The sequence below is a fragment of the Streptomyces sp. NPDC007084 genome (assembly GCF_040703595.1).
In the GTDB taxonomy this organism is placed as follows: domain Bacteria; phylum Actinomycetota; class Actinomycetes; order Streptomycetales; family Streptomycetaceae; genus Streptomyces.
This window is the reverse complement of record NZ_JBEYFY010000010.1, coordinates 112,920-168,960: the sequence shown is the minus strand read 5'-3', so window position 1 is coordinate 168,960 and position 56,041 is coordinate 112,920. Positions and strand designations below refer to the sequence as shown.

Below are 56,041 nucleotides of genomic sequence, written 5' to 3'. Positions count from 1 at the left end.
AGCTCGGCAGCTCACCGGCGTACTCCTCGAAGTAGGCGCGCTGGAGCGCCGGTTGCCGGTTGCCGGTGCCGAATTGGGAGTGGGGTGAGCCGTGGCACCACAGACTCGGGCCCGAACTTGTTGTCAGGCCGGCCCGTCGACCGTCCCGGCGGCGGGTGTGCTGTTGTGGGCGAAGGGGGTGAAGTGCGCTGGGGTGTGGTCGATGGGCAGGTCGGGACGCCAGGCGCTGAGGATCTGAGCGCTGCAGACGAACAGGCCGTCGGGAAGGTGACCGAGGGAGTACCAGGTCCAGTCACCCACGCTCTCGTCCGGCTGCGTGGCCGGCTGCCCCTGCCAGGCGTGGACGAGCGCGCCGACGGTAACCCGCAGCACGCCTTCGACGTGGTCGACGAGCGTGCCCAGCAGTCTGACGTCGCCAGGGCGGGCGATCAGACCGGTCTCCTCCACGAGTTCGCGAACCACTGCCACCTCGAAGGACTCGCCGGCCTCGACGGTTCCGCCAGGTAGTTCGAGGGTGCCGCGCTGATGGCGGCCGAGCAGGATTCCGTGCTCGCTGACGAGGACGGCGCCGACCCCCACGGCCGCGTGCGCCACTGGTGGTCTGGCGCTGCGGGGTCGGCTGGACACCCTTGCCGGCCGGTCGGGCAGGCGGCGGGCACGGATGAGCTGCTGGACAACCGGGGCGTTCTCGTCGGGGTGGCGCAGCAGATCGACGGCTTCGACGCGGAAGCCGTACTCCGTGAGCAGGTCCTCCCACAGTTGCGGTTCAAGGATCCACATCTGGGTCGGCAGTGCCGGGTCGTCGCGCAGCAGGATCATCTGTTCGCGCGGGGCCACTTCCGTGGACGGCCCGCGGCCGTGGAGGTCGGTGTGCAGGAGCGAGAGGATCAGTGGCGCCCCGGGGCGAAGTCCGTCGCGCAGCGCCGGCAGCGAGCGGTGAGGGTCGATGAAGGCGAGCGTCCCGATCGCATACGCGGCGTCGAACGGTTCGACTTCGGCCAGGTACTCGGTCACATCCGCCTGGACGAACTCCACACCGCCAACATCCGCGTGGGCCCCGACGGCGCGTTCGTGCTGCGCTGGCGACAGTTCGACGCCTGTGACGCGGGCACCGTGAGCCTGGGCGAGGTGGACGGCATGGTGGCCGGCACCCGATCCGATGTCCAGGACGCGGCGGCCGGTGACGTCGCCAAGGACTTCCGCTCCCGGCCCGACCCCTTCCCACGGTGTCCAGCCGAGTCGGTCGGGGACGGGCGGCGTGCAGGCGCGTGCCAGTTGTCTCTGGCCGTAGATCTGCCAGGCCCGGGTGTTGGTGTCCTCGGCGCGCACGGTTGCCTCCTGGAGGGCGCTGTTAGGGCATGTCGTTTGGATCATGCGGCGGGTCGCGGGGCAGCCGACAAGGCGCCGCACTCCGGTGCCACCTGATCCAAACGACACGCCCTGAGGGTCAGGTGTGCGTGATCAGGTGGGCGGGGCCTTCGCCGCGCCGGGCTCGTTCGACGGCATCGAGGCGGGCGAAGCCGCGTGGCGCCATCAGTTCCTGCCAGGTCGCGAGGTCATGGACGGCCCACATATCGTGTTCGGCGGGGTCGAGGCGGATTCTGCCGAGCTGGTCGACGGTCAGCCGGCCTCCGTCGAAGATGAGCCCCACCTTGTTCAGCGGCATGCGGGGCCCCGCGTGCAGGAAATGTGTCAGGAGCAGCTTCGGCGTGTTCAGGCCGAGTCCGAGGCCGGTTTCCTCGACAGCCTCGCGCTGGGCGGTCTGCAGCGGGTCCTCGCCCAGAGCGTCGAGGTTGCCGCCCGGGAACTGCCAAGGTCTCGAGCCGTAGACCGAGCGGAGCTGGATCGGCCGGTCGTACTCGTCGCGGATGTAGAGGCAGCCGTACACCGTGTGGTGGGGGACGGTCTGCGCGTACCGCATGGGCGTCATCGGCGTGGGGCGGCCCGGTCGGGCAGGGCGGTGGTCGAATGTGAGGGCGAGAACGCCGAGCGTCTCCCTGTCCGGCGGGTAGATGCTGCGGAGGTCGGCGAGCAGCTCGGCGGGTGGCCTGTCCGGGTCGATGCGGGCGGGATCCTCCGAGCTGAGCAGGTCCTCGAAAGAGGGGTAGAGGGTGATCCGCTGCACGACGACGTCGAGTTCCCGCCCGGTGTCCCGGTCGTGGAAGACAATCGTGTCGCCGGCTGCGACGGCTCGCTTCTGCGCGGTGGCCGCCCTCACTTCGATCGTCTTGCGGCCTGCTTCCACTTGGCGGTAGTGCTGCCCGAGCAGGCGCATGTGGTGCTCCGGTGGTGCGCCTCCGTTTGCCGGCCCCGGGACGGCGGGGACCGTCTGCTGAGTGTCGTCAGGCACGCGTGTCTCCGTTCGATGAGGCCCGCCCGTTGCGGTGTTGGGAGCGCAGGCGGGCCAGGGTGCGGTGGCCACGCTCCTGTGTTTCCGCGTCGCAGTGGGTGGCGCCGTACTGGATTCCGGAGAGGGCGTCGAGCGTGGAGTCGACGACGAAGCGTTCTTCTTCGGCTGGGCCGAGTCGGCGCCCGTAGCCGGACATGAACGCATCGCGGAGAGCCGGCTGTGTGGCCCAGGCGTCCGAGAGGCGGACCAGGTCGCGGATGGCCGGGCCGGGCTCGCTGCGTTCGAAGTCGATCACAGCGAGACTGCCGTCGTCGTCCAGCAGCAGATTCCGCAGCTGGAAGTCCCCGTGGGTCGGCACGCGGTCCAGCAACGGAACATCTTCGGCGCGCGCCACGATCCGGCGGATGAACTCCTCGTCCCCCGGGCGCAAATAGGGGCGGGCTGCTTCCAAGTGACGCTCGACCTTCGCGAGCGCGGGCACTCCTTCCTCCGCGGGGAGCGGTGCCGCACTGCGGTGAATGGCCGCGGCCAGGGCGCCGATCCGGTGGAAAAGGAGCTGTTGCTGCTCGGGCGGGGGAGCGATGCCGTGCAGGGACCGTCCGGGCACCGCAGTGATGACGACGGCCAGCAATGCGGTGTCGGCGCTCACAAGGGTGGGAACGGCTGGTCCGAGGCTGGGGACCCAACTGCGGTACGCGGCCACCTCACGCTGATGGAACCGCGCGTTCTGGTGGATCTTGACGTACCAGGCCCGGCCACTTGCTCCGTCGGCCCGCCATACGCGGCTGCTGCCGCGATCCCAGGATGCGTCGGTCCAGGTGGCGATACGCCCAGCCGCCTGCTCGGCGAACCGCCGCACTTCCACGGGCGGGATGTCCGGGTGCGCCGGCGTGGCCATGCTCATACCCAGCCCGCCTCGAAGTAGAGGCGGCCGGCGCGAATGCCCTCGATGGCCACGCGCGTACAGGAGACGAGATCGTCGGAAAACGCGGACCGGCTCCGGCACGTCCACGAGACGCACTTCTTAGGTTCGCGAAGTCCCGGCTCGCCGCTCCAGACGTGGGCGCGGAAGAAGAGGCCCATGTGGGGTTGGTCCCCGCTGCGGTCGACGTGGTGGACGACCTGGACAAGTTCGACGTCCCGGCGCTCGATGTGCAGGCCGCCTTCCTCCCGTGCCTCCCCGTTCGGGCAGGTGGGGCTGCTCTCCTGCCCGAAGTGACCAGACTGGTCCTGCGTCAGGGCCGAGGACATCGTTCCCCCTATGACGGTCGCTGCGGCAGAGTCGTGACGTCTAACGACGCGGCTGCGCTATCGAACACACGTCATTCGGTCGTGCTGAGGAGCCCGCCGTGTCCTGCGTCGGGCAACCCGGACGGCGCCGAATGCCTGGTCTGCCTTGGAGCGGCTGCGGGCAGGAAATGGCCGAAACGCCGACACCGCCAAGCAGCGAGGGCAGTACAGCGGCGGGGATCCCAGGTCGTCCCCTCCTGGCCAGGATCCGGTTCCGCCTGCGGCAGCTTCCCTCGCTCTCGGCGCGCCCAACCGCGCGCCCGTCAATGCCTCGGTCCGCCACCCGATCTGGACGAGGGCGCGTGCGCCGTCCACGAGCAGGGTGACCCACAACTCCTGGGACACGGTGCGGTGGTCCTGGTCCGTGCCGGCATAAGCGGCATGATGGCGATCCGCCGGCTGAGGCGTCCGGCGTCGGCGAAGATCGGGTGCTGCCCCTGGCGCAGCTCCTCGGCCAGCTCCGGCCGGCCGACGTCGGAGGCGATCAGCGCGGCGTAGTTGAGGGCCGCGCAGGTGCGGGCCACCAGATCGTGGTGGCCCGCACCTGCGGGCGCGACGGTCAGCCCGGTCAGGTGGTTGACGCGCTCCGCCAAGGGGAGCGCGGGCGCCCTGGTACGGCGGGTCGGGGTGATGCGGTTGGTCGAGTTCTCCTGTAGCTGGACCCGATAGCCCATGCGACCGTTATCCGTACGGCTTCTTCGGCCGCTCGTACTACGCGGCTACTCGTACTACGCAGCTATGCGCCCCACCGAGGTGATCCATCCACACAAGACCCAGTGCCGATTCCTCCAGCGCTCGTCCGCAGGCTGCGCGAACATATACGGGCTTTCGGCGCTGCACCTTAGGGAGCATGCCGAGAACGGCGCCCGCCAGGTAGCTGCCCCGGCCGGGCGCCCTCTCGCGTTGTCTAGAAGAAGCCCAGCTTCTTCGGGGAGTACGACACCAGGAGGTTCTTCGTCTGCTGGTAGTGCTCCAGCATCATCTTGTGGTTCTCGCGGCCGATGCCCGACTGCTTGTAGCCGCCGAACGCGGCGTGCGCCGGGTAGGCGTGGTAGCAGTTCGTCCAGACGCGGCCGGCCTGGATGGAACGGCCCGCCCGGTAGGCGGTGTTGATGTCCCGGGTCCACACGCCCGCCCCGAGCCCGTAGAGCGTGTCGTTCGCGATCTTGATGGCGTCGTCGAAGTCGTCGAACGACGTCACCGAGACGACCGGACCGAAGATCTCCTCCTGGAAGATCCGCATCCGGTTGTCGCCCTCGAAGATCGTGGGCTGGACGTAGTAGCCGCCCTTCAGTTCACCGTCATGCTCGATGCGCTCCCCGCCGGTGAGCACCTTGGCGCCCTCCTGACGGCCGATGTCCAGGTAGGAGAGGATCTTCTCCAACTGGTCGTTGGACGCCTGCGCGCCGATCATCGTGTCCGTGTCGAGCGGGTTGCCCGGCTTGATGAGTTCGGTGCGGGCGACCGCCGCCTCCATGAACTCCCGGTAGTGGCCACGCTGGACGAGGGCGCGGGACGGACAGGTGCAGACCTCGCCCTGGTTGAGCGCGAACATGGTGAAGCCCTCAAGGGCCTTGTCGCGGAAGTCGTCGTTCTCGGCCCAGACATCGTCGAAGAAGATGTTCGGGGACTTGCCGCCGAGTTCCAGCGTGACCGGCTTGATGTTCTCCGAGGCATACTGCATGATCAGCCGCCCCGTCGTCGTCTCGCCCGTGAACGCGACCTTCGCCACGCGCGGGCTGGACGCGAGCGGCTTGCCCGCCTCCACGCCGAAGCCGTTCACGATGTTGACCACGCCCGGCGGGATGAGGTCCGAGATCAGGCTCATCCAGTAGTGGATGGACGCCGGCGTCTGCTCGGCAGGCTTGATGACGACCGCGTTGCCCGCCGCCAACGCCGGCGCGAGCTTCCACACCGCCATGAGGATGGGGAAGTTCCACGGAATGATCTGTGCGACCACGCCGAGCGGCTCGTGGAAGTGGTACGCGACGGTGTCGTCGTCGACCTCGCCGATCGACCCCTCCTGGGCCCGGGCCGCCCCCGCGAAGTAGCGGAAGTGGTCGATCGCGAGCGGGATGTCCGCCGCCAGCGTCTCGCGGACCGGCTTGCCGTTCTCCCAGCTCTCGGCGACCGCCAGCTTCTCCAGGTTCGCCTCCATGCGGTCGGCGATCTTGAGCAGAATGTCCGCGCGTGCCGTCACCGAGGTGCGGCCCCAGGCGGGGGCGGCAGCGTGCGCCGCGTCCAGCGCGCGTTCCACGTCCTCCGCCGTCCCTCGCGCGACCTCGGTAAACGGTTGCCCGTTCAACGGACTCGGGTTCTCGAAGTACTGCCCGCGAGCCGGCGGGACGTACTCCCCGCCGATGAAGTGGTCGTATCGCGCCTGATAGGAGACGATCGCGCCTTCGCTTCCGGGCGCCGCGTAACGGGTCATGCTGGTTGCCTCCCGGGGAAGCGCTGCCCGCCGTTGGACAGCTCTCGCCGCGAGGCTAGAAACCCGGACGTTGCAACGACGTTGCGGTCCCGGCCTCGGTCCCTCGGCTCCCCGGCCGCCGGTCCCTCAGCTCCTCCCCGCCCCCGCCCCACCCGCGTCCCCGCCCCACCCCGCGCGACCCGGCCCCGTTCGTCAGTGTGGCTCCCGTCGCATACGACGGTTCCGGCCCCCAGGCGCCCAGCCGGCCGGCGCGGCCTGCTCCGACTCCAGTTCCTCCAGCCGTGACCGTACGGTCGGCGCCGGCCGTACCATGGACAGGGCCCGCCACACGTCGAGATCGTCCTCGCCCCACGGCGAGCGGGCCCAGTCGGCCAGTAGATCGGGGTCCCGCCGGGCGATGAGCGCCGTCCGCAGCCCGTCGGCCAGTCTGCGCCGCAGGCGTACGACCGCCGGTGCCGTCGACCCCGGCAGCAGCGGACCGCCGTAGGCCGCCGCTGCCGCGGTGATCGCGCCCGTCCCAAGCCGCCGCTCCACCACCGTCACGTCGGACTCGACAGGGCGGGTCAGCCGGTAGGGGCGTGAACGCAGCAGGTCCGGACCGAGGATGCGGCGCAGCCGGGCCAGTTCCGCGCGCAGCGTCACCGGCTCAACCGACTCGTCCTCGTACAAGGCGCAGAGCAGCTCGTCGCCCGTGAGGCCCTCCGGGTGCCGGGCCAGCAGCACCACGATCTCGCTGTGTCTGCGGCTCAGCCTGGTCTTGCGTCCGTCCACGACGAGTTGAGCCTCGTCGCGTCCCAGCGCGGTCAGTTCGAGCGGGCCGTCCGCCAGGGCCGGCGGTGGCGCCAGCAACGCGAGGTGGGACTCGGCGGCCCGTGCCACCGCCTGCACGAAAGCGAGACTGTGCGGATGCGCGAGCCCGTCCCCGCCCGTGATGTCGATGGCGCCGAGGACCCGCCCGGTCCGCGGGTCGTGGACCGGGGCCGCCGCACACGTCCAGGGCTGGACCCGCCGTATGAAGTGCTCGGCCGCGAACACCTGGACGGGGTGGTCGACGGCGACCGCCGTCCCCGGCGCGTTCGTCCCCACCGCCGCCTCGGACCAGCGGGCTCCCGGCACGAAGTTCATCCGGCCGGCCTGCCTCCGTGTCCCCGGGTGCCCCTCGACCCACAGCAGCCGGCCCTGCGCGTCGCACACCGCGAGCAGGTGCTCACCGTCCGACGCGAACGTGCCCATGAGTTCGCGGAACAGCGGCATCACCCGGGCGAGAGGGTGCTCGGCCCGGTAGGAACCGAGATCGCCGTCCATCATCTCGACGTCCGCCGTGCCGTCCGGGGCGACACCGGCCCGCGCCGACCGGCGCCACGAGTCCGCCACCACCGACCGCACGGGACGCGGCACCGTCCCCGCCTGGGTGAAGGACTCGTAGGCGCGGCGCAGCGACCGGACCCGCTCGACAGGGTCGGCTCCCGGTTCCAGGGCCACCCAAGGATCGATCAACTCGGCCTCCCGGAGGGCGATGCGGCTGGGACCATCGTCACTCCCCGTGCGGGTATGGACAACCCGTGTGACGTTCCGCGTCCGGCCGGAGTCGTACGGTGTTCCCGTGGCGGATCGCCGCGCGGCTCCGGTCAGGCGAAGTTGACGAGCCTGATGTACCGCGTCCAGTCCCAGTTGGGCCCCGGGTCGGTGTGGTCGGTGCCCGGCACCTGGTAGTGGCCGAGGATGTGCGAGCGGTCCTTGGGGATGCCGTACTGGTCGCAGATCCCGGCGGTCAGTCTGGCCGACTCCTCGTACAGCGCGTTCGTGAAGTAGGCGGGCTTGTCGACCCAGCCCTCGTGCTCGATGCCGATGCTTCTGGTGTTGTAGTCCCAGTTCCCCGCGTGCCAGGCGACGTCGCGTTCCCGCACGCACTGGGCGACATGGCCATCGGCGGAACGCACGACGTAGTGCGCGGACACCTTCTTCGCAGGGTTCCGGAAGATGGACAGGGTGTCGGCGTACGTCGCCTGCGTGACGTGAATGATCACGTAGTCCAGCCGGTAACTCTCCGGCCGGTTGGACGCCGTGTAGTTGGAGGAGGTCGCCGGAGTCCATTCGGCGCCCGGATAGTCGACGGCCGCGGCCTGGGCCGCCGCCCTGGCGTCGGGGAGCAACGCGTAAGGGAGGGCGGCGAGGGCTGCGCCCTTGAGCAGCCGCCGCCGGCTCGGGAACGACCGTGCTCGCTCCATGGAGTTCTGGCCTTTCGTCGGTGGGATGTCGAGGAAGTCCGTGGCTCGGGATCGCAGGAGGGGCCGCCGAATCGGGGCGGACCAGGGCGGATTCGCCCGTTCGCCCGGTGTGACGGCGCGGCAAGAAGATCAGTATCACGACACGCGCGGCCATCCGGGCATGCGCGACATAGCGGGTCCAGACCGTGCGCGTGTGTGCAGCGGGAGGCGGCCCGACCAGGCCGATCGCTTCGCTCCGCAGCCCGGCAACTGCCTTCAGCACCATGTGAATCCCCCGATTCGCCCTGGACCCCGGACACAGCCGGACGGCTGCGCCTCGCGTGAATCACCGTACGGCGCTTGCCGGTTGGGCAGGAGGATCGAGCCGGGATCGGTGGAGAACCCGAGAATTGTGGACACGGCGATCACTCGCACGAGGGAACGACGCCCCTGCCGCGGTCCGCCGCACGGCCGAGCGGGGCGTGCCGCACGGAGGCGGCACATCGTGGATCGGGGCTGTCGCACGGAGAACCAACCGCCAGGCGCGACGCCTACCAACCGCCAGGCGTGAGCGCTACGACCGCCTGGCGAGACCACTCCGATCGCCGGGCGGGTCCGCTACGACCGCCCGGCGAGGCCACCCGACCGCCCGGCGCACCCCCTACGACCGCCCGGCCACTCCCGCCGGATCGTCCAGCACGCCCCGCACCACCGAGTGCGCGGCACCCAGCAGGGGTCCTTCCGATCCCAGCCGGGACACGGACACCGGGCAGACGGGGCCCGCGGTGCGTCCGGCCAACTCGCCTTCCAGCGAGGGCAGCAGCCACGGGGCGAGGCCGGCGAGCGCGCCGCCCAGCACGACCGCCTCCGGGTCGAGGAGGTTCACCGCCCCGGTCAGGGCGATTCCGAGAGCGGCCCCGGCGTCGCTCAGGGCGCGCCGTACATCCGGATCCCCCTCGGTGGCACGTGCGGCCAGCAGCCCGACCCGGTCCTCGCCCGGTTCCAGGCCGGCGGCACGCAGAACGGCCTCCTCCCCCGCGTACTGTTCCAGGCACCCGCGCCCCCCGCACGGGCACGCGGGTCCCTCCGGCCACACCGGGACATGCCCCAGTTCGCCCGCGAATCCGCGGGTCCCGCGCAACAGCCCGCCGTCCACGAGCACGGCCGCGCCGATACCGATCTCCGCCGACACGTGCAGGAAGTCGCGGGGAGTCGCGTCCCCGAGCCAGAGTTCCGCGAGGGCGCCGAAGTTGGCCTCGTTGTCCACGGTCAGGGGAAGTTCGGAGGGGAGCAGCTCGCCGAGGTCCGTGTCGTGCCAGTCCAGGTTCGGGGCGCGGACCACGGTTCTCGCGTCCCGCGCCACGAGTCCGGGGACGGCGACGGCGAGGCCCGCCGCCCACAGACCCTCCCGCTCCGCCTCGGCGACGACCTGGCGGACCAGCCTCGTCAGTTCGCGGGTCACCAGACCGGCGGCCCGGCCCCGGTTCGTCCCGTGGCCCACCGCTCGTGCCCGAACGGCGCCCCGCAGGTCGACCGCGCACACGGCGAGATGGTCGACACCCACCTCCGCGCCGATTCCCGCCGGACCGTGCCCGCTGACCGCGAGGGCGGAGCCGGGACGGCCCACTCGTCCTGGCCGCTCGGGGCCCAGCTCTTCGAGAAGCCCGGCCCGGATCAGTTCGTCCACCAGGGTCGAGACGGCCGCCCGGGTCAGCCCGATGTGCGAGGCCACAGCCGCCCGTGACAGGGGCCCTTCGGCGTTGACCGCGTGCATGACCCGGGAGAGGTTGCGGCGCCGCATACCCTGCTGGGTGTCGGGCAGCCGCCGGCCGGAACCGTTCGGATGGGCGTCGTGCAGCGGTGCGGTCATGCCTCCGTCAATCCTTCGTCCGGCCGGGGCGTGGCGTGCTCGTCAGTTTCCGTTCGGCCCCCGTTCGAGCAGGGGAGCCGCGTCGGAGAGTACCCCGGTGATCCTCGCCAGCGTCTCCTCGTCCCGCTCCACGGCGTCGAGGACGGGACCGCGGTCGGTGCCCCAGCGGCGGGCGACCGCGGCCGGGTCCTCGCCCGTCAGCAGGCCCGCCGCCTGTGCGGCGGCGCCGAGCGCGACCAGTTCCTTCGCCTCGGGGACCTGTACGGGCCGCCCGGAGAGCCGCCGGACCGTCTGCTGCCAGGCCGTTCCCCGGGCGCCGCCACCGATCAGCAGGAGCGGCGCCGAGCGGTCGGCGTCGGTGTCCAGGACGAGGTCGAGGGCGCCCAGCAGGGAGTGCACCGCTCCGTCGTAGGCGGCTTGAAGAAGTTGGCCCCCGGTGGTGTCGTGCCGCAGCCCGTGCAGCAGGCCCGACGCGTTCGGCAGGTTCGGCGTGCGCTCGCCGTCCAGGTAGGGCAGCAGCGTGACCGCGGCGCCCGGTTCGACGGCCTCGCGGTCCAGGCCGAGCAGGGCGGCGACCCGGTCCACGGCCAGCGTGCAGTTCAGCGTGCAGGCCAGCGGCAACCAGTCCCCGCGGGCGTCCGCGAACCCCGCCACCGTGCCCGTCGGATCGGCGGGGCGCCGCGTCGAGACGGCGTACACCGTGCCCGAGGTGCCGAGGCTCACCACCGGCGTGCCGGGCAGCAGCCCCAGGCCGAGCGCGGCGGCCGCGTTGTCGCCCGTTCCGGCGGCCACCAGGGTGCCCTTGGAGAACGGAAGATCGCCGCCCGCGTGCACGGTGCCCGCGATCTCGCCCGGCCGGACGACGCGGGGGAGGAGGGCAGGGTCGAGGCCGATGTGGGCAAGGACCTCCTGGTCGTACGCCTCGCTCCCCGACGACCACCAGCCCGTCCCGGAGGCATCACCGCGGTCCGTCGTGCCCTCGCCCGTGAGCCGTTCGGTGAGGTAGTCGTGCGGCAGACGCACCGCCGCCGTCGTCCGGACGGACTCCGGCTCGTGCTCGGCCAGCCAGGCCCACTTCGTAGCCGTGAAGGACGCGGTGGGCACGCTGCCCGCGCGCTCGGCCCAGGACTTCGGGCCGCCCAGTTCCTCGACCAGCCGGCGCGCCTGCGGGGCCGAACGCACGTCGTTCCACAGCAGCGCGGGGCGTACGGGCTCGCCCTGGGCGTCGAGGGTCACCAGGCCGTGCTGCTGGCCGCCGATCGACACCGCGGCGGCCTCGTGCGCCGCGGCCCCGCACTGATGCAGGGCCGCGCGGAGAGCGTCCCACCACTGGCGCGGGTCGCTCTCGCGGCCCGCCCCGGTGGAGACGGTGTGCGGGGCCTGGCCACTCGCCACCACCTGTCCGGTCGACGCGTCGACGACCAGCGCCTTCGTGGACTGGGTGGACGTGTCCACCCCGACGACGAGCGGACCCTCGGCTGCTGACATCGGGCTCTCCCTCTTCCGCGGCTCTGCGGTATCTGTCCTGGTCACGGGGCTGGCCGGACCGGTTCGCCCCGGGTTTCGCACGTCGCCCCGGCCCACCACGACCAGGGTTTCGTATCTCGTCTCTTCCCAGAGACGCGTTCGCATACTAATTTGTTAAGTGCCATGACGAAATAGTCCGAGCTAGCAAGGAGCCGCGACATGAACTACCAGCCCACCCCCGAGGACAGGTTCACCTTCGGCCTGTGGACCGTCGGCTGGCAGGGAAGGGACCCGTTCGGCGACGCCACCCGGCGCGCCCTCGACCCGGTCGAGTCGGTGCAGCGTCTGGCCGAGCTGGGTGCCTACGGAGTGACCTTCCACGACGACGACCTGATTCCCTTCGGATCCTCGGACAGCGAGCGTGAGGCGCACATCAAGCGCTTCAGGCAGACCCTGGACGCCACCGGCCTCAAGGTCCCGATGGCCACGACCAACCTGTTCACGCACCCCGTCTTCAAGGACGGCGCGTTCACCGCGAACGACCGTGACGTGCGCCGCTACGCCCTGCGCAAGACCATCCGCAACGTCGACCTGGCCGCCGAGCTGGGAGCCGAGACCTATGTCGCGTGGGGCGGCCGTGAGGGTGCCGAGTCGGGTGCCGCCAAGGACGTACGCGTGGCGCTCGACCGCATGAAGGAGGCTTTCGACCTCCTCGGCGAGTACGTGATCTCCCAGGGGTACGACCTGAAGTTCGCGATCGAGCCCAAGCCGAACGAGCCGCGCGGAGACATCCTGCTGCCCACCGTCGGTCACGCCCTGGCGTTCATCGAGCGGCTTGAGCGCCCGGAGCTGTACGGCGTCAACCCGGAGGTGGGTCACGAGCAGATGGCCGGGCTGAACTTCCCGCACGGCATCGCGCAGGCCTTGTGGGCGGGCAAGCTCTTCCACATCGACCTGAACGGCCAGTCCGGCATCAAGTACGACCAGGACCTGCGTTTCGGAGCGGGTGACCTGAGGGCCGCCTTCTGGCTGGTCGACCTCCTGGAGAGCGCCGGTTACGCCGGCCCGAAGCACTTCGACTTCAAGCCGCCGCGGACCGAGGACCTCGACGGAGTGTGGGAGTCGGCGGCCGGCTGCATGCGCAACTACCTGATCCTGCGGGAGCGTTCGGCGGCCTTCCGCGCCGACCCCGAGGTCAGGGAGGCGCTGCGTGCCTCACGGCTGGACGAGCTGGCGCAGCCCACCGCCGCGGACGGCCTGACCGGGCTGCTCGCCGACCGCGGGGCCTTCGAGGACTTCGACGTCGAGGCGGCGGCCGAGCGCGGCATGGCGTTCGAACGGCTGGACCAGCTCGCGATGGACCATCTGCTGGGAGCGCGGGGCTGATCGGCTCGAGCAGGGCACGGGTTCCGTCCGGTGGACCCGTGCCGGAAGTCCGGCGTCAGGCTCCGGCCGGTCCCGGCAGCGGCCTCCCGGGCATCGGCCTTCCCCTGGGATGCTCGGATGTTTCCCTACGCCGGAATGACGCGGTCCTTGGCATGAGTCCGTATCAACTTCCGCGCGGGGCTCGCGCGGTGACCGCATCGCGGCGAGCCTTGTCGGTATGACCACGCCACCCGTACCTCCTCAGCCCCCACGGCCGCCCGGAGACTCACCTCATGGGGGCGAGGTTCCGGGCCAGCCGCCCGAGGACTACCGTCCCCAGACTCCAGGGGGGTACGGGCCGCCGTCCTCCGGTGGTTACGGGCCCCCGCCCGCCGGCGGCTACGGTGCGCCTCCCGGTGGCTACGGATCTTCCCCTGGGGGCGGCGGGCCTCCCGGTCAGGGAGGCGGAGGGTGGCCGCCACCGCCTTCCGAGCCACCCGGTAGCCCCCGTGGCCCCGGAGGCCGTGGGGGAGGGCGGCGGCGCCCCACCATGCTCATCGTCATCGCGGTGATCGTCGTGGTCGGCGTGATCGTCGCCGTGGCGGTGGCCGCCACGAAGGGGGGCGACAAGGACGACAAGCCTCCGGCCGACAGCACGACGAACGAGCCGAGCCCCTCTCTCAGCCTTCCCTCCGGGCTGCCCTCGGTGCCCACAGCTCTGCCCAGCGCGGTCCCGAGTCTCCCCACCGACCTGCCGAGCGGCATGCCGTCACTTCCCACCGACCTGCCGACGGACCTCTTCCCCAGCGGCCTGGAGTCGCTCCTCCCGACCGGCCAAGTGCCCTGACCGGACGCTGCTGAAGGGCCCCTGCGGCGACACGGACGTGGCCTGTCGCCCGGCCGCTGACGCCAACAGAACGGTACGCGCGCGTGGCCGCTGTCCATCGTCCACGCGCGCGTACCGAGACCGAGACACCCCGGCATCAGATGCCGTGAGGCAGCCTCACGTAGACGACCTTCGTCTCGATGCCGCTGTCGACGAGCCGGCCCCGCGCGTCGAAGGCGCCCGGCCCGTCGGTCATGCCGAAGTCGTTGTCGTTGATGAGGGCGAGCGTGCCGTGATCCACGCGCGCGACGCCCTCGATCTTCCCGGGGACCCCCGCGACCGTGCCCAGGTCGACGACCAGACGCTTGCGCAGCACCGGAACACCGGCCGCCGCGGGGTCGTCGAGCTGCTCCAGGGAGGGCGACGTGGTGTCCCGGTCGTACGGGCCGCCCAGGATGTCTTCGCGCCGCGTGAGTCGCACCTCCTGAAGACGGGCCGCCTTGTCCGTGCGCTCCTCCACGAGCAGCCGGTCACGGCCCACCGCCACCACCGAGGAGATCTTCAACTCGGACGTGTCGTCCTCACTGGGGTCGACCACGTTCACCGGGTCGAAGCGGTACGCGTACTCGGCGGTGACAGCCCGCTTCGTGGGCGAGAAGCGCAGCAGCCGTGTCGTGCGGGACGCGTCACCCGCGTCGCCGTCCGGCAGCGAGAGCGGGCTCTGCAGCGCCAGCACCAGATCTCCGCCCGGCAGTTGGGCGAGCCCTTCGAGGCCGCGGTTGATCTTCCGGTGCAGCAGGATCGCGGGCAGCGCCTCCACCACCGGATAGTCCGTGCCGGTCAGACGCAGGCCCTTGGGCACATAGCGCGTGAGCACCTTCCCGCGCGCGGACACATGGATCAGCGACGGCCCGTACTCGTCGACGAGCCAGAACGAACCGTCCGCCGCCCGCACGATGCCCTCGGTGTCGAGGCCGTTCGGGTTGTACGCGAGCGGGGTTCGCGCGTCGAAGGAATACGGCGTCTCGTCGCGCCCCGCCTGGTTGGAGAGGCCGGTTACGGGCTTGCCCTTGGACGTGGTGATCGGGATCGCGTCGATCACCTCGACCTTGTCACCGCTCACCCGGATCTTCACGATCGCCGGATCGAAACCGGGCACAGGGAACGTCCGGCGCTTCGTCCCGTCCACCTTGATCTGGCCGTTGGGCCCGCGGTCGGTGACCGTCCAGAACTCGCCCTTGCGGCCGGCCGGGAAGATGTCGCTGCCGATTCCGCCGAGGTCGACTCCCCGGTCGTCGCCCACAGTCCCCGGAAGGAGCGCGTTGCCGAACGCCCCCAGGGGGATGTCCCCGAGTGTCGCGCTGTGCGTCACCCGCGGCTGCGCCGGCCCGGCTGTCGCACTCGGCGCGCCGGCCACGGTGAAGGTGGCCAGGAGGGCGAGCGGCACGCCCACGGCGACGGACCGGTGGACGTGGCGCCTGCCGAGCGGGTGCGGGGACATCGGGCCTCCTGAGGCACAAGTTCTCTGACAGCGGCCAGGGTTGGCCCCGACACCGAACGAACGCCGACCGTGAGATGAACGGCGTCCGTCAACCAGTCATCGGCTCTGCCTCGGCCGCCGCGAGTACGGTCCCTGGGTCGTCCTCCGCCGTTGCGGGCGGTGTCGTCGGCTCTTCCCCAGTCTGGTGCCGTCGGTGAGGTGAGGTGCGGTGCGGTCCGGTGCGCCTGTGCCGAGACACGCGCGCGTGTGGACCAACAGCGCGGGGTCGCACCGGCGCTAGCACGGCGGGGACATGCACGGCCTCGACGCCGCCCAGCCGTTACGCGTTCCTGTCCGTGACGCATTCCCGTCCAGGGGGCCAGTTCCCGTCCAGGGGGGGGCAGCCCCCTCGGAGAGCCGGGGGAAACCCCCGCACGGAACGGGGTGGTGGCGCCATGGCCGCGGAAGGCCCCTGATTCGTACGTTTCATCAGGTCAGACCGCGTCCGGAGAACTCAGGCCGGCCCACTTCCTGAGAGATCAGCTCGGCACGCTCCCCGACAGACCGGAGACCCGCCATGGCCCAGACCGCCGCCGTCGTCGTTGAAAGCACCCCGAGCGAGGGCTCAAGGGCAGCATCCGGCAGCGACTTCGCACCCCTCCTGCGCAGCGTCAAGGAACGCGGGCTCCTGGAACGGCGGCACGGCTGGTACGCACGTGAGATCGCCGTGAACCTGCTGAGCCTGACCGGCGTGGTCACCGGCCTCGTCGCGATCGGTGACTCCTGGTGGACCCTGCTCCTCGCACCGGTGCTCGCCGTCCTCGGCGCCCGCACGGCCTTCATAGGCCACGACGCCGGCCACTCCCAGATCACCGGCGACAAGAAGGCCGGCCGCGTCATCGGCCTGGTCCACGGCAACCTGCTCCTCGGCATGAGCTACGCATGGTGGAACGACAAGCACAACCGCCACCACGCCAACCCCAACCACATCGACAAGGACCCCGACGTCCTGGCCGACGTCCTGGTCTTCACCAGCGGGCAGGCCGGGAAACGAACCGGGTTCCGGCGCTGGCTCACCCGAAACCAGGCCTGGCTCTTCTTCCCGCTGACCCTCCTCGAAGGCATCGCCCTCAAGGTCCACGGATTCCGGGATCTGCGCAGGCAGCCGCCGCGCGAGCGCGCCGTGGAAGCACTGCTGCTGGTCACCCACGTCGTCGCCTACACGGCCCTGCTGCTCACCGTGCTGTCGCCGCTCCGGGCGCTGGCCTTCGCGGTTCTTCACCAGGTGCTGTTCGGTCTGCACCTCGGGATGTCCTTCGCCCCCAACCACAAGGGCATGGAGATGCCCGACCCGGACGGCGAGCGCTGGGGACATCTGCGCCGCCAGGTCCTCACCTCACGCAACGTCCGCGGCGGCGTCCTCACGGACTGGTTCCTCGGCGGCCTCAACTACCAGATCGAGCACCACCTGTTCCCCAGCATGCCCCGCCCCCATCTGCGCCGTGCCCAGCCCCTGGTCCGCGCGTATTGCCGTGAGATGGGTATTCCCTACGCTGAGACCGGTCTCGTCGACTCCTACCGACAGGCCCTGCGGCACATGTACGAGGTCGGGGAGCCTCTCAGGGTCGAGTAGGGGGCAGGCCTCAGGGACGTATCAGGGTCGCGGTCCGGAACCGTGGGACGCGGGGACCCGTTCTCATGACAGAGAGCGGCAGCAGCCGCGGAGGAGGCGCACATGTCGAAGAACGCGAAGATCGCCGTAGGGGGCGTGGCGGTCGGCCTGATCCTGTGGATCTGGCTGCCATGGTGGGCCGCCCTCCTGATCGTGCTGGGCGTCCCGGCGGCCGCGTACCTGGCCCTGGACCCCTCGCAGCGGCGCAGGCTGCGGCGTGTCACCCGCAAGGAGATAGGCCGCTGAGGGGCGCACGCCGACTGCCCGTCGAGGCAGATGCCGATCGACTACCCACCAAAAGGATGGCGACTGTGCGGCAGGACGGGTGACGCCTGGCGGTGGACGCGCAGGGCCAGTGGCGCACTGACGAGGACGGCGTCACCGGGGCCACCCGGCGGCGCCGCCGCTCAGCTCGGCCGGACCGCCATCTTGTCGAGAGCCTCCAGAAGCCCGGGCAGCTCCTGTCCGCGGCCGACGGGCAGCACCTCGCCGGGCTCCTCGTCGAGGAGGACGAAGGCGATGTCGTCGGTCCTGGCGACGAGGGACCAGCCCGGACCGTCGGCGCGCAGAGTGCGAGCGTCTCCGGTGGCGAAGGAGGAGCGGACCCGGCCCAGTGGGGGAGGGGTATCCACATAGGAGCGTGCCTCGGCCAGGACCCGTCGAACGCCCGTGGGCTCCCCGCCGTCGCCGCTCTTCTCCCGCTCGCCCTGGGAGCCTCCGGTGGCCTGGGTATCTGTCTCGGGCCGCTCCGTACCGTCCGTGGGCGAGAACTCGCTGTCGTCGATCTGGTCGCGCCACATCGCCCACTGGAGCGCTATCTCGTCGGCGCCCAGACGACGTTGCGCCGGTCCCCAGGTGGTGGTGTCCGGCGGGGTCAGCGGAGGCCGCTCCGTGGGCTCGGTCGCCGGATCGTGCGGGGCGGGCACCCCAGGCGCGGAGACGGCCACTTCAAGGGGCCAGCCGGGCAGCGCGGCGACGACCGTCCGCTCGTCCGGGGAGAGTTCGTGTTCCATCCCGCAGTCCCAGGAGGCGATGGCGACAGCCACCAGGGACACGTCGTCGATGACGACGGTCCATCGCGCGCCTTCGCCGTCCTGGCCGAGCACCAGCCCGTATCCGTCGGCGAGGGGTGCGAGGCCGAGCGCCGCACAGGCCTCGGGATAGTCGTCCCCGAGCACGCTGGGGAACTTCGCCGGCGTGAGCAGCACCGCCGTCAGCACATACAGCGCGTCGTCGTCCACGGTGGCGACGGCTACCTCGTCCACGGTGGCGACGGCTTGTTCGTCCGTCCCGGCCATCCCAGCCTCCCGATCAGTCCGTCTGTCGGCGCACCCTAATGCGATCGGAAGGCGCTTGTCACGGGCCCGACACACTTGCGGAGCTGCAGTTATCCGGCTGGACAGGGGCGAAACGCCCCTCCGGGCCACTGCCTCAGGCGGCGGGCAGGCCGAGGAGTGCCCGGGTGACCGTCCGGGGCGACTCGTCGCGCTCCCGGGCGAGGGCGATCACCGCCCGGCAGGCCAGTTCGGTCACCCCGAACGACAGCGCCTCGGGAGACACCCGCGAGGCCGCCTCGTCGATCCGCTCCTGATCGTCCTCGGCGCACGCGGAGACATACGCCGAAGCCGCCTCGAAGAGGTTGTGGCCGCGCCTGGCGCCCTCGCCGGCCGCCGCCGGACGAGCGGTCCCGCCGGGCCGCTCCGCCGTCCATCCGCGTCCCATGGCGCGGAGCCTTTCGAACAAGCCGGACATCGGGCCGCCTTCCCCGTACTTGATCGCCGTCGCCGAACGTTCATCTGCTGCTACTCACCGTAGAGTTGGAGGCCCGGTGGCAGAAGAGGGACGGAGTGCGCGTTCGTGCCGAGGGACGGGTGGAGGGGGGTCTCCCTCGGCACTCGTCCGGTAACGGGGGCGCGCAGGTGCCCCGTCTCTCAGCGGCGCGCCCCGTCGAGTGACTCCAGGGTGGCCCGCAGCCACGCCAGTTCGGCCTTGCTCGTCGCGCGCGCGATGGTCAGGATGCCCCGCCGGAAGGGATCGTCCAACTCCTCCGCGCGCAGGGGGCGGTCGCCCTCGTAGAAGAAGCTCGCCGGCTCCTCAAGGAAGGTGAGCCGGCGGCGCAGCACCGCGGCCTGCGCCACGGGTTCCTCCAGATGCCGGAGGAAGGCGAGCACAGTGAACCAGCGGTTCTCGTCGCTGATGTCCTGCGTGGCCGGTTCCGCCAGCCTGCGCCGCAGGTCGAGCCGGCCCTCCGCGGTGAGCGTCAGGACATGGCGCGGGGCGGCCACGGAGCCGGGCTGCGTGGCGCGTTCCAGCAGTCCGGCGTTCTCCAGTCGCTTGATGGCGGGATAGAGCGTGCTCTCCGCGACCGGCTTCACGTGCCCGGTGAGCGCGGTGATGCGTTTGCGCAGCTCGTAGCCGTGGAGGGGGGTGTCGTAGAGGAATCCGAGGATGGCCAGTTCCAGCATGGGGTCCAGTGTCTCGCACTAACGCTGTACATCGGTTCATGAATACATTGGTTTACGAATACATCGAGACCGATGTATTCTCGCGGTGAAAGAGCGCAACGCCATGACCGGGGAGGGCCTGATGAGGGAAGCCGAGTTCGACAACAGGGGGAGCCGGATCCGCTGGACCGAGGTGCCGGGCGCGGGGCCCGCGCGCGTGTACGTGCACGGTCTCGGGGCGACCTCGGCCGTCTACAACGCGCACATCGCGGCCCGGCCCGAACTGGCCGGCCGCCGGACCCTGTTCGTCGATCTGCCCGGCCATGGCATCAGCGACCGGCCCGGGGACTTCGGCTACCGGCTGGAGGATCACGCCGATGCGCTCGCAGCCGCTCTGGACGGCGCCGGTGTCACCGAGGCGGAACTCGTCGCCCACAGCATGGGAGGAGCCGTCGCCATCGTGCTCGCCGAGCGGCGGCCCGACCTGGTCTCCCGCCTCGTCCTGGTCGAGGCCAACCTCGACCCGTACCCGCCGGGTACGACGGGGCAGAGCGGCATCGCCTCGTACGAGGAGGACGACTACGTCGAGAACGGCGGCCACGCGCGCGTGCTCGAAAAGGTCGGAGCCTCCTGGGCCGCGACCATGCGCCTCACGGATCCGCGCGCCCTGCACCGAAGCGCGGTGGCGCTCAAGGACGGCACCAGCCCGACGATGCGCCGGATGCTCACCGGGTTGACGATCGACCGCGTCTACCTTCAGGGCGAACTCAGCGGCGAACTCCCCGGCGCGCAGGACCTGGAGGCCGCGGGAGTGCGGGTCGTGACCGTGCCCGGCGCGGGGCACAACATCATGTTCGACAACCCCGACGTCCTCGTCGCGGTCGTCGCCGGCACGGGCTGACCTGCCCGGCCCCGCCCCGCATCGGCCTCCCGCGCTGTGAACGACCCGGTCAGCCGTTCAGACTGCGGGAAGCGTGGTCCGGGGCGGCCATCAACCCTTGCGTACCGCGAGCGCGAGGAAACGGGCGTCCTCGTCCGCGTACGACGTCATGTCCCAGCCCGAACCACCGAGGAGCGGACCGAGGTTTGGCTCCGCGCGCAGGTCCTCCGGTGTGAGCTGCCGCCCCTGGCGCGCCGCGAGGGCGGCCCGGCCGATCGGATGGAACAGGGCGAGCGTGCCGCCGGGCCGCACCACCCGTGCCAACTCGCGCAGATTGTCGACGGGATTCGGCAGATGGGCGATGAGCCCGGCGGCGAACACGGCGTCCAACGACTCCGAACGCAGGGGCAGCGCGGCGACGTCGGCCAACAGCAGCCGGCCGTCGCTGTCGCGCCCGGCGCGCACAGCGGCCTCCAGCATGCCTCGCGTCAGATCGGCCCCGACGACCACCCCGGCCGGTCCCACGGCGGCCCGCAGCGGCGGCAGGGCGCGCCCGGTGCCACAACCCGCGTCAAGCACCCGGTCACCCGCGCGCAACCCCATGCCCGCCACGGCGGCCTCGTACGCGGGCCCGTCGTCGGGGAACCGGCTGTCCCAGTCCGCCGCGCGGGCGCCGAAGAACTCCTGGACGTGCGTGTGGTCGTCGGTCATGTGCCGCATGATCTCTCACCTACACGAAGGATGACGCGGTGCACACGTTCGAGCCCGACACGATCGTGGGAGTACACGTCTTCGTCAGATTGCAAAAGCTTTCGAAACGCGTCCCCTTCGTGACTCTGTGCGCCCACTAGCGTCCCGGGGCCATGGGACATCTGGGCCAGCCGACGAGCGCCCCCAGACCGAGGGGCTCGCCACTGTGCCGTGACGAAAGCCGGTCGGTCGCCGAACCGGCCGCCGACGCCGACCTTCCCGCGGGTGTGGTCCGGGTGCTCCTGGGAGACCTGCTGGAACGCGACCGCATCGCGATCAGCTGCCGGGTACCACCCGCCCAACTTCCGGACGAGCGCGTTCTCCGCGAGGTGATCGGCGGACGGCGGGCCCTCTGGACGACCCAGCCGAACCGATGCCGACGGCGGTCGGCATTGCCGAGAGAAGTGATCGATGGTCTCCGAGAACTCCGACACCTCAGGCGGCGACCCGTCCGCCCTGGCGCTGAAGATACTGGTCGCCGGTGGTTTCGGCGCGGGCAAGACCACCCTGGTGGGCGCGGTCAGCGAGATCCGTCCGCTGCGCACCGAGGAACTGCTCAGCGAGGCGGGTCAGGCGGTGGACTACACCGGCGGAGTGGAGGGGAAGGACACCACGACCGTCGCCATGGACTTCGGACGCATCACCATCCGGTCCGGCCTGTCGCTCTACCTGTTCGGTGCACCGGGCCAGGACCGCTTCTGGTTCCTGTGGGACGACTTGTCGACGGGTGCTCTTGGCGCCGTCGTCCTCGCGGACACCCGAAGGCTGGAGGACTGCTTCCCGGCGGTCGACTACTTCGAGCACCGGCGCATTCCGTTCGTGGTGGCCGTGAACTGCTTCGCCGACGCCCGTGCCTACGGCGCCCATGACGTGTCCCGCGCCCTCGACCTCGACCGGGGCACTCCGGTCCTGCTGTGCGACGCACGCGACCGGGACTCGGGCAAGGAGGTGCTCATCCGGCTCGTCGAGTACGCCGGGCGGGTCCACACCGCCCGGCTGCTCGATTCCGTCGGCTGAGCCGGCGGACGTGACCGCTCAGTCGCGGCGGCCACTCCGTCGGCGCCGACGGTTCAGTCGACGCCGGCCGTTCAGTCGGCCACGGCGGCGAAGGCCAGGACCTTCTCGATCCGCACACGGACGAGCAGTTCACCGGGTACGCCGTTGCGCCGCCCGAACTCCTCGGCGCGGTCCTCACCCATGTAGCGGCCGCCGATCCGGGCCGCCCAGAGCCGCAGGTCGTCCACGTCCTCCGACAACGCCGCCCGGCCCTCAAGCACCACGAAGGCGAAGGGCGGCCGGTCGTCGTCCACGCACAGGGCGACCCGGCCGTCCCGTGCCAGGTTCCTTCCCTTCACCGAGTCCTTCCCGGTGTTGAACACCAGGTCGTCACCGTCCAGCACGAACCAGATCGGCGCCACGTGAGGACTGCCGTCGGCCCGGACGGTGGACAGCTTCCCCGTGCGGGTGCCCTGCGAGACGAACGCTCGCCACTGCTCCTCGGTCATCTTCTCTGCCATGCCGCCCATCCTCCTTGCCCGGAGGGCGGCTGTGGGGAAGGCTTGCTGGGCGAATCCTCCGGTCGGGGGGAAACGACACACGGGGAGACCGGATCATGGCACAGAACACGGGACTTGGCTGGCTGCTGGACGACCTCACCCAGCGCGTCGAGCACGTGCGGCACGCGCTGGTGCTCTCGAACGACGGGCTGGTGACGGGCGCGAGCACCGGACTGCGGCGCGAGGACGCCGAGCACCTCGCCGCCGTGTCGTCCGGACTGCACAGCCTCGCCAAAGGCTCAGGACGCCACTTCGGCGCCGGACAAGTCCGCCAGACGATGGTCGAGTTCGACGACGCCGTACTTTTCGTCACCGCGGCCGGCTCGGGAAGCTGCCTGTGCGTTCTCAGCGGAGCCGAGGCGGACATAGGCCAGGTGGCCTACGAGATGACGCTGCTGGTGAACCGGGTGGGCGAACACCTCGGCGTGGACGCGCGACAGCCGGAGAGCAGGCCTGCCACGGAGCTGTGAGCTGGGGATACGCCGTGGCCGTCCGAGTTATCCACAGGCTCGCCGCGATGTCCGCCGGGCCGGATACGGTTTTTCTCGAAGCGAGCGCACACGGCGCGAGCATCCGACTCCACGGGGGAGAACCGTCATGTCCGGCAGCACCATCACGCAGTCCGCCACCACGTCGCTCAGCCGCGCCGCACACGAACTGGACCTGAGGCGAGGCGAGTTCGACCTCGCCGTCCACCTCGGGTGCGTGCGCACCGTCCCCGACGAGGGAGGCGGAGGACGCCGGGTCGCCCGCCCGGAGATCGACCGACTGCGCTCCGAGCCAGGCTTCCCCGAGACGCTGCACGAGCGGGTGAAGACGGTCGGCACCTCGGAGGGCGCCGCACTCATGGGCGTGACGACCACCCGGTTCACGCGCCTCGCCCGCCTCGGACTCGTCGTGCCCGTCAAGTGGTACGTGAACCGCTATCGCGTCGTCGTCTGGCTGTATCTCGCCGAAGAGCTGAAACAGTTCGCCGCCGACGAGAAGAACGCGCCGTTGATGAAGGGCCGGACACCCGAAAGCCTCCGCGGCCAGCTCGACGAGGGTGTCGACCTCCGGCCCCGCAACTGGCGCGGACGCCGGCTCGGTTTCCTGCTCCGCCAGTCGGAGGACCCCTGGGCCCGCGCCGCCGCCGTCGCGTCGTTGCTCGACCCCGTCCAGGTCGCCGAGGTCGTGAAGGACCCTTACGAGCGCGCGTATCTCAACCGGCTGCGGCCCGAACGGGTTTCGACCGCCGCCCCCGGCTCGCCCTCCGCGCGGATCGCCGAGCGCATCGCGACCGCGGACGACCCCGACGAGATCGCCTGGCTCGGGGCGGACCTGCGGCAGACGCTCGCCGAAGCACGGGAGGACAGGCCGGCGCCCCGCCCCGCGGTGCGTGCCACCCCATCGACACCCGCCGCTCTCCCCGGCTCGTCACCGGCACCCGCCGGTCCGGCCGACGCACCCGCCGATCCGACCAAGGCACCCGCCGGTTCGGCCATTACGCCGGGCACACCGGGCACACCGGTCTCCACCCGTCGGCGCGGGCTGCTCGGCTGGCTGCGCCGCCGCAACGCGGACGCCCGTCTGCCTACAGCGCCCTGAACAGGCCTTCCTGTACGACGGAGACGAGAAGGCGCCCCTCCCGGTCGTAGATGCGGCCGCGGGCCAGTCCGCGGCCGCCCGTGGCGATGGGGGACTCCTGGTCGTACAGGAACCACTCGTCGGCGCGGAACGGCCGGTGGAACCACATGGCGTGGTCCAGCGACGCCATGTCGAAGCCGCGCGGACCCCACAGCGGCTCCACCGGGATGCGGACGGCGTCCAGGAGCGTCATGTCGCTCGCGTACGTGAGAGCACAGGTGTGCACCAGCGGGTCGTCGCCCAGCGGTCCGACGGCACGCATCCACACCGCGCTGCGCGGCTCGGCGCCCTTGGTCTCCTCGGGCGTCCAGCGCAGCCGGTCCACATAGCGGATGTCGAACGGCTGACGCCGCGCCATGCGCTCCAACGCTTCGGGCAGAGCCCCCAGATGCTCCTTGATCTCCTGCGTCACCGTCGGCAGGGACTCGGGGTCCGGCACCTCACGGGCCGGCGGCAACTGGTGCTCGAAGCTCCCTTCCTCAGGCTTGTGAAAGGAGGCGGTGAGATTGAAGATCGTGCGACCCTGCTGCACCGCGGTGACCCGGCGCGTGGTGAACGACCGCCCGTCCCGCACCCGTTCGACCTGGTACACGATGGGCACGCCCGGCCGGCCGGGACGCAGGAAGTACGCGTGCAGCGAGTGCACCGGCCGGTCGCCCTCGGTGGTGCGGCCGGCGGCCACCAGTGCCTGGCCCGCCACCTGTCCGCCGAAGACCCGCTGGAGGGACTCCTGCGGGCTGCGGCCCCGGAAGATGTTGACCTCGATCTGCTCCAGGTCGAGCAGGTCGACAAGTCTCTCGGCAGGGTTCGTCATCGGTGGGTCTCTCCTGTGGTCACAGCTGGCCGACGTCGGTGACCTTGACGATGGCACGGCCCTCCGCGTCGGAGGCCACCAGGTCCACCTCCGCGCTGATGCCCCAGTCGTGATCGCCGTTCGGGTCCGCGAAGGTCTGCCGGACACGCCACAGACCGTTCTGCGGCTCCTCCACGATCGACAGCAGCTTCGGACCACGGGCGTCGGGACCGGTACCGAGGTCCTCGTACTCGTCCCAGTACTTGTCCATGGCCTCGCCCCACGCGTCGGCGTCCCAGCCGGCCTCGGCGTCCATCTCGCCGAGTTCGTCCACGTTGTCCAGAGCGGCCAGCTCGACCCTGCGGAACATCGCGTTGCGGACGAGGACCCGGAAGGCGCGCGCGTTCGCGGTGACCGGCTTGACCTGATCGGCCTTCTCCTGGGCCTCCTCCGCCGTCATCACCTCGGGGTTGGCGAGCTGCTCCCACTCGTCGAGAAGGCTGGAGTCGACCTGGCGCACCATCTCGCCGAGCCACGCGATCAGGTCCTCCAGATCGTCCGACTTGAGGTCGTCCGGGACCGTGTGCTCCAGCGCCTTGTAGGCGCTGGCCAGGTAGCGCAGCACGATGCCCTCGGTGCGCGCGAGTTCGTAGAAGGACACGAACTCCGTGAAGGTCATGGCCCGTTCGTACATGTCGCGGATGATGGACTTCGGCGACAGCGGGTGGTCACCGACCCACGGGTGGCTCTTGCGGTACACGTTGTACGCGTGGAAGAGCAGCTCCTCCAGCGGCTTGGGGTACGACACGTCCTGGAGCCGCTCCATGCGCTCCTCGTACTCCACGCCGTCGGCCTTCATCGCGGCCACCGCCTCGCCGCGGGCCTTGTTCTGCTGCGCGGCCAGGATCTGCCGCGGATCGTCCAGCGTGGACTCCACGACCGACACCATGTCCAGCGCGTACGAGGGGGACTCGGGTTCCAGCAGGTCGAAGGCGGCGAGCGCGAACGTCGACAGGGGCTGGTTGAGCGCGAAGTCCTGCTGGAGATCGACGGTGAGCCGCACGATGCGGCCGGTCGCGTCGGGCTCCTCCAGCTTCTCGACGATGCCGCCGTCGAGGAGCGAGCGGTAGATCGCGATCGCCCGCCGGATGTGCCGAAGCTGCTGCTTGCGCGGCTCGTGGTTGTCCTCGAGCAGATGGCGCATCGCGTCGAAGGCGTTGCCCGGCCGGGCGATCACCGACAGCAGCATCGTGTGCGTGACGCGGAAACGCGAGGTCAGCGGCTCGGGATCGGAGGCGATGAGCTTCTCGAAGGTGTTCTCCGTCCAGCCGACGAAGCCCTCGGGAGCCTTCTTGCGCACCACCTTGCGGCGCTTCTTGGGATCGTCACCCGCCTTCGCGAGGGACTTCTCGTTCTCGATGACGTGCTCCGGCGCCTGCGCGACGACGAAGCCCGCCGTGTCGAAACCCGCCCGCCCGGCGCGCCCGGCGATCTGGTGGAACTCGCGGGCCCGCAGCGTCCGCACCCGGGTGCCGTCGTACTTCGTCAGCGCCGTGAACAGCACCGTGCGGATCGGGACGTTGACGCCCACACCGAGCGTGTCCGTGCCGCAGATGACCTTCAGCAGACCGGCCTGGGCCAGCTTCTCCACCAGCCGCCGGTACTTGGGCAGCATGCCGGCGTGGTGCACCCCGATGCCGTGCCGCACGTAGCGGGAGAGGTTCTGGCCGAACTTGGTGGTGAAGCGGAAGTTGCCGATCAGCTCGGCGATCTGGTCCTTCTCCTCCCGCGTGCACATGTTGATGCTCATCAGCGCCTGCGCCCGCTCCACGGCCTGCGCCTGCGTGAAGTGCACGATGTACACCGGCGCCTGCTTCGTGGCGAGGAGTTCGGTGAGCGTCTCCGTCAGCGGAGTGAGCACATACTCGTAGGACAGCGGGACGGGCCGGGTCGCGGAGCGGACCACCGCGGTGGGGCGTCCGGTGCGGCGCGTGAGGTCCTTCTCGAACATCGAGACGTCACCGAGCGTCGCCGACATCAAAATGAACTGCGCCTGGGGAAGCTCCAGGATCGGGATCTGCCACGCCCAGCCGCGGTCGCCCTCGGCGTAGAAGTGGAACTCGTCCATCACGACCTGGCCCACATCGGCCTGCCGCCCGTCCCGCAGCGCGATCGACGCGAGGACCTCGGCCGTGCAGCAGATCACCGGGGCATCGGCGTTCACGGACGCGTCACCGGTGAGCATGCCGACGTTCTCGGTCCCGAAGATCTTGCACAGCTCGAAGAACTTCTCCGAGACCAGCGCCTTGATCGGTGCCGTGTAGAAGGTGACCTCGTCGCGGGCGAGCGCGGCGAAGTGGGCGCCCGCCGCGATCATGCTCTTGCCCGACCCGGTGGGCGTCGAGACGATCACGTTCGCCCCCGAGACCACCTCGATCAGCGCCTCCTCCTGGTGGGGGTAGAGCGTGAGACCGCGTTCCCCGGCCCACGACTCGAAGGCTTCGTAAAGGGCGTCGGGGTCTGCGGTCTGCGGGAGCTGATCGATGAGGGTCACGTCCCCATCTTGCCTGGCGACGCACGCTATGGGGGAATCGGCTGCCGTTCCGAAGATCACGAACGCTACGCTGTGGCGCCGACGACGCGTCAGCGCGCACGGGCAACTGGACAGCGGCACAAGAGGAATGGGGCGGGGTACGGCCATGATGGGACCAGCACACTCACTGTCGGGGGCCGCGGCCTGGCTCGGCGTCGGAGCGGCCGCCGCCGCGGCCGGCCACACGATGCCCTGGCCGGTCCTCCTGGTCGGCGCGCTGATCTGCGCGGGTGCCGCGCTCGCCCCGGACCTCGACCACAAGGCCGCCACCATCTCGCGGGCCTTCGGACCGGTGTCACGGTGGCTGTGCGAGATCGTCGACAAGCTGTCGTACGCGGTCTACAAGGGGACCAAGAAGCAGGGCGACCCCCGGCGCTCCGGCGGCCACCGCACGCTGACGCACACCTGGCTGTGGGCGGTGCTGATAGGCGCGGGCAGCTCGGTGCTGGCGATCACCGGCGGCCGCTGGGCGGTCCTCGCCATCCTCTTCGTACACATGGTGCTCGCCATCGAGGGACTGCTGTGGCGGGCTGCCCGCGGCTCCAGCAGCGACGTCCTCGTCTGGCTCCTTGCCGCGACGAGCGCCTGGATCCTGGCCGGAATACTGGACAAGCCGGGCAACGGCGCGCACTGGCTGTTCACCGACCCGGGCCAGGAGTACCTCTGGCTCGGCCTGCCCATCGTCCTCGGCGCGCTGGTGCACGACATCGGGGACGCGCTCACGGTCTCCGGCTGCCCGATCCTGTGGCCCATCCCGATCGGCCGCAAGCGCTGGTACCCGATCGGGCCGCCGAAGGTGATGCGCTTCCGCGCCGGAAGCTGGGTCGAGCTGAAGGTGCTGATGCCCGTCTTCATGCTGCTCGGCGGCGTTGGGTGCGCGGCCGCCCTGAACTTCATCTGAGGCATGGCCCCACGGGCGGCCGATTCGGGGGATGGCTCGCTTCTCGCGGGTCAGGCGGACCCGGCCCCGTCGGAGCCCTGGGCGCCGCCTCCGTACCGGCGCTCGAACTGGGCGACGCGGCCCTCGGAGTCCACGGTGCGGGCCTTGCCGGTGTAGAAGGGGTGGCTTTCCGAGGAGATCTCGACGTCGACGACCGGGTAGGTCTCCCCGTCGTCCCACTCGATGGTCCGCTCGCTCGTGGCCGTGGACCGGGTGAGGAAGGCGTAACCGGCGCTGCGGTCGCGGAAGACCACCGGGTGGTAGTCGGGCTGCTTGTCCTGCTGCATGGATGCTCCTTTTGGGGAGTGACCTGCTCCGGGGGCCGGTCAGCCGGACACGGAGTCCTCGTCGACGATGTGCATGGCGGCCTCCTCGGCCGAGGCCGCGGCGCCGTCGATGCCGATGTCCGTCGCGACGAGCCCGCTCTCCTCATCCTCGTGCGCTCCTTCGTCCGGTGCCACCAGACGTCCGGAGCGGAGGTCGCCCACCTCGTTGTCGAGGGGCTCGCCGTCGGTGTCCTCGCAGTCGCCGATGCCGTCACCGTCGGAGGCGGCGATGTCGGGCAGTTCCTCCGACAGGCGCTGCTCCAGGGTCTCGCCCGCGACGGCCTCCGCCGCGGTCACCCCCTGGTGCTCGACCGCCCAGGGGCGTTCCGGAGGGGACCAGCCGCGGTCCAGCGGGTCGCCGACGCCGTCGCTGACGAGGGTGTCCTCCGCGTCGAGCAGTCCGGCGTCGTCCTGTACCTCGGACCCGTCGGGCTGGTAGACGTCGTCTCCCCATCCGTCGGCGCTGTCCACGAGTACCTCCAGGGGGTGCGGACGGGGACCGGCTCCGCCGGATGCGACGACGGACGCGCGGACCACGGGACACGGCTGTCGCCCCACGCGAACCGGGTGGTTCCCGGAGGTCCCCCGAGCGGGTGTCCACATCCAGACTTCCACCCCCCGTCGGCACCGCGCAACGCCACAGCACCGGACCAGCGGCGCCGCACGGGCCGGCGACGGGGTCACCCCGCCACAGGCCGCCCCGGCACAGCCCACCCCGGCGCACCCGCCCCCACTTCAGCCGCCCTCGGCTCACCCGTGCCAGGACCGCCACAGGGCCGCGTAGGCGCCGTCCGCCGCCACCAGCTCGTCGTGGCTGCCCAGCTCGCTGATCCGGCCGTTCTCGACCACGGCGATGACGTCCGCGTCGTGGGCGGTGTGCAGCCGGTGGGCGATCGCGATCACGGTGCGGCCGTCCAGGACACGGGCGAGGGAGCGTTCCAGATGGCGCGCCGCACGGGGGTCGAGCAGGGAGGTCGCCTCGTCCAGGACCAGCGTGTGCGGGTCCGCGAGGACGAGCCGGGCCAGCGCGATCTGCTGCGCCTGGGCAGGTGTGAGCGTGAACCCGCCGGACCCGACCTCGGTGTCCAGCCCGTCGTCCAGCGCTCTGGCCCAGCCATCGGCGTCCACCGCGCCGAGAGCCGCCCACAGCCGGGCGTCGACGGCGTCCACGGTCCCGTCGGTGTCGGCGGCGTCGCCCGTGCCCACGGGAGCGGCCGTGGGCGTCGCCTCGGCCGGGCGATGCCGGGAGCGGGGGACGGCGAGGAGCAGATTGTCGCGCAGGGAACCCACGAAGACGTGGTGTTCCTGGTTGACGAGGGCCACGTGGGAGCGGACGTCCTCGGCGGGCATCCTGGAGAGTTCGGCGCCGCCGAGCGTGATCCGGCCGTCCCGGGGCGCGTAGATACCGGCGAGCAGCCTGCCCAGCGTGGACTTGCCCGCCCCGGACGGGCCGACCAGGGCGACCCGGGTGCCGGGCGGGACGGCCAGCGTGACGTCACGGAGCACGTCGACGCCCGCGCGGTAGCCGAAGTGCACCCCGTCGGCGTGCACGTCCCGCCCCTCCGGCGCCACCGCTGGGTCGCCCGCGGCCGGCTCGATGTCGCGGACACCGACGAGGCGTGCCAGGGAGACCTGGGCGACCTGCAGTTCGTCGTACCAGCGCAGGATCAGGCCCACCGGGTCGACGAGCATCTGCGCGATCAGCGCACCGGTCGTCAGCTGGCCCACGCCGATCCAGCCCTGGAGGGCCAAGACCCCGCCGATCATCAGCACCGAGCAGAGGACGGTCACATGCGTGATGCTGACGACCGGGAAGAGGACCGACCGGAGCCAGAGGGTGTACCGCTCCCACGCAGTCCACTCCTTGACGCGGCGGTCCGACAGATCGATGCGGCGCTCGCCCAGCCGGTGCGACTCGACGGTGCGTCCGGCGTCGACGGTCTCGGCGAGGACGGCGGCGACGGCGGCGTAGCCGGCGGCCTCCGACCGGTAGGCGGCGGGCGCCCGTTTGAAGTACCAGCGGCAGCCGACGACCAGCAGCGGGACGGCGAGGAGGACAGCGGGCGCGAGGGCCGGAGCCGTCACGGCGAGTCCGCCGAGCAGCAGCGCCGCCCACACCACACCGATGGCGAGCTGGGGCACGGCCTCGCGCATGGCGTTGGCGAGCCGGTCGATATCGGTGGTGATGCGGGACAGCAGATCACCCGTCCCGGCGCGTTCCAGCACGCCGGGCGGCAGTCCGACCGACCGCACGAGGAAGTCCTCCCGCAGATCGGCCAGCATCCGCTCGCCGAGCACGGCGCCGCGCAGCCGCACCTGGCGTACGAACACCGCCTGGACGACGAGCGCGAGGACGAACAGCGCGGCGGTGCGCTCCAGATGGAGGTCGCGGGTGTGGTCGGTGACCCGCTCGACGACCGCGCCCAGCAGGTAGGGCCCGGCCATCGAGGCCACGACGGCCACGGTGTTGACGCCGATCAGCAGGAGGAAGGCCGTGCGATGGCGTCGGAACAGTTCGGTCACGTAGGCGCGTACGGTCGCGGGCGCGCCGACGGGCAGGGTGGTCGCCGTCGTCGGGGCGGCCGGGTCGTAGGCCGGGGGCGCCACGCCGATCATGCGGTCTCCTCGATTTCTTCCAGTACGCCGGTAAGCACGGCTTCGTCGTCGGGGGTCACGTCGCCGAGAGGGGCCCGGGCGGCTGCCTCGGCGGCGGCTTCCTCATCGGTCTCCCGGGTCACCACGGCCCGGTACAGGGGCTCGTCGCGTACCAGTTCGCGGTGCGCTCCCACCGCGGCGACCCGGCCCTCGTGGACGAGGACCACCCGGTCAGCGTGGTCGAGAAGCAGCGGCGAGGAGGTGAACACGACCGTCGTGCGGCCGGCCCGCAGCGAGCGCAGTCCCTCGGCGATCCTGGCCTCGGTGTGTGAGTCGACCGCGGACGTCGGCTCGTCCAGGACGAGCACCTCCGGGTCCGTGATCAGGGACCGCGCCAGGGCGAGCCGCTGGCGCTGGCCGCCCGAAAGGGAGCGTCCGCGCTCGGTGATCCGGGCGTCCATCGGGTCCTCGGCGTCCAGCGAGCCCTGGGTGAGCGCGTCCAGCACGTCACCGCATTGCGCGGCCTCCAGCGCCGCTCGGGCGCTGACGAGACCGGAGGCGGGCACGTCGAGCAGTTCGCGCAGGGAACCGGACAGCAGTACCGGGTCCTTGTCCTGGACGAGGACGGCCGTGCGCGCGGACTCCAGGGGGAGTTCGTCCAGCGGCACCTTCCCGAGCAGCACCGAGCCGCCGACGGCCACGTCCTCGACGCCTCCCTCGACTGTCCGCTCGGCGGTGCGCTCGGCTGTCCGCTCGGCGCTGTGCTCGGACGGGTGGCCGCCGAGCCGTTCGGCGAGCAGCCCCGCCGCGTCCGGGTCGCCGCACACCACGGCGGTGAGCCGGCCGGCCGGCGCGAGGAGGCCGGTCGCCGGGTCGTACAGATCACCGGTCGGGGCCTCCATCGGGAGGGAACCCTCGCTGTCCATGGCGCGTTCCAAAGACAGCACCCGGGCGGCCCGCTTGGCCGACGGCCGGGAGAAGGAGTAGGCCATCGCGATCTCTTCGAAGTGGCGCAGAGGATAGGTGAGCAGCATGACGGCGCTGTACACGGTGACGAGTTCACCGACGTCGATCCGCCCGTCGCGGGCCAGCAGCACACCGCGCCAGACGACGGCGATCATCAGCAGACCCGGCAGCAGCACCTGGATCGCGGCGATCAGGGACCACATGCGGGCGCTGCGCACGGCGGCGTGGCGGACCTGCTGGGAGGCGCGGCGGTAGCGGTCGAGGAAGAGTTCCTCGCCGCCGATGCCGCGCAGCACGCGCAGACCCGCGACGGTGTCGGAGGCCAGCTCGGTGGCCCGGCCCGCCTTCTCCCGCTGGAAGTCGGCACGCCGGGTGGCGCGGGGCAGCAGCGGCAGCACGGCGAGGGCAAGGACGGGCACGCCCACCGCGACGATGACGCCGAGCGCGGGCTGGTAGAGGACCAGGCCGACGCAGACCAGGACCACCGTCAGGGCGGCCGCCGTGAACCGGGACACGGCCTCGACGAACCAGCCGATCTTCTCGACGTCGCCGGTCGAGACCGCGACCACCTCGCCCGCCGCGACGCGCCGGGTCAGCGCGGAGCCGAGGAGAGCGGTCCGGCGGGCCAGCAGTTGCTGGACGCGCGCGGCGGCGGTGATCCAGTTGGTCACGGCGGCGCGGTGCAGCATGGTGTCGCCGAGGGCGATGCCCGCGCCGCACACCGCCATGAGCCCGCCGGTCAGGGCGAGCCGGGTGCCGGAGCGGTCGATGACGGACTGGACCGCCAGGCCCACGCAGAACGGCAGCGCCGAGACCGCCACGAAGTGCAGCAGACCCCAGGCCAGGGCCTTGAACTGTCCGCCGAGCTGATTCCGGCCGAGCCACCACAGGAATCGGGGACCCGAGCGGGCGTCCGGCACACCCGGGTCGGGATACGGAAGGTCTTGGATCTGCATGACGTCCCAGTGGCTCGTGTCAGGTGAAAGAGGGCGAAGTGAGGGAAGCGGGTGAGGGGAGGGCCGCCGGTGGGCGGAGGCCGGCCGGTCGCGGGGACCGGCAACAAACCGTGAAAGGTTCGCCTCGTACGGTGGTGAAAGGCAAACGATTTTCCGGCCGGAAGCGGGTATCCGGCCTGATCGGCCGCGACTGGCCGGGGAGTGGGAGAGGACGATTCGTCGGCTACGTGGTGCGAGGATGGACGGCATGCGAATGAACGGTGCGATGCGTACGGGGCTCGCCGCGGTGACCTGCGGGACTCTCGCCGTCGGGCTCGCGGCCTGCGGCGGGTCGACGGACGGCGGGGCGAAGGACGTGCGGGGGAACGCGGGATCGGCCGGCAAGGCGGCCCGCACCAGCGCTCCTCCCGCGGACCCGACACGCATCCCGGACGTCGGTGACCGGCTCCAGAAGAAGATCCCGGCCGACTCCCGGCAGGTCCTGGCGGTCTACGGCGAGGGCAAGGACTCGGCCACGTCCACCGCCGTGCTGTACACCAAGTCCGGCGCCAACTGGAAGAAGACCATCAGCTGGGCCGCGCACAACGGCAAGAAGGGCTGGACGACCGACCACCACGAGGACGACAAGCGCAGCCCCGTCGGGATGTTCACGCTCAGCGACGCGGGCGGTGTGCTCGACGACCCGGGCGCCCGGCTGCCGTACACGCAGTCCGAGGACTTCCAGGCACCGCACTACTGGGACAAGTCGCACTGGCACGACTTCGACTACGTCATCGCCATCGACTACAACCGCGTCAAGGGCAACCCGCCGGACGACGGCACCCGCCCGTGGGGCCAGGACAAGGGCGGCGGCATCTGGCTGCACCTGGACCACGGCAGCGGCACCTCGGCCTGTGTGAGCCTGCCCAAGTCAGGCATGGAGTACCTGCTGCGCACGCTGGACCCCGACCAGCACCCGGTCGTGGTGATGGGCGACAAGGCGGACCTCAAGGCCTAATCCCCACTCCCGCCTGCCTTGCCCGCCTTGCCCGTCTTGTACGCGGCGGGGGCACGGGTCGCGCGCTCCAGCTCCAGCAGGGCGGAGTAGTAGGCGCGGCCCGTCGTGTGGTCCATGCCCACCTCGCACATGCGGTTCGCCGACAGGTGCGCGTCGAAGGTGCGGGAGGCCACGAACGCCGCCTCCTCGCGGGTGGCCGACTCGGTGAGTTCCCGGTGGAGCATGCCGCGGTCGCCCGCGAAGGCGCAGCACCCGGCGTCGTCCGGGACCACCACCTCATCGGCGCAGGCCTCGGCCACCGCGCGCAACTGCGCCTCGTCGCCCAGGTGGCGCATGGAGCACGTCGGATGCAGCACCGCGGAGCCGACCGTGCGGTGCACGGTGAGACGCGGGAGCAGTTCCTCCGCCGCCCAGACGAGTGAGTCGACCACTGTCAGACTCTCGTGCAACTCCCGGTTGTCCGGGGTGAGATAGGGGACGACCTCGCGGGCGATGCCGAGGGTGCAGGAGGAGGCGTCCACGACGAGCGGGAGCCGGCCGCCCGCGGTCCAGCCCCAGGCGGCCTCGACGACACGGTTGGCCATGACGGCGTTGCCCGCGTCGTATCCCTTGGAGTGCCAGATCGTCGCGCAGCACGTCCCCTTCACGTCGTCCGGGATCCACACCGGCCGCCCCGCCCGCTCCGACACGGCCACGACCGCCCGCGCGAGGGACACGTCTCCGGGGCTGCCGAAGATGCGGTTGACACACGCCGGGTAGTACACGGCGACGGCGCCCACCCGCGCGGTGGAGGGAAGAGCGGCGGGCGCCGCCCCCGGCATCCCGGGCAGCCACTCGGGCACGAGGTCCGGGCGCACCGCCTTGCGCGCCACCCGCGTCACCGCGTTCACCCACCGGTCACCGAAGCGGTCGCCGATCCGGTCCGCGGCGGCGACGGCCAGCCGCGCCGAGGCTTCCAGCGCCCTGAAGTTCCGTGCGGCCAGCGCCGCCACCCGCTCCTCGCGCGGCGAGTGACGGATGTGACGGAAGTCCTTCATCAGGGCTCCCGTGTCGATGCCGACCGGACAGGCGAGCTTGCAGGTCGAGTCGCCCGCGCAGGTGTCCACGGCGGCGAACCCGTAGGCGTCCAGAAGACCTTCCTCGACCGGGGAGCCGTCCGGCTGGCGCATCATCTCCCGGCGCAGGACGATCCGTTGACGCGGTGTGGTCGTCAGATCGCGGCTGGGGCAGGTCGATTCGCAGAAGCCGCACTCGATGCAGGGGTCGGCGACCGCCTCGACGCGCGGGATGGTCTTCAGTCCCCGCAGATGCGCGCGCGGATCACGGTCGAGGACGACGCGTGGTGCGAGGACCCCGTACGGGTCGATGAGGCGCTTCGTCCGCCACATCAACTCCGTGGCCACCGGCCCCCATTCGAGTTCGAGAAAGGGCGCGATGTTGCGGCCGGTGGCGTGTTCGGCCTTCAGGGAGCCGTCGAAGCGTTCGACGGTGAGCCGGCAGAACGCGTCCATGAAGGCGGCGTAGCGCTCCACGTCGTCCGCCCGGGACGCGTCGAAGGCGAGCAGGAAGTGCAGGTTGCCGTGCGCGGCGTGGCCCGCGACCGCCGCGTCGAAACCGTACCGGGTCTGGAGCGCGAGGAGCGCCTCGCAGGCCTCCGCGAGCCGCTCCGGGGGCACCGCGAAGTCCTCCGTGATCAGCGTCGTACCGGACGGGCGCGCGCCGCCGACCGCCGTGACGAACGCCTTGCGCGCCTTCCAGTACCCGGCGACGGTCCGTTGGTCGCGGGTGAGGGTGTTCGTCACCGACGCCACGGGGGAGACCAGCGTGAGCCCGTCCAGTACGGCGCGCGCCCGCTCCTCGTACGCCTCCTGCGTGACCTCGTCCGGGGCGCGGAACTCGACGAGCAGCGCGGTCGTCGGTCCGGGCAGATCCGCCCAGTCGCCGGGCACGCCCTCGACGCTCACCGAGGCGCGCAGCGTGTTGCCGTCCATCAGCTCGACGGCCGAGGCGCCCGCGGCGGTGAAGAAGGGGACGGCGGCGGCAGCGGCCGGCAGCGAGCCGAAGAAGAAGAGGCCCGCCGTGACCCGCCGGTCCAACGGGAGCGTGTCGAAGACGACCTCCGAGATGAAGCCGAACGTGCCCTGCGAGCCGACCATCAGACCACGCAGGATCTGGACGGGCGTGGAGCCGTCGAGGAAGGCGTCCAGACGGTAGCCGTTGGTGTTCTTGATCGTGTACTTGGCCCGGATCCGGGCCGTCAGCTCGGCGTCGGACTCGATCTCCGATTTGATCCGCAGGAGACCGGCGCACAGATCCGGTTCGGCGCGGGCGAGCCGTTCGTCGGCGTCCGGTTCGGCCGTGTCCACGACGGTCCCGGACGGCAGGACGAACGTGAGCGAGGCGAGGGTGCGGTACGAGTTGCGGTCGGTGCCCGCGGTCATCCCGGAGGCGTTGTTCGCGACGACCCCGCCGACCGTGCAGGCGATCGCGCTGGCCGGGTCCGGGCCGAGGACGCGGCCGTGCCGGGCGAGTGCCGCGTTGGCGCGGGCGATCGTCGTACCCGGCGCGATACGGGCCCGCGCGCCGCCGTCGAGGATCTCGACGCCCGTCCAGTGCCGGCGCACGTCGACGAGGATGTCCTCGCCCTGCGCCTGGCCGTTGAGCGAGGTTCCGGCCGCCCGGAACACGACCTCGCGTCCCTTGCCGTGCGCGTACGACAGGACGGCCGAGACGTCGTCGATGTCCTCGGCGACCACGACGACCCGGGGCAGGAAGCGGTAGGGGCTGGCGTCCGAGGCGTAGCGCACGAGGTCGGAGATCCCGGTGAGCACCTTGCCGGCGCCGAGCAGGGCGGTCAGGTCGCCGCCCAAGGGTTCGGGGGTGCCTCCGGCGCGGTCGTCGGGGACCCGGTCGGAGGCGGGTGCCTCGGGGTGCGCCTCGGGGCGCAGGGCGTCGGGGTCGGGCTCCAGCAGGGGCATCGCACACCACTCCTCACAGGCTCACCGGACGGCCGGGTGACGTGCCCGACCGGCGGACTCATCAAGCGGTCCGCCGACGTACCCGTCCGACGGGCTCGCCGGCCGGCTGAGCGACGTGCCTCGGCCGGCGGACCCCTCGGAAGGCCCATCGACGTACCCGGCTCACGAACTCACCGAGCACCCCGCCGACGTACCCGGTCGGCGGACGCACGGAGCCGTCCCGGCGGACGCGCCGAACCGTCCCGACCGATGACCCAGCCGACCCAGCCGACCCGGACAACCCCGGCGATCCCGCCAGGCCCGTCCCGGCCCAGGCACGCGAGCCCGGCGAGCCGGCGTCAACCTCACGCACCTACCCGGTGCCGACGCCGACCTCACACACCGACCCGCGTCAGCAAGTACCCCCGGTCCGTCGGCCCTCGCCACCGGACACCCCGTCGACGGGACCCCCGCCGAAGGCCACTCCATCCACGGGTACCCCGTCCACCAGTGTGTCCAGCAGGCCGCCGAGCACGGCGCGCTGCTCGTCCGTCAATGGAGCCAGGATCTCCTCCGCGGCGCCACGGCGCGCGGCGCGCAGTTCGCGCAGCGCCGCGCGCCCCTCTTCGGTGACCTCGATGCGGATCACCCGCCGGTTGGTGGGATCCGGGACCCGCCGCACCTTCCCGCTGGCCTCCAGGCCGTCGACCAGCGTCGTCACGGCCCGCGGCACCACTTCGAGGCGTTCGGCGAGATCGGCCATCCGGGGCGGTGAGCTGTAGTGCGCGAGGGTACGCAGCAGACGCGACTGGGCGGGGGTGATGCCCAGCTCGCGCTGCTCCAGATGGCGTTTCTGGATGCGGTGCACGCGGCGCGTGAGGCGCAGGAGCTGCTCGGCGAGCAGGCCGTCGGCATCGGGGGTGGTCATACGGGAACAATATCAGGACGCCGTTCATTGTGAGTATAGGTAACAATGAGCTAGGCTCCGTCAGTCGCCGATTCCTGAAGATGACCCCATAGCCCCGGGGGCTCCGCAGCCCTGCTTCACCCCCAGGCCTTCGCAGACCCCGTACCGCAGACCCGGCCACCGGGCCCCAGCTCGCCCCGCAGCCGGCCAGACCCCCTGGGCCCTCCCGGCCCCGTTTCCCTAGGAGTCCATTGCCTCCCGAAACCATCACCTGGAACCCGCCACCCGCCGACAGGGAACAGCCCCGGCAGGTGCGTCGCATCCTGAGCCTCTTCCGCCCCTACCGGGGCCGTCTGGCGATCGTCGGCCTGCTGGTCGGCGCCGCCTCCCTGGTGTCGGTCGCCACGCCCTTCCTGCTCAAGGCGATCCTGGACACCGCCATCCCGCAGGGCCGCACGGGTCTGCTGAGCCTGCTCGCGCTCGGCATGATCCTCAGCGCCGTCCTCAGCGGCGTCTTCGGCGTGCTGCAGACCCTGATCTCCACGACCGTCGGCCAGCGCGTCATGCACGATCTGCGCACCGCCGTCTACGGCCGTCTCCAGCGCATGTCGCTGGCCTTCTTCACCCGGACCCGCACCGGCGAGGTGCAGTCCCGTATCGCCAACGACATCGGCGGCATGCAGGCCACCGTCACCTCCACCGCGACCTCCCTGGTCTCCAACCTCACCAGCGTGATCGCCACGATCGTCGCCATGGTCGCCCTGGACTGGCGCCTGACCGTCGTCTCGCTGCTCCTGCTCCCGGTGTTCGTCTGGATCAGCCGCCGCGTCGGCAACGAACGCAAGCGGATCACCACCCAGCGGCAGAAGCAGATGGCGGCGATGGCCGCCACCGTCACCGAGTCGCTCTCCGTCAGCGGCATCCTGCTCGGCCGCACCATGGGCCGCTCCGACTCGCTGACCAAGTCCTTCGCGGACGAGTCCGAGGGCCTGGTCGACCTCGAAGTGCGGTCGAACATGGCCGGCCGCTGGCGCATGTCCGTCATCGGCATCGTCATGGCCGCCATGCCCGCCTTCATCTACTGGACCGCCGGTGTCGCCCTCCAGCTCGGCGGGCCGACCATCTCGATCGGCACCCTCGTCGCCTTCGTCTCCCTCCAGCAGGGCCTGTTCCGGCCGACGGTCAGCCTGCTGTCCACCGGAGTGCAGATCCAGACCTCGCTCGCGCTCTTCCAGCGCATCTTCGAGTACCTCGACCTGCCCATCGACATCACCGAGCCCGAGAACCCGGTCCACCTCGACCAGGTCAAGGGCGAGATCCGCTTCGAGGACGTCGAGTTCCGCTACGACGACAAGGGCGCCCCGATCCTGGACGCCATCGACGTCACCGTCCCGGCCGGCGGCAGCCTCGCCGTCGTCGGACCGACCGGTTCCGGAAAGTCCACGCTCAGCTATCTCGTGCCCCGGCTCTACGACGTCACCGGCGGCCGGGTGACCCTGGACGGGGTGGACGTCCGCGACCTCGACTTCGACACCCTGGCCCGCGCGGTCGGCGTCGTCTCGCAGGAGACGTACCTCTTCCACGCCTCGGTCGCGGAGAACCTGCGCTTCGCCAAGCCCGACGCCACCGAGGAGGAACTGCACGCGGCGGCCCGCGCCGCCCAGATCCACGACCACATCGCCGCCCTGCCCGACGGGTACGACACGGTCGTCGGCGAGCGCGGTCACCGCTTCTCCGGCGGCGAGAAGCAGCGCCTCGCCATCGCCCGCACCATCCTGCGCGACCCGCCGGTGCTCGTCCTCGACGAGGCGACCAGCGCGCTGGACACCCGTACGGAGCACGCCGTGCAGGAGGCCATCGACGCCCTGTCGGCCAACCGCACCACGATCACCATCGCCCACCGGCTGTCCACGATCCGCGGCGCCGACCAGATCGTCGTCCTCGACGCGGGCCGCGCGGTCGAGCGCGGAACGCACGAGGAACTGCTGGAGCAGGACGGTCGCTACGCCGCCCTCGTCCACCGGGACGCCCAACTGGAGCCGACAAGATGACGATATGCCGGGTTTGTCTGCATTAGCGGGTTACCGTGCCCGTTATGCAGATGAACACTCCGCCACGGAGCACGATTCGACTGACGCGCCGGGGCCGGGTCGCCCTCATCGCGACCGGAGCCGTCGTGGCGGCCACCGCCGTGGCGGTGCCGCTGCTCAGCATGGGGGGCGACGGGGACGAGGCCCCCACGTCCCTCGTCATCCCGGAGGGCTGGCGCTCCGGCCAGGTCTACGCGGCCGTCGACAAGGCCCTGCGCATGCCCGCCGGCGCCACCAAGAAGTCCCTCGGAAAAGCCGGCCTCAAGCTCCCCGACGACGCCGAGGGCAACCCCGAGGGCTATCTCTTCCCGGCGACGTATCCGCTCGACAGGAAGTCGACCCCGCAGACGCTGCTGCGGTCCATGGTCGACACGGCCAACAAGAAGTTCAACGGCGCGCCGGTCGCCGCAGGCGCACAGCGCAACGCGATGAACGTCTACCAGGCCGTCACCATCGCGAGCATCGTCCAGTCCGAGGCCGCGACGCCGGCGGACATGGGGAAGGTGGCCCGCGTCATCTTCAACCGGCTGGAGCGCGGTATGCCGTTGCAGATGGACTCCACCATCAACTACGCGCTGAACCGCTCCACCCTGAACACCACGCAGAACGACACCCGGCTCAACAGCCCGTACAACTCCTACCAGCGGATGGGGCTGCCGCCCACGCCGATCGCCAACCCCGGCGAAGAGGCGATGCGGGCCGCGATCAACCCGCCCGCGGGGGACTGGCTGTACTTCGTCACGGTCAAGCCGGGCGACACCCGCTTCACGGCCAGCTACGAGGAACACCAGCGCAACGTCGCCGAGTTCAACCGCAACCAGAGCCGCAAGACCGCCTCCGCGAGCACCTCGCCCAGCACCGCGCCGACCCGCTGAGCCGCGTACGGGACATCACGCCGCGGCCGGCGCTCCCGCCAGCAGCCGCTTGATGTCCCGTACCGCGGCACGTCCGGCCCGGTTGGCGCCGATGGTGCTCGCGGAGGGGCCGTAGCCGACCAGGTGGATGCGCGGATCGGCGGTCACCCGCGTTCCCTCGACGCGTATGCCGCCGCCCGGCTCGCGCAGCCGCAGCGGGGCCAGATGGTCGATGGCGGCCCGGAAGCCGGTCGCCCAGAGGATCACGTCGGCGTCCACCCGCTGCCCGTCCGCCCATTCCACCCCGTCCGGGACGACGCGGTCGAACATCGGACGCCGGTCCAGCACCCCGTCGGCCAGCGCCTGGCGGATCGCGTCGTTCAGCGGCAGCCCGGTCACCGAGACCACGCTCCGGGGCGGGAGCCCCTGCCGCACCCGCTCGTCCACCAGCGCGACCGCCGCCCGCCCGAACTCCTCGGTGAACGGGCCCTCCCGGAAGACCGGGGGACGCCGGGTCACCCAGGTGGTCGCGGCGGCGTACGGAGCGATCTCCATCAGATGCTGGGTGCCGGAGGCGCCGCCGCCCACGACGACCACCCGCAGGCCTGCGAACTCCTCCGGCCCTGGGTACTGGGCCGTGTGCAACTGCCGTCCCCGGAAGGTCTCCTGGCCCGGATAGCGCGGCCAGAACGGCCGGTCCCAGGTGCCCGTCGCGTTGATCAGCGCCCGCGCGGACCACGTACCGTCGTCCGTCTCCACGAGCAGCCGCCCGCCGGGCCCTTCCCGGACCGCCCGGACGTCGACGGGCCGCCGCACCTCCAGGCCGAAGGCGCGCTCGTAGGCGTCGAAGTACTCCGCGACGACCTCGGAGGAAGGACGGACCGGGTCGGCGTCTGTCAGCTCCATGCCCGGCAGCGCGTGCATCCCGTGCACCTTGCCGTACGTCAGCGAGGGCCACCGGAACTGCCAGGCGCCGCCCGGGCGCGGCGCGTGGTCGAGGACGACGAAGTCCCGTCCGGGCTCGAAGCCGGTGCGCCGCAGGTGATAGGCGCTGGACAGACCGGCCTGGCCGGCGCCGACCACGACCACGTCGACCTCACGCGCGGGTACCCCTGTGTCGTTCACGCTTGTACCAACCGGGCCGGCCTCCGGGATCTTCCCGTCGGGCGGCCCGGTGTGAGCCACCCGACGGGACCCGGGCCGACGACCGCCCGCCAGGAGCAGACCCCGGGCAGCGGCCGCTCGTCGAGGAACCCGATCCCGGCTCAGCGACCGCCCGCGACGAACAGACCTCGGGTCAGCGACCGCCCGCGACGAACAGCGGCACTCCGCCCGCCGCGCCGCCCGCCGTCGTGCCGTCCGTGGATGCGGCTCCGGCGCTGGTTCCGCCCGGTGCCGGGGACGACAGCAGTCCGCGCGACGCCAGGACCGGGATCACGCCCTCGCCGAACCAGTACGCCTCCTCCAGGTGCGGATAGCCGGAGAGCACGAAGTGCTCGATGCCCAGCGCGTGGTACTCCTCGATCCGGTCGGCGACCTCCGCGTGGCTGCCCACCAGGGCCGTACCCGCGCCGCCGCGCACCAGGCCGACGCCCGCCCACAGGTTCGGCGAGATCTCCAGGTCCTCGCGCGAGCCGCCGTGCAGGGCCAGCATCCGCTGCTGGCCCACCGACTCGCTCCGCCCGAGCGCCGTCTGCGCGGCCGCGACGGTGTCGGCGTCGAGATCGTCCAGCAGCCGGTTCGCGGTCGACCACGCCTCGGCCGAGGAGTCCCGCGAGATGGTGTGCAGCCGGATGCCGAACCGGACGGTGCGTCCCTCGCGCTCGGCGAGAGCGCGAATCCAGTCGGTCTTCTCCTTCACCTGGGCGGGCGTCTCGCCCCAGGTGAGGTAGACGTCCGCGTGCCGGGCCGCGACTGGGCCCGCGGCGGCCGAGGAACCGCCGAAGAAGATCTCCGGAAGCGGGTCCGGCGGCAGCGCCGTCAGACCGCCCTCGACCTGGTAGTGGGCGCCCTCGAAGTCGAACGGCCGGCCGCTCCACACCCCGCGCACGACGGACAGGAACTCGTCCGTGCGGGCGTACCGCTCGTCGTGCCCCACGTGGTCCCCGAAGCGCCGCTGCTCGGCCGAGTCGCCGCCGGTCACCACGTTCAGGAGCAGCCGCCCCCGGGTGACCCGCTGATACGTGGCCGCCATCTGCGCCGCGAGCGTCGGCGAGATGACGCCCGGCCGGAACGCCACCAGGAACTTCAGCCGCTCGGTGTGCTGCGCGAGCGCCACCGTCGTCAGCCAGGCGTCCTCGCACCAGGTGCCCGTCGGCGTGAGCACCGCCTCGAAGCCCAACTGCTCGGCCGCCTTGGCGATCTGGGCCAGATACTCGATGTCGGGCGCCCGCACTCCGCTCGGCCGGCGCGACCGGTCGAGGATGTTGCCGCTGTAGGCGTGCCGGTCCACCAGGGTCCGGCCGTCGCCGCCGGTCGGCAGGAACCAGTGCGGGTGGACGGTCATGAGGACTCCTTGTAGACGCGGGGAGCGGTGGTGGAGGCGGGCAGGTCGCCGTTGAACCGCGGGTCGACAAAGCGACTGAAGTCGACCTTGCCCGGCAGCAGTTTCAGACCGGTGAAGGTGTCGGCGATCGCCTGCTCGGAGGCGATCAGCGGCTTGTCGACGGCGACCGCGATCCGGCTGGCGTTGGTGCGCTTCACCGAGGCCAGCGCCACGTCGTACGGCAGACCGGTGTCCTTGGCCCACACCTTCGCCCACGCCGCCGGGTGGTCGTAGACCCAGTCCGTGGCGCGCCGCAGCCGCTCCAGATAGTCCTTCACCGCCGCGGCCTTCTTCTTGTCCTGGAGCGCGCTCGGCGACGCCACCTGGAAGTTGAGCCCGTTGACGACCCCTTCACCGTCGGTAAGGATCCGCCCCTGCTTCGCCTGGAGCACCTGCGAGGTGTACGGGTCCCAGACCGCCCACGCGTCGACCTTGCCGCTGGTGAACGCGGCCAGCGCGTCGGCCGGCTGGAGGTACTTGACCTTCACGTCGGAGGGCGTGAGCCCGGCCTCCTTCAGCGAGGCGACCAACTGGTAGTGCGCGGACGAACCCTGCGCCACCGCTATGGACTTGCCCTTCAGCTCCTCGGGCTTTCGCAGCGGCGAGTTCTTCGGTACGAGGACGGCCTCGCCCTGGGAGTTGCCGTGCCAGGCGGCCACCACCGAGATCTTCGAGTGGGCGCCGGCCGCGAAGACGGGCGGGGTGTTGCCGACCCCGCCGATGTCGACGGCCTTGGCGTTGACGGCCTCCAGGAGGGGTGGGCCGGAGGTGAACGTCGACCACTTGATCTTGTAGTCGAGGTCCTTGAGTTCGCCGGCGGCGCGCAGCACGGCCTCGGAACCTCCCTTCTGGTCACCGACGTTGAGCGTGAGGGAGCCCTTGCCGTCGGTGCCGGAGCCGGTACTGGTCTCGGCCGCCGAGTTCCCGCCGCAGGCGGCGAGCAGCAGGGTCAGGGGCAGCAGCAGGGCGGCGGGGACGAGTCGTCGTCGCATGACGGTTCCGATCGGTGAGGTGGTGGAACTGGCGGAGGTGAGGGAGGTGGTGGAGACCGGTGAGGGAGGTGGTGGAGGCCGGGGAGGGAGGTGGTGGACGGCGGTGGAGCGGGTGAGGCCGGCGGTGGTGAGGGAAGTGGTGCAGGCGGTGAGGCTGGCCCGGTGAGGGAACCGGCGGGCCCGAAGGGGGAGTTCAGGCGGCTTCGGCTGCGGTGTCGACGCCGAGCCGTTCCAGCAGACCGGCGCGGATCTCGGCGAACCGGGGGTCGGTGATGTCGCGGGGGCGCTCCAGGTCGACCCGGGTCTCGTGGGCGATGACACCGTCGTCCATCACCAGGACGCGGTCGGCGAGCAGCACCGCCTCCTCGACGTCATGGGTGACCAACAGGACCGCGCAGCCCCGGCGTTGCCACAGTTCGCCGACGAGGCGCTGTGCCTTGATGCGGGTCAGCGCGTCGAGCGCGCCGAACGGCTCGTCGAGCAGCAGCAGATCCGGCTCGCGGACCAGGGCGCGGGCCAGCGAGGCGCGCTGCGCCTCGCCGCCGGACAGTGTCTTCGGCCAGGCGTCGGAGCGGTGGACGAGCCCGACCTCGGTCAGGGCCCGCTCGGCGACGGCGCGTTCGGGCCTGCCCGGCAGTCCGAGCAGCACGTTGCGCCAGACCTTCTTCCACGGCATGAGCCGCGGCGACTGGAACGCCACCGCCTTGCGGCGCGGGACCAGGACGGTGCCCTCGATGTCGCGGTCGAGCCCGGCGAGGATGCGCAGCAGCGTCGACTTGCCGCAGCCGCTGCGTCCGAGGAGGGCCACGAACTCGCCCGGTTTGACGTCGAGTTGGAGCCGGTCGATGACGGCCCGGCCGTCGAAGGAGCGGGTGAGGCCCTCGACCCGTACGGCCGAGGTGCGCTCGGGGCTCACCGGCCCGTGAATGTCGGTCGCCATTGCAGCAGCAGCCTTTCGAGGGTCCGGACGGCGAAGTCGGCGAGCAGGCCGAGGAAGGCGTAGACGATCAGGCAGACCACGATCACGTCGGTCCGCAGGAAGTCGCGCGCCTGGACCATCAGGAAGCCGATGCCGGCGTCCGCGTTGATCTGCTCGGCGAAGACGAGGGCGAGCCAGGCGATGCCGAGCGAGTAGCGCAGGCCGGTCATCGCGCCGGGCAGCGCGCCCGGGAGGATCACGTGCCGCACGAGTCCCCACCGGGACAGGCCGAGCGACTCGCCCGCCTCGATGAGCTGCGAGTCGACGCCGCGGATGCCGGCGTAGACGTTCAGATACAGCGGGAACGACACCCCGAGGGTGATGATCGCGACCTTCGGGGTCTCGCCGATGCCGAACCAGATGATGAACAGCGGGATCAAGCCGACGAAGGGCACCGTGCGGAGCATCTGGACACTGGCGTCCACCAGATCCTCGCCGATGCGGAACAGCCCGGAGACCAGGGCGAGTCCGGTGCCGATGACGGTGCCGAGGAGCAGTCCCACGGCGACCCGCTGGAGGGACACGCCCATCGCCCCGGGCAGGGAACCGTCCGCCACCAGGTCACGGCCGACGCGGGCGATGGTGCCGGGGGATGCGAGGACGTCCGGGGTCAACACGCCTGTACCGCTGAGGAGTTGCCACAGGGCGAGCAGCAGGAGTGGTCCGGAGGTGCGGCGCAGCCAGCGCGGGACACGGGCCCGGCGGGTGGAGGCGGGGACGATGGGTTCGAGATCGGGCGCCGCGTGGGCGGCGGGGTTCGGCTCGGCCGGTTCCCGAGTGGAGGCGTCCTTCTTGGACAGCGACGGGCGGGAGGTGTCCGGCTCTGACGAGCCGGGGGGAGCATGGCTGATGCTCATGAGGGCTCCAGGGATGGAGGAGAGCGACCGGAAGTGCGCATGCCTCGGCCCCGACGCGTCAGTGGCTCAGGCGTGTGGACACGGGGGAGCCGGACGTGCGGGACGGGCGGAGCGCCGACGCGCGGAGAACGGGAGAAAAGGGCGTCAGCGGCCGCGGCGACACGCGGCGGAGGCCACCCGCAGCAGGTCGATGTGACCGCGCGTGGTGAGCAGAACTGAACGCAACATGCGGCAGAAAGTAGCCAGCTCGTCCGTGTCCGGTCAACGCTGTCTCGCGGAATGGACCCTCCGTATCACCTTTCGAGCGGCCGGTCCCGTACGGAATCCGTCCGATGGGGGAGAATCGGAGCATGTCCGATGCCTTCACCACCCGCGTCCTGAACGTGTCCTCCGGTTCCTCGGAGACGGTCGTCGACCTCACCCGCGACTGCGAGGCCTTCCTCCGCGAGGCCGCGGCGGGCCGGGACGGCCTCCTGAACGTCTTCGTCCCGCACGCCACCGCCGGGATCGCCATCATCGAGACCGGCGCGGGCAGCGACGACGACCTCCTCGCCGCGCTGCACGCTCTGCTCCCCGCGGACGACCGCTGGCAGCACCGCCACGGCAGCCCCGGCCACGGCCGCGACCACGTCCTGCCCGCCATCGTCCCCCCGCACGCCACCCTGCCGGTGGTGAACGGAAGCCTGGAACTGGGGACGTGGCAGTCGGTGTGCCTGGTGGACACCAACAAGGACAACCCGGAGCGGCGGGTGAGGCTGAGCTTCCTCGGATAGCTCCGGGGCTCGGTCAGCTCCCGAGTTCGGCGTAGCGGACGACCTGGACCGCCAAGCCGATGACCATGGCCGTCTCGGCCAGCGAGATCACCAGCAGGGGCCACGGCGTCGGGCCGAAGATCCAGTAGACGGTCAGGGCCGCGAGAGGCGCCCCGCAGAAGGTCAGCAGGTCCACGGCGAGCTGGAATCGCTTCCGGGAGCGGCGCCAGGCGTCGCGGCGATGCGCGGACTCCCAGCCGAAGACCTCGGCCTGGGCGGATGTCAGCTCCCTGAGGCGAGGGGACAGCTCCTCGCGGATGTACCGGCCGACGGCGGAGATCTTCTCGTCGTTGGCCAGGTAGGTCCAGCCGAGGACCACGGACAGCGGCGGAAGCAGCAAGAGCATTTCGAGGTGGCCGCCCCGAGCGAGCGTGGAGCCGATGACCGCCGCCATGACGCCGAGGGTGGCGTAGACGAGGTTGTCGCGAAAGCCGATCCGCGCTCGCTGCTCCTGCTTGATCTGCTCGTACTCGGCAAGCAGAAGCTGGGCGGTGTCGATCACGGGTTTTCCTTCTCCAGACGGGCCAGTTGGGCTTCCAGACCGCTCAGGCCTGTCTTCTCCGCACCGCTGCGGACCAGGGACAACTCGGGTACGTCCAAGCGTAGTTGCAGGGCGAGGCGAGTGATGAGTTCTTCCGCTTCCCGTCGGGTGATCTGCCGGCGCAAGCCCATCCGCTGGTCCAGCCGGTCGAGAAGGCTGCGCTTGCGCGGGGTCTCCTGCGGGCACCAGACGCGGAAGAAGCGGCTGCCCGCCATGCGATAGCTTCCGACGCGGGAGAACGGAATGCCCTTGTCACCGAAGGCGGACGCGGGCAGCGAGACGGACCAGGTGCCGTCGTCGTCCTGCTCGGGGGCGATGGTGTCGAGGCCTTGCCCGTCGAGCCATTTCCGGGCGGACCGCAGCAGGCGTTCGTCCGCCTCCGCGTCCAGCTCCTCGTTGTCGAGCGCGTTGACCAGTTCCGGCGTAGCGGCGCAGAGCGCGCTGAGTTCCGGGTCGTGTGCCGTCCCCGCCTCGGCCTGGCCGTAGACCAGCAGCCCCTCCCGGCCGCGTACGAGATAGACGGGCAGGAAGACGAGCGTCTCGCTCAGACACTCCACGGCGTCCAGGGCCAGGGGAAGGTTGAACCGGGCCCGGTCCTTGCGGCTCTTGAGGCGGTCGAGAGCCGAGCGGTCGAACCCGGACGCCACGGCGACCGGGGTGAAGCGCGGGTACTGCTTGCCGCGCTGCGCCCGGTCCATCTCCCCGGCGGACAGCAGCGTCACGACCTCGTCGTCGTAGTGGGCCCGGGTCAGGGGGCCGCAGCTCAGCGCCTCGAAGTACAGATGGCGGCGGTCCTGGCGGGTGACCACATAGCGGACGTCGTCGTCCACGGAGCGCTCTCCCAGCGGCGTCAGGCACACCAGACCTCCGGGCTCCTCCCGCGCGTGGCCGATCGCGGTCAGGAAGCGCACGGCCTGGGCGACCAGGGCGCGGTCCAGCGCGAAGAACGCCGCGAGTTCGTCCACGGTGCTCAAGGCGCCGTGGCGCAGCCCGCGTTCCAGGAAGCGGTCGATCAGCGAGAAGGCCTCGCCCTCGGTGATGTCGGCGCGGATCTCCACCTTCCACACCGGCAGCAGCAGGGCGTACAGCCGGGTCGGCACGATGCCCTGTCCGAAGGCGGCGTCCTCCAGGACCCGTTCCTCGGGGAATTTCATCAGGCGCGGCGCGCTGGTCATGACCGGCCTCCCTTCCGGCCCGGCCCCGTGGGATCCCCCAGGTCCGGGACGGTTTCGTCGAGGGCGGCCATGACGTCCCGGTACTCCCGCAGGTCCCCCCGTTCCAGCAGATGCCGGTGCAGGTCACCGAGGAGAGCGCGGAAACCCGGATCGTCCGCGCGCATCAGCGTGCCCAGGTCACCGGTCAGGACGAGCTGGCTCTTGGCGCGGGTGAAGGCGACGTTCGCCCGCCGAAGTTCCTTGAGGAAGCCGATCCGCCCTTCCGGGTTGCTCCGGGTGAAGCCGTACAGGACGACGTCGCGCTCTCCGCCCTGATAGGAGTCGACACTGCCGACGGAGGCGTCCGCGAGCCGGGAGTCACCGATCAGCGGGGTCAGGTGACGGACCACCTCCAGCCGCTGCGCGAGATAGGGGACGATCACCATCCACTCGGCGCCGCGGCCGTGGTAGAAGGCGGCGAGCCGGGCCAGGAGGCGCGCTTCACAGGGGTTGTAGGGGCCCTTCTGGCCGCGGCCCTCGGTGCGCCCGCGCCCCGCCTCACGACGGACGCGTTCGGGCAGCGCGGCGGTGTCGACGAAGGCCAGCGGGCTCGTGAACAGGGGATCGCGGTGAGTGTGGTCTTTCTCCGTGAGCAGTTCTCCCCGGTAGAAGGCGGCCGAGATGAAGTCGGCGATCTCGGCCGGCATACGGCGCTGGCGGGTCAGCTGCACGACATGCGACGCGGGCAGCCCGGCGCGCAAGCGCTCCAGGGCGCTCTGCGACATCAGCCGGACCAGCTCGGGATCACCGATCTCCCGCGCCCACTCGTCCACGTCGGGATCGCGGAACGGCGGCAGTTGCCGGTCGTCCCCGACCAGGACGCCACGGCGGACCCGGGTCAGGGGCACCAGGGTGTCCGCGACGCCGATCTGGCCGGCCTCGTCGATGATTCCCAGGTCGAATTCCACCCCGGTCAGTTCGGGGCGGGAGGCGGCGCCGATGCAGGTGGCGCCGACCACGTGGGCGTAGCGGACCAGTTCGGGCACCAGCAGTGCCGGATCCTGGCCGATGGCGGCCCGCCACTGGTTGGTCAGCTGCTCGCGTCGCCCGAGGACCGGGACCCAGTCGGTCAACTGCCCGTGCAGGGCGCGCAGCGCGGTCGCCGCTTCGGCCGGATCCAGCAGGCGTTCGGGAAACGCCGCCCCCGGCACGACCGCCCGCAGCGCCTGGACCGCCGTGTCGGCCGCCTCGTAGGCGAACTGAACGCTCTTGGCGAGGTCGTCTTGTGCCGACCGGCAGGCCGCCCGGGCCGCGATGACGGCGGGGTCCTCGCGGGCCGCGTGGTCCGCCTCGGCGCTCACCGCTTCGCTCTGCCGCAGGGTGCCCTCGACGGACGCGTTCAGCTTCTCGATCTCGGCCGTCTCCGCGGCGTGCTCTCTCTCCCGGCGGCGTGCCCGGGCACGGTGCAGGCGGCCCGTGAACAGGGCGTTGGAGCGCCGCCGTGCGGATTCGGCCTTTTCCCGGAGCCGCTCGGCACGCTCGGTCCGTTCCGCCAGGTGGGAGCGCAGCTCCTGTTCCTCGGACCGGAGGACCGCCAACCGCTCCTGGGCGGGCGCGGTCGCGGCGCGGATCGCCGCGCGCAGGCGCAGATCCGCCGCCCGCGCCTCCTCGGCGTCGCCGCCGGCCCGCTGAACGCGCGTCTCCAGCTCGTCCGTCCACGGTTTCACGGCTGACGCCTCCTGGTAGGCCCGCGTCCGCTGGGCCATGGCGTGCCGGATCTCCTCGGACAGACCCTCGGACTGTTCTTCCAGCAGCAGCGGTTTGACGTCGGCGTGCACCTTGCTCTCGTCCCCGACCCGGATCACCACCAGATCCGGTGGGAGCCGCGCCAGGACGTTGTCCACGGCACGGTTGGTGTGGGAAGTGACCAGCACCCGGCCGCTCTCCGCCGTGGGCGCGGTCGCGGCGGTGTGGGCGATCTCCGTGATGGTGCGGGTCTTGCCGGTACCGGGCGGCCCGAGCACCACCAGCAGGTCCTGGGTGGTCAACGCCGCGCGGAACGCCTGGAGTTGTTCGGGGTCGAGCTCCTGGTGCGGGTACGCGTCGCTCGCCGGGATCGGGCGCACCCGGTGTTCGACGATGGCGGGGAGCAGGCCGGGGTTCTTCGACTCGTGGGCGCGCAGGCTCGCCACGGCCTGCCGCTGCTTGCTGAAGATGACATTGCTCGGGATGAGTTCCAGAGCGCCGCGCGGCGGCAGCCGGTCCCACGACACGGGCTGATCGAAGCGGACGGTGACGCAACGGCCCGCCGCCCGGCCCACTTTGCCGCGGGTCTCCGACTCGCCCTGGACGCGCACAAACGCGCCGGACGGCGGCAACTCCGGCCCGAGGAGCTGGAATTCGTAGACGGACTGGGGAGCCCTGCCGCGCTGACCGCCGGTGGCCGTGAAGCTCTGGTACGGGAAGGGCGCGGCCTGCCGTGCCTCCCGGGTGGTGATCTCCTCCGTGGCGTCGATGAGCCGGTCCACCGAGTCGAGAAAGTCCGCGTGGGCACCGTCGGCCGCAGCGGTGTCCGGCTGATCGGGCCCCGCCTCGCCGAGACGCCGCCAGGCCTCTTCGAGGACCTGCCACTGGGCGTCCGAGCCCGTCGGCACGGCCTTCAGCTCGAACACCATATGCCAGGCCGGCGGACGCACCACGAGGCAGGATGTGGCGAGGCGGCCATGGTCGGCGAGGCGCAGCGGATCGATGTGCCTGACGAAGTAGCCGGTCCCTCGGTTCGTCGCTTCGAGACGCATCCGGTAGGTCCGCGTGTGCACCAGCAGGGACGGTTTGTACTTGCCGCGGGCCGGGCTGACGATCGTGGCGACGCCGGCTCCCATCTGGTTGAGGTCATGAACGATCCGGGAGACGTCCGCGGGCAGACCGGCGCTGGTCTCGGACTTGGCGCGAAGCTGCTCGTCGAGTCCGAGACCGGGGACGAGAACCAGCGGGGCGCGCAGGGCGACGGTGATGAGGGACAACGAAGGCGCTCCTCAGCGCTGGGGCGACGGGACGGATGCCAGGTCGTCCGCTGCGGCGCGCAGAGCGCGGCGGAGCGTACGCGCGTCGGGGCGGTCCCCCGGGTCCTCCCGCAGCGCGTGGGCGACCGCCTGGACGACACGGTCCGGTACGGAGGCCGAGCCGCGGTAGGCGGGCAGCCGGGGGTCGGGTGTGCGGCCGGTCAGCGCGCGGTGGAGCAGCGCGCCGAGCTGGTAGACGTCGGTGGCGGGCCCGGGACGGACACGGGAGCCGTGCCGCTGTTCGGGCGCCTGGTAGGGCCCGGCGTTCTCGCCCCGGCGGGGCGGCACGGTGGCCAGACCGAAGTCGCGCAGCACCATGCGGGGCCGGTCCATGACGATCGCCGTCGGCCGGAGCGCGCGGTGCGAGAAGCCGGCGGCGCTCAGCCGTTCGAGGATGTGGGCCACGTCGGCGAGCCCCCGCACGATCCGCCACAGGCGCTGCGGGTCGGTCGGCGCCGGCGCCTCCGGCAGCAGTTCGTGAACGGTCTCCAACGGGCTGCCGCGCCGTGGATCACCCGGCCAGGCCAGGGCCAGCGTGGCCGTCCTTCCGGCGCGCGTCAGCTGGACGACTCCGGGGCCACGGAGCCTGCGACACAGCTCGGCTTCCTGTTCGAGGGCTGCCAGCGGGTCGAACCGGCCGGGACCGGGAGGCGGCCCGGTCCGCTCGACCTGGCGCAGCCAGGCGTAGGCGCCACGGTCACCGCCGCCACCTCTGCCGGGCACCACGCGGGCCACCGCCTGACGCCGCACCACGTCGCCGTCACGCGACTCGTGTACGAGGTCACCCGGGCCCTCGTACAGCAGATACTCCTGTCCCGCGACCTCGACGACGGGCCTGCTGTCCCAGGCGGCCGGCTCGACGGAGCGGCCGGGCGCGGACACGACCACCACGGCGGGTGGCCGGGACGGCTCCTGGGCCAACGGCTGTCGCGGAAGCAGGTCGCGCAGCACCCGCACGGCGAAGGCGGCGGCGTGCCGAGCCGCCGTCTCCTGGGACCCGGCGGCGTCGCGTGCCGACTTGTCCGGGTCGGCGAAGTCGCTGATGCCGCGGATGCACAGAGCCCGCACCGCGGGGCTCATCCGGGTCGCCTGGACCGCGCCCTGGCTCTCCATGTCGACGGCCACCGCGTCGTTGTAGTGCAGGCGGATGCGCCGAGCCGTCTCGGAGTCGCGGAAGCCGACCAGTACGTCACCCGACGCGATCGGTGCGAAATGCACCCGGGGCGGTGTGGCGGGGACGTCCGGCCGGAGAAACGCCCAGGGCTTGTCGCGGCGCGCGAAGCGCACCACCTGGTCCACGCCGTGATCCGGCGACCAGGTGTCCGGGCGGGCGGCGAACCCGTCGACGCTCTCGCGTCCGCCGTGATAGCCGTGCACCTTGCTGGCGACGACGACGTCACCGAGGCGGACATCGTCCTTGAGCGAACCGGCGACACCGACGAAGAACACGGCCTCGGCGCCGAAGTGCCCGATCGCCGACTGGGTGACGAGGGCCGCGCGGGTGGTGGTGGGCCCCGTCTCCGCCACCGCCACCCGCCAGTCGAGCCCCGGTATTCGGCCGACCTCGAAAAGGGTGCCCTGCGGCAGGCGGACCGTGCGGACGTCCGCCAGGTGCCGGCGTACCGCCTCGTACTCCACCTGCAGAGCGGTGAGCACGACCACAGTGGGCTGCCGACTGTTCGATCCCTCCCGCCGACCGCTCGATCCCTCCAACGGAAACCCTCGCCTTCACAGGTCTGAGACCGGACCTCGTCACTCCCGGCCGCGGTCCCTCCTGGGCGGGTGACGCGGCAAGAGCGAGCACTCTAACCTGGCCCGGCGAAGCGTATTCGCGAGTCGGTCGGGCCCGGCTGACGCCCACGGCCGGAACCGTAAAGAACGAGCCACCCCGGCGGGCGCCCCCGCCGAGGTGGCCGGCCCCGCGTCACACCCGCGCGGCTCGCCGTCCGCCCCGCCGGCCGGCCGCGCGCTCCGTGGCCCAGTACCCGAGGGCCAGCAACGGGAGTGCCGCGCCCAGCAGCGTCAGGGACGTCCAGCCGCCCGAGTGGTAGACCAGTGAGCCGAGTTGGGAGCCGAGGGCGCCGCCGACGAAGAACGTGGCGATGAAGGCGCTGTTGAGGCGCGCCCGGGCGTCCGCGTCGAGTTGGTAGATGGTGTGCTGGCCGAGGATCAGCGTGGTCTGTACGGCCATGTCGAGCAGGATCGCCGCCAGGGCGATCAGGACGACACTGTGTCCGCCGAAGCCCGCCACCGCGAAGGCCAGCGCGGCGACGACGAAGGCGGCGCCGGTCATCGGGCGGACCAGCCCCCGGTCGGCCCACCGGCCCGCGAACGGCGCGACGGCCGCGCCCGCCGCCCCCACGAGCGCGAACACGCCCACGCCGACGGCGGAGTAGTGGAAGCGGGGCCCGGTCAGCACGAAGGAGACCGTCGTCCAGAACGCGCTGAACGCCCCGAACATCGCCGCCTGGTAGAGCCCCCGGCGCAGCAGAACCGGGTGGGTGCGCACCAGTTGGACCGTGGAGCGCAGAACGTGGTGGTACGGGATCGTCGTGGTCGGCGCGTGCTCGGGCAGGGCGACCCGCAGCGCCACGGCGAGCAGGGCCATCAGCACGGCGGAGCCGAGGAACACCACCCGCCAGCCGGCCACGTCCGAGACCAGGCTGCTCAGGGTGCGCGAGAGCAGGATGCCGGTGAGCAGACCGCTCATCACCCGGCCGACGACCCGCCCGCGGGCATGGTCGGGCGCGAGGCTCGCGGCGAACGGCACCAGGATCTGCGCGACGACCGAGGTCGCCCCGCTGACCAGCGAGGCGATCAGCAGCATGGGGAAGCTGGTCGCGAGCCCGGCGGCCACCAGCGCCAGCGTGGTGACCGTGAGCAGAACGGTGATCAGGTTCCGCTTCTCCAGCCGGTCGCCGAGCGGCACCAGGAAGAGCATGCCGAGGACGTAACCCACCTGCGTGAGCGTGATCAGCGCTCCGGCCGTCGAGGTGCCGACGTGGAAGACGTCGCTCAGGGCGGAGAGCAGGGGCTGGGCGTAGTAGAGGTTGGCGACCGTCATCCCGGAGGCGACGGCCAGCAGCGCGACCAGCCAGCCGGGCACACCGGAGGGGGCCTCGGCCGCAGGGGAGCGGCGGGCGGTCCGGACGTCGGACGATGCGGACATGGGCACCTTCTCGAAAGGCGGGGCCGGGGGACCCGGCCCGGGTGGGAACGCTGTGCGGTGACGGCATCCCCGTCGAAGCCGTCACAGGTGACAAGCGCCCGCCCGGCGCACGATCTTCCGCAGTGGCCGCGATGGTTCGGGATGTCAGTCATCTCGATCGGAGATGAGCAAAAGAGATCGGGACCTGAGATCGGACCTGCCGACCTGCGGACCTGTCGGCTTGCTGACCCGCTGACCCGCTGACCCGCTGACCTGCGGGCCTCCCGGCGTGCTGGTCAGTGGGCGGCGCGCACCGGGTGCCTGGACAGGACGGACACCCGGTTGAAGGCGTTGATGGTGATCGCCACCCAGATCACCGCCGAGATCTCGTCGTCCGACAGCACCTCCCGCGCGGCGGCGTAGGCGGTGTCCTGCGCGGCGGAGTTCGCGGGGTCGGTGGTCGCCTCGGCCAGGGCGAGCGCCGCCCGCTCCCGCCCGGTGAAGAGTTCGGTCTCGCGCCACGCGGCCAGCACGCCGAGCCGCCGGGCCGTGTCACCCGCCCGCAGCGCCGCCCGGGTGTGCACGTCGAGGCAGTAGGCACAGCCGTTGATCTGGGAGACACGCAGGTTGACCAGTTCCACCAGGACACGGTCCAGGCCCGCGTCGGCGGCGACGGTCCGGACCGCCTCGGCCGTCTCCACCAGCGCCTGATAGGCCTTCGGGCTCTGCTTGTCGACGAAGACCCGCCGGTCCGTCGCTCCGG

50 protein-coding genes and 1 pseudogene (1 of these 51 running past the window's edge) are annotated in these 56,041 nt (G+C 71.4%); 15 read left to right on the top strand and 36 right to left on the bottom strand.

All coding sequences use genetic code 11. The features are described from left to right. Nucleotides 1-123: 123 nt before the first annotated feature. From AB0912_RS12300 to xylB, 10 genes are all read right to left on the bottom strand, one after another. Nucleotides 124-1,329, bottom strand: coding sequence for a bifunctional class I SAM-dependent methyltransferase/NUDIX hydrolase (locus AB0912_RS12300; protein WP_366698490.1), 1,206 nt, complete (start codon nucleotides 1,327-1,329; stop codon nucleotides 124-126). Nucleotides 1,330-1,447: 118 nt separating this feature from the next. After that, nucleotides 1,448-2,350: an NUDIX domain-containing protein gene (locus AB0912_RS12295; RefSeq protein ID WP_366698488.1), complete on the bottom strand. Its 903-nt coding sequence runs from the start codon at nucleotides 2,348-2,350 to the stop codon at nucleotides 1,448-1,450. Then, nucleotides 2,343-3,254, bottom strand: coding sequence for an aminoglycoside phosphotransferase family protein (locus AB0912_RS12290; protein WP_366698486.1), 912 nt, complete (start codon nucleotides 3,252-3,254; stop codon nucleotides 2,343-2,345). The genes AB0912_RS12295 and AB0912_RS12290 overlap by 8 nt, the downstream gene beginning before the upstream one ends. Next, complete coding sequence (locus AB0912_RS12285; protein WP_366698484.1) at nucleotides 3,251-3,601, bottom strand: NUDIX hydrolase; 351 nt, start codon at nucleotides 3,599-3,601, stop codon at nucleotides 3,251-3,253. The genes AB0912_RS12290 and AB0912_RS12285 overlap by 4 nt, the downstream gene beginning before the upstream one ends. A gap of 302 nt (nucleotides 3,602-3,903) precedes the next feature. Continuing rightward, nucleotides 3,904-4,314 (bottom strand): hypothetical protein, encoded by a 411-nt coding sequence (locus tag AB0912_RS12280; protein WP_366698482.1) that lies wholly within the window; start codon nucleotides 4,312-4,314, stop codon nucleotides 3,904-3,906. Between the two features lie 233 nt (nucleotides 4,315-4,547). Then, a complete protein-coding gene (gene adh, locus AB0912_RS12275) occupies nucleotides 4,548-6,071 on the bottom strand; it encodes an aldehyde dehydrogenase (protein ID WP_366698480.1) in 1,524 nt (507 codons plus the stop codon). Nucleotides 6,072-6,263: 192 nt separating this feature from the next. Beyond that, nucleotides 6,264-7,568, bottom strand: a complete 1,305-nt coding sequence (locus tag AB0912_RS12270; RefSeq protein WP_366698478.1) for a GAF domain-containing protein — start codon at nucleotides 7,566-7,568, stop codon at nucleotides 6,264-6,266. A 131-nt stretch (nucleotides 7,569-7,699) separates the two neighbouring features. Continuing rightward, the gene (locus AB0912_RS12265) at nucleotides 7,700-8,299 is read right to left on the bottom strand and encodes an N-acetylmuramoyl-L-alanine amidase (protein ID WP_366698475.1); all 600 of its coding nucleotides are present in this window, start codon (nucleotides 8,297-8,299) and stop codon (nucleotides 7,700-7,702) included. A 640-nt stretch (nucleotides 8,300-8,939) separates the two neighbouring features. Then, nucleotides 8,940-10,148, bottom strand: a complete 1,209-nt coding sequence (locus tag AB0912_RS12260) for an ROK family transcriptional regulator (RefSeq protein ID WP_366698473.1) — start codon at nucleotides 10,146-10,148, stop codon at nucleotides 8,940-8,942. A gap of 42 nt (nucleotides 10,149-10,190) precedes the next feature. Next, the gene (gene xylB, locus AB0912_RS12255) at nucleotides 10,191-11,636 is read right to left on the bottom strand and encodes a xylulokinase (protein ID WP_366698471.1); all 1,446 of its coding nucleotides are present in this window, start codon (nucleotides 11,634-11,636) and stop codon (nucleotides 10,191-10,193) included. Nucleotides 11,637-11,834: 198 nt separating this feature from the next. Here xylB and xylA point away from each other — a divergent pair, with 198 nt between their 5' ends. Both xylA and AB0912_RS12245 read left to right on the top strand, forming a co-directional pair. Further along, the gene (gene xylA, locus AB0912_RS12250) at nucleotides 11,835-13,001 is read left to right on the top strand and encodes a xylose isomerase (RefSeq protein WP_366698469.1); all 1,167 of its coding nucleotides are present in this window, start codon (nucleotides 11,835-11,837) and stop codon (nucleotides 12,999-13,001) included. A 529-nt stretch (nucleotides 13,002-13,530) separates the two neighbouring features. Then, the gene (locus AB0912_RS12245; protein ID WP_366698467.1) at nucleotides 13,531-13,827 is read left to right on the top strand and encodes a hypothetical protein; all 297 of its coding nucleotides are present in this window, start codon (nucleotides 13,531-13,533) and stop codon (nucleotides 13,825-13,827) included. 136 nt (nucleotides 13,828-13,963) lie between these two features. On the opposite strand, the gene AB0912_RS12240 is transcribed toward AB0912_RS12245, so the two are convergent. Then, entirely contained in the window at nucleotides 13,964-15,307 is a 1,344-nt protein-coding gene (locus AB0912_RS12240) for an esterase-like activity of phytase family protein (protein WP_366698465.1), read from the bottom strand. A 556-nt stretch (nucleotides 15,308-15,863) separates the two neighbouring features. Here AB0912_RS12240 and AB0912_RS12235 point away from each other — a divergent pair. Together AB0912_RS12235 and AB0912_RS12230 are read left to right on the top strand one after the other, a co-directional pair. Further along, entirely contained in the window at nucleotides 15,864-16,919 is a 1,056-nt protein-coding gene (locus AB0912_RS12235; protein WP_366698463.1) for an acyl-CoA desaturase, read from the top strand. Between the two features lie 102 nt (nucleotides 16,920-17,021). After that, nucleotides 17,022-17,204 (top strand): hypothetical protein, encoded by a 183-nt coding sequence (locus AB0912_RS12230; RefSeq protein WP_366698461.1) that lies wholly within the window; start codon nucleotides 17,022-17,024, stop codon nucleotides 17,202-17,204. A gap of 161 nt (nucleotides 17,205-17,365) precedes the next feature. On the opposite strand, the gene AB0912_RS12225 is transcribed toward AB0912_RS12230, so the two are convergent. The 3 genes from AB0912_RS12225 to AB0912_RS12215 all read right to left on the bottom strand — a co-directional run bounded on the left by AB0912_RS12225 (nucleotide 17,366) and on the right by AB0912_RS12215 (nucleotide 19,423). Further along, a complete protein-coding gene (locus AB0912_RS12225) occupies nucleotides 17,366-18,256 on the bottom strand; it encodes a hypothetical protein (RefSeq protein WP_366698459.1) in 891 nt (296 codons plus the stop codon). Between the two features lie 133 nt (nucleotides 18,257-18,389). Then, a complete protein-coding gene (locus AB0912_RS12220) occupies nucleotides 18,390-18,680 on the bottom strand; it encodes a hypothetical protein (RefSeq protein ID WP_366698457.1) in 291 nt (96 codons plus the stop codon). Nucleotides 18,681-18,889: 209 nt separating this feature from the next. After that, on the bottom strand, nucleotides 18,890-19,423 hold the full coding sequence (locus AB0912_RS12215; RefSeq protein WP_366698455.1) for a PadR family transcriptional regulator: 534 nt from the start codon (nucleotides 19,421-19,423) through the stop codon (nucleotides 18,890-18,892). Nucleotides 19,424-19,544: 121 nt separating this feature from the next. Here AB0912_RS12215 and AB0912_RS12210 point away from each other — a divergent pair, with 121 nt between their 5' ends. Continuing rightward, nucleotides 19,545-20,303: an alpha/beta hydrolase gene (locus tag AB0912_RS12210; protein ID WP_366698546.1), complete on the top strand. Its 759-nt coding sequence runs from the start codon at nucleotides 19,545-19,547 to the stop codon at nucleotides 20,301-20,303. A gap of 90 nt (nucleotides 20,304-20,393) precedes the next feature. Here AB0912_RS12210 and AB0912_RS12205 read toward each other — a convergent pair whose 3' ends face one another. Beyond that, nucleotides 20,394-20,993, bottom strand: coding sequence for a class I SAM-dependent methyltransferase (locus tag AB0912_RS12205; RefSeq protein ID WP_366698453.1), 600 nt, complete (start codon nucleotides 20,991-20,993; stop codon nucleotides 20,394-20,396). 203 nt (nucleotides 20,994-21,196) lie between these two features. On the opposite strand from AB0912_RS12205, the pseudogene AB0912_RS12200 reads away from it, so the two are divergent. After that, nucleotides 21,197-21,385 (top strand): annotated as a pseudogene (locus AB0912_RS12200) (DUF742 domain-containing protein); the annotation flags it as partial. A 58-nt stretch (nucleotides 21,386-21,443) separates the two neighbouring features. Continuing rightward, nucleotides 21,444-22,049, top strand: coding sequence for an ATP/GTP-binding protein (locus AB0912_RS12195; protein ID WP_366698451.1), 606 nt, complete (start codon nucleotides 21,444-21,446; stop codon nucleotides 22,047-22,049). Nucleotides 22,050-22,120: 71 nt separating this feature from the next. Here the strand turns inward: AB0912_RS12195 and AB0912_RS12190 are convergent, their stop codons facing one another. Continuing rightward, nucleotides 22,121-22,549, bottom strand: coding sequence for a PPOX class F420-dependent oxidoreductase (locus tag AB0912_RS12190; protein ID WP_366698449.1), 429 nt, complete (start codon nucleotides 22,547-22,549; stop codon nucleotides 22,121-22,123). A gap of 95 nt (nucleotides 22,550-22,644) precedes the next feature. On the opposite strand from AB0912_RS12190, the gene AB0912_RS12185 reads away from it, so the two are divergent. Together AB0912_RS12185 and AB0912_RS12180 are read left to right on the top strand one after the other, a co-directional pair. Beyond that, a complete protein-coding gene (locus tag AB0912_RS12185) occupies nucleotides 22,645-23,058 on the top strand; it encodes a roadblock/LC7 domain-containing protein (RefSeq protein WP_366698447.1) in 414 nt (137 codons plus the stop codon). Nucleotides 23,059-23,185: 127 nt separating this feature from the next. Further along, entirely contained in the window at nucleotides 23,186-24,175 is a 990-nt protein-coding gene (locus AB0912_RS12180; RefSeq protein ID WP_366698445.1) for a DUF6397 family protein, read from the top strand. Here AB0912_RS12180 and AB0912_RS12175 read toward each other — a convergent pair. Further along, entirely contained in the window at nucleotides 24,162-25,028 is an 867-nt protein-coding gene (locus AB0912_RS12175) for an acyl-CoA thioesterase II (protein WP_366698443.1), read from the bottom strand. The two genes, AB0912_RS12180 and AB0912_RS12175, sit on opposite strands and share 14 nt — an antisense overlap. A 19-nt stretch (nucleotides 25,029-25,047) precedes the next feature. Beyond that, nucleotides 25,048-27,561, bottom strand: a complete 2,514-nt coding sequence (locus AB0912_RS12170; RefSeq protein ID WP_366698441.1) for a DUF3516 domain-containing protein — start codon at nucleotides 27,559-27,561, stop codon at nucleotides 25,048-25,050. A 145-nt stretch (nucleotides 27,562-27,706) separates the two neighbouring features. On the opposite strand from AB0912_RS12170, the gene AB0912_RS12165 reads away from it, so the two are divergent. Next, entirely contained in the window at nucleotides 27,707-28,501 is a 795-nt protein-coding gene (locus AB0912_RS12165) for a metal-dependent hydrolase (protein WP_366698439.1), read from the top strand. 50 nt (nucleotides 28,502-28,551) lie between these two features. On the opposite strand, the gene AB0912_RS12160 is transcribed toward AB0912_RS12165, so the two are convergent. The 4 genes from AB0912_RS12160 to AB0912_RS12145 form a co-directional block, all read right to left on the bottom strand. Beyond that, nucleotides 28,552-28,827, bottom strand: coding sequence for a type B 50S ribosomal protein L31 (locus AB0912_RS12160; protein WP_366698437.1), 276 nt, complete (start codon nucleotides 28,825-28,827; stop codon nucleotides 28,552-28,554). Between the two features lie 39 nt (nucleotides 28,828-28,866). Beyond that, nucleotides 28,867-29,337 carry a DUF5709 domain-containing protein gene (locus tag AB0912_RS12155; protein ID WP_366698435.1) on the bottom strand — a complete coding sequence of 157 codons (471 nt, stop codon included), beginning with the start codon at nucleotides 29,335-29,337 and terminating at the stop codon, nucleotides 28,867-28,869. 279 nt (nucleotides 29,338-29,616) lie between these two features. Next, nucleotides 29,617-31,482, bottom strand: a complete 1,866-nt coding sequence (locus tag AB0912_RS12150; protein ID WP_366698433.1) for an ABC transporter ATP-binding protein — start codon at nucleotides 31,480-31,482, stop codon at nucleotides 29,617-29,619. Further along, on the bottom strand, nucleotides 31,479-33,383 hold the full coding sequence (locus AB0912_RS12145) for an ABC transporter ATP-binding protein (protein WP_366698431.1): 1,905 nt from the start codon (nucleotides 33,381-33,383) through the stop codon (nucleotides 31,479-31,481). The genes AB0912_RS12150 and AB0912_RS12145 overlap by 4 nt, the downstream gene beginning before the upstream one ends. Before the next feature lie 253 nt (nucleotides 33,384-33,636). Here AB0912_RS12145 and AB0912_RS12140 point away from each other — a divergent pair, with 253 nt between their 5' ends. Next, entirely contained in the window at nucleotides 33,637-34,380 is a 744-nt protein-coding gene (locus AB0912_RS12140; RefSeq protein WP_366698544.1) for a L,D-transpeptidase family protein, read from the top strand. On the opposite strand, the gene AB0912_RS12135 is transcribed toward AB0912_RS12140, so the two are convergent. Continuing rightward, complete coding sequence (locus AB0912_RS12135; protein WP_366698430.1) at nucleotides 34,377-37,358, bottom strand: FAD-binding and (Fe-S)-binding domain-containing protein; 2,982 nt, start codon at nucleotides 37,356-37,358, stop codon at nucleotides 34,377-34,379. The two genes, AB0912_RS12140 and AB0912_RS12135, sit on opposite strands and share 4 nt — an antisense overlap. Before the next feature lie 391 nt (nucleotides 37,359-37,749). Then, entirely contained in the window at nucleotides 37,750-38,265 is a 516-nt protein-coding gene (locus tag AB0912_RS12130) for a MarR family transcriptional regulator (protein WP_366698429.1), read from the bottom strand. A 230-nt stretch (nucleotides 38,266-38,495) separates the two neighbouring features. On the opposite strand from AB0912_RS12130, the gene AB0912_RS12125 reads away from it, so the two are divergent. Then, the gene (locus tag AB0912_RS12125) at nucleotides 38,496-40,295 is read left to right on the top strand and encodes an ABC transporter ATP-binding protein (RefSeq protein WP_366698427.1); all 1,800 of its coding nucleotides are present in this window, start codon (nucleotides 38,496-38,498) and stop codon (nucleotides 40,293-40,295) included. Nucleotides 40,296-40,339: 44 nt separating this feature from the next. Further along, nucleotides 40,340-41,209 carry an endolytic transglycosylase MltG gene (gene mltG, locus AB0912_RS12120; RefSeq protein ID WP_366698425.1) on the top strand — a complete coding sequence of 290 codons (870 nt, stop codon included), beginning with the start codon at nucleotides 40,340-40,342 and terminating at the stop codon, nucleotides 41,207-41,209. Between the two features lie 15 nt (nucleotides 41,210-41,224). Here the strand turns inward: mltG and AB0912_RS12115 are convergent, their stop codons facing one another. The 3 genes from AB0912_RS12115 to AB0912_RS12105 form a co-directional block, all read right to left on the bottom strand. Beyond that, the gene (locus AB0912_RS12115; protein WP_366698423.1) at nucleotides 41,225-42,313 is read right to left on the bottom strand and encodes an NAD(P)-binding domain-containing protein; all 1,089 of its coding nucleotides are present in this window, start codon (nucleotides 42,311-42,313) and stop codon (nucleotides 41,225-41,227) included. Nucleotides 42,314-42,485: 172 nt separating this feature from the next. Further along, a complete protein-coding gene (locus AB0912_RS12110) occupies nucleotides 42,486-43,694 on the bottom strand; it encodes an LLM class flavin-dependent oxidoreductase (protein ID WP_366698421.1) in 1,209 nt (402 codons plus the stop codon). Beyond that, nucleotides 43,691-44,725 carry an ABC transporter substrate-binding protein gene (locus AB0912_RS12105; RefSeq protein ID WP_366698419.1) on the bottom strand — a complete coding sequence of 345 codons (1,035 nt, stop codon included), beginning with the start codon at nucleotides 44,723-44,725 and terminating at the stop codon, nucleotides 43,691-43,693. Before AB0912_RS12105 ends, AB0912_RS12110 begins: the two co-directional genes overlap by 4 nt. On the opposite strand from AB0912_RS12105, the gene AB0912_RS12100 reads away from it, so the two are divergent. Then, the gene (locus tag AB0912_RS12100) at nucleotides 44,724-44,891 is read left to right on the top strand and encodes a hypothetical protein (RefSeq protein WP_366698417.1); all 168 of its coding nucleotides are present in this window, start codon (nucleotides 44,724-44,726) and stop codon (nucleotides 44,889-44,891) included. The two genes, AB0912_RS12105 and AB0912_RS12100, sit on opposite strands and share 2 nt — an antisense overlap. Before the next feature lie 27 nt (nucleotides 44,892-44,918). Here AB0912_RS12100 and AB0912_RS12095 read toward each other — a convergent pair whose 3' ends face one another. From AB0912_RS12095 to AB0912_RS12085, 3 genes are all read right to left on the bottom strand, one after another. After that, the gene (locus tag AB0912_RS12095; RefSeq protein WP_366698415.1) at nucleotides 44,919-45,665 is read right to left on the bottom strand and encodes an ABC transporter ATP-binding protein; all 747 of its coding nucleotides are present in this window, start codon (nucleotides 45,663-45,665) and stop codon (nucleotides 44,919-44,921) included. Continuing rightward, nucleotides 45,638-46,561, bottom strand: coding sequence for an ABC transporter permease (locus AB0912_RS12090; RefSeq protein WP_366698413.1), 924 nt, complete (start codon nucleotides 46,559-46,561; stop codon nucleotides 45,638-45,640). Before AB0912_RS12090 ends, AB0912_RS12095 begins: the two co-directional genes overlap by 28 nt. Before the next feature lie 144 nt (nucleotides 46,562-46,705). Next, nucleotides 46,706-46,789 (bottom strand): putative leader peptide, encoded by an 84-nt coding sequence (locus AB0912_RS12085; protein ID WP_352340592.1) that lies wholly within the window; start codon nucleotides 46,787-46,789, stop codon nucleotides 46,706-46,708. A gap of 122 nt (nucleotides 46,790-46,911) precedes the next feature. Between AB0912_RS12085 and AB0912_RS12080 the strand changes: the two genes are divergently transcribed. Next, nucleotides 46,912-47,334 carry a secondary thiamine-phosphate synthase enzyme YjbQ gene (locus AB0912_RS12080; protein WP_366698410.1) on the top strand — a complete coding sequence of 141 codons (423 nt, stop codon included), beginning with the start codon at nucleotides 46,912-46,914 and terminating at the stop codon, nucleotides 47,332-47,334. 13 nt (nucleotides 47,335-47,347) lie between these two features. Here AB0912_RS12080 and AB0912_RS12075 read toward each other — a convergent pair whose 3' ends face one another. The 6 genes from AB0912_RS12075 to AB0912_RS12050 form a co-directional block, all read right to left on the bottom strand. Then, nucleotides 47,348-47,875 carry a hypothetical protein gene (locus AB0912_RS12075; protein WP_366698408.1) on the bottom strand — a complete coding sequence of 176 codons (528 nt, stop codon included), beginning with the start codon at nucleotides 47,873-47,875 and terminating at the stop codon, nucleotides 47,348-47,350. Beyond that, entirely contained in the window at nucleotides 47,872-49,089 is a 1,218-nt protein-coding gene (locus AB0912_RS12070; protein ID WP_366698406.1) for a hypothetical protein, read from the bottom strand. The genes AB0912_RS12075 and AB0912_RS12070 overlap by 4 nt, the downstream gene beginning before the upstream one ends. Then, on the bottom strand, nucleotides 49,086-52,091 hold the full coding sequence (locus tag AB0912_RS12065; protein WP_366698404.1) for an AAA domain-containing protein: 3,006 nt from the start codon (nucleotides 52,089-52,091) through the stop codon (nucleotides 49,086-49,088). Before AB0912_RS12065 ends, AB0912_RS12070 begins: the two co-directional genes overlap by 4 nt. Nucleotides 52,092-52,103: 12 nt before the next feature. Further along, on the bottom strand, nucleotides 52,104-53,786 hold the full coding sequence (locus AB0912_RS12060; protein ID WP_366698402.1) for a hypothetical protein: 1,683 nt from the start codon (nucleotides 53,784-53,786) through the stop codon (nucleotides 52,104-52,106). Nucleotides 53,787-54,054: 268 nt separating this feature from the next. After that, nucleotides 54,055-55,299, bottom strand: coding sequence for an MFS transporter (locus tag AB0912_RS12055; protein WP_366698400.1), 1,245 nt, complete (start codon nucleotides 55,297-55,299; stop codon nucleotides 54,055-54,057). Between the two features lie 275 nt (nucleotides 55,300-55,574). Further along, on the bottom strand, nucleotides 55,575-56,041 hold the 3' portion of the coding sequence (locus AB0912_RS12050) for a carboxymuconolactone decarboxylase family protein (RefSeq protein WP_366698542.1). It continues 31 nt past the right edge of the window; the window shows 467 of its 498 coding nt (coding positions 32-498); its start codon lies off the right edge, out of view; its stop codon occupies nucleotides 55,575-55,577.

Bases quoted from the DNA above. Each gene is read 5' to 3' on its own strand.
- adh (WP_366698480.1), bottom strand. From the start codon at position 6,071: ATGACCCGTTACGCGGCGCCCGGAAGCGAAGGCGCGATCGTCTCCTAT.
- AB0912_RS12130 (WP_366698429.1), bottom strand. From the start codon at position 38,265: ATGACCACCCCCGATGCCGACGGCCTGCTCGCCGAGCAGCTCCTGCGC.
- AB0912_RS12135 (WP_366698430.1), bottom strand. From the start codon at position 37,358: ATGCCCCTGCTGGAGCCCGACCCCGACGCCCTGCGCCCCGAGGCGCAC.
- AB0912_RS12205 (WP_366698453.1), bottom strand. From the start codon at position 20,993: ATGACCGACGACCACACGCACGTCCAGGAGTTCTTCGGCGCCCGCGCG.
- AB0912_RS12105 (WP_366698419.1), bottom strand. From the start codon at position 44,725: ATGCGACGACGACTCGTCCCCGCCGCCCTGCTGCTGCCCCTGACCCTG.
- AB0912_RS12195 (WP_366698451.1), top strand. From the start codon at position 21,444: ATGGTCTCCGAGAACTCCGACACCTCAGGCGGCGACCCGTCCGCCCTG.
- AB0912_RS12160 (WP_366698437.1), bottom strand. From the start codon at position 28,827: ATGCAGCAGGACAAGCAGCCCGACTACCACCCGGTGGTCTTCCGCGAC.
- AB0912_RS12145 (WP_366698431.1), bottom strand. From the start codon at position 33,383: ATGCAGATCCAAGACCTTCCGTATCCCGACCCGGGTGTGCCGGACGCC.
- AB0912_RS12085 (WP_352340592.1), bottom strand. From the start codon at position 46,789: ATGTTGCGTTCAGTTCTGCTCACCACGCGCGGTCACATCGACCTGCTG.
- AB0912_RS12095 (WP_366698415.1), bottom strand. From the start codon at position 45,665: ATGGCGACCGACATTCACGGGCCGGTGAGCCCCGAGCGCACCTCGGCC.
- AB0912_RS12265 (WP_366698475.1), bottom strand. From the start codon at position 8,299: ATGGAGCGAGCACGGTCGTTCCCGAGCCGGCGGCGGCTGCTCAAGGGC.
- xylB (WP_366698471.1), bottom strand. From the start codon at position 11,636: ATGTCAGCAGCCGAGGGTCCGCTCGTCGTCGGGGTGGACACGTCCACC.
- AB0912_RS12225 (WP_366698459.1), bottom strand. From the start codon at position 18,256: ATGGCCGGGACGGACGAACAAGCCGTCGCCACCGTGGACGAGGTAGCC.
- AB0912_RS12080 (WP_366698410.1), top strand. From the start codon at position 46,912: ATGTCCGATGCCTTCACCACCCGCGTCCTGAACGTGTCCTCCGGTTCC.
- AB0912_RS12245 (WP_366698467.1), top strand. From the start codon at position 13,531: ATGCTCATCGTCATCGCGGTGATCGTCGTGGTCGGCGTGATCGTCGCC.
- AB0912_RS12055 (WP_366698400.1), bottom strand. From the start codon at position 55,299: ATGTCCGCATCGTCCGACGTCCGGACCGCCCGCCGCTCCCCTGCGGCC.
- AB0912_RS12140 (WP_366698544.1), top strand. From the start codon at position 33,637: ATGAACGGTGCGATGCGTACGGGGCTCGCCGCGGTGACCTGCGGGACT.
- AB0912_RS12150 (WP_366698433.1), bottom strand. From the start codon at position 31,482: ATGATCGGCGTGGCGCCCCCGGCCTACGACCCGGCCGCCCCGACGACG.
- AB0912_RS12285 (WP_366698484.1), bottom strand. From the start codon at position 3,601: ATGTCCTCGGCCCTGACGCAGGACCAGTCTGGTCACTTCGGGCAGGAG.
- AB0912_RS12165 (WP_366698439.1), top strand. From the start codon at position 27,707: ATGATGGGACCAGCACACTCACTGTCGGGGGCCGCGGCCTGGCTCGGC.
- AB0912_RS12210 (WP_366698546.1), top strand. From the start codon at position 19,545: ATGAGGGAAGCCGAGTTCGACAACAGGGGGAGCCGGATCCGCTGGACC.
- AB0912_RS12240 (WP_366698465.1), bottom strand. From the start codon at position 15,307: ATGTCCCCGCACCCGCTCGGCAGGCGCCACGTCCACCGGTCCGTCGCC.
- xylA (WP_366698469.1), top strand. From the start codon at position 11,835: ATGAACTACCAGCCCACCCCCGAGGACAGGTTCACCTTCGGCCTGTGG.
- AB0912_RS12220 (WP_366698457.1), bottom strand. From the start codon at position 18,680: ATGGGACGCGGATGGACGGCGGAGCGGCCCGGCGGGACCGCTCGTCCG.
- AB0912_RS12215 (WP_366698455.1), bottom strand. From the start codon at position 19,423: ATGCTGGAACTGGCCATCCTCGGATTCCTCTACGACACCCCCCTCCAC.
- AB0912_RS12190 (WP_366698449.1), bottom strand. From the start codon at position 22,549: ATGGCAGAGAAGATGACCGAGGAGCAGTGGCGAGCGTTCGTCTCGCAG.
- AB0912_RS12090 (WP_366698413.1), bottom strand. From the start codon at position 46,561: ATGAGCATCAGCCATGCTCCCCCCGGCTCGTCAGAGCCGGACACCTCC.
- mltG (WP_366698425.1), top strand. From the start codon at position 40,340: ATGCAGATGAACACTCCGCCACGGAGCACGATTCGACTGACGCGCCGG.
- AB0912_RS12100 (WP_366698417.1), top strand. From the start codon at position 44,724: ATGACGGTTCCGATCGGTGAGGTGGTGGAACTGGCGGAGGTGAGGGAG.
- AB0912_RS12185 (WP_366698447.1), top strand. From the start codon at position 22,645: ATGGCACAGAACACGGGACTTGGCTGGCTGCTGGACGACCTCACCCAG.
- AB0912_RS12110 (WP_366698421.1), bottom strand. From the start codon at position 43,694: ATGACCGTCCACCCGCACTGGTTCCTGCCGACCGGCGGCGACGGCCGG.
- AB0912_RS12235 (WP_366698463.1), top strand. From the start codon at position 15,864: ATGGCCCAGACCGCCGCCGTCGTCGTTGAAAGCACCCCGAGCGAGGGC.
- AB0912_RS12180 (WP_366698445.1), top strand. From the start codon at position 23,186: ATGTCCGGCAGCACCATCACGCAGTCCGCCACCACGTCGCTCAGCCGC.
- AB0912_RS12290 (WP_366698486.1), bottom strand. From the start codon at position 3,254: ATGAGCATGGCCACGCCGGCGCACCCGGACATCCCGCCCGTGGAAGTG.
- AB0912_RS12280 (WP_366698482.1), bottom strand. From the start codon at position 4,314: ATGGGCTATCGGGTCCAGCTACAGGAGAACTCGACCAACCGCATCACC.
- AB0912_RS12230 (WP_366698461.1), top strand. From the start codon at position 17,022: ATGTCGAAGAACGCGAAGATCGCCGTAGGGGGCGTGGCGGTCGGCCTG.
- AB0912_RS12070 (WP_366698406.1), bottom strand. From the start codon at position 49,089: ATGACCAGCGCGCCGCGCCTGATGAAATTCCCCGAGGAACGGGTCCTG.
- AB0912_RS12175 (WP_366698443.1), bottom strand. From the start codon at position 25,028: ATGACGAACCCTGCCGAGAGACTTGTCGACCTGCTCGACCTGGAGCAG.
- AB0912_RS12260 (WP_366698473.1), bottom strand. From the start codon at position 10,148: ATGACCGCACCGCTGCACGACGCCCATCCGAACGGTTCCGGCCGGCGG.